The organism is Acidobacteriota bacterium (assembly GCA_009838525.1).
Classification (GTDB): domain Bacteria; phylum Acidobacteriota; class Vicinamibacteria; order Vicinamibacterales; family UBA8438; genus VXRJ01.
In genome coordinates this window covers 1-44,983 of sequence record VXRJ01000005.1, presented here as the reverse complement: position 1 = coordinate 44,983, position 44,983 = coordinate 1, and the positions used below count along the sequence as shown (strand labels likewise).

Annotated in this window: 46 protein-coding genes, 1 tRNA gene and 2 rRNA genes; 40 read left to right on the top strand and 9 right to left on the bottom strand. The window is 68.5% G+C overall.

What is annotated here, in order from left to right; translation table 11 throughout:
* The 8 genes from F4Y45_01430 to F4Y45_01395 all read left to right on the top strand — a co-directional run.
* Positions 1-384, top strand: a 23S ribosomal RNA gene (locus F4Y45_01430); the annotation flags it as partial.
* A gap of 103 nt (positions 385-487) precedes the next feature.
* Positions 488-604, top strand: a 5S ribosomal RNA gene (gene rrf / locus F4Y45_01425).
* A 53-nt stretch (positions 605-657) separates the two neighbouring features.
* Complete coding sequence (locus F4Y45_01420; GenBank protein MXY23166.1) at positions 658-1,410, top strand: hypothetical protein; 753 nt, start codon at positions 658-660, stop codon at positions 1,408-1,410.
* Between the two features lie 9 nt (positions 1,411-1,419).
* Positions 1,420-2,901 (top strand): peptidase M64, encoded by a 1,482-nt coding sequence (locus tag F4Y45_01415; protein MXY23165.1) that lies wholly within the window; start codon positions 1,420-1,422, stop codon positions 2,899-2,901.
* Between the two features lie 27 nt (positions 2,902-2,928).
* Positions 2,929-3,381: a (2Fe-2S)-binding protein gene (locus F4Y45_01410; GenBank protein MXY23164.1), complete on the top strand. Its 453-nt coding sequence runs from the start codon at positions 2,929-2,931 to the stop codon at positions 3,379-3,381.
* A gap of 13 nt (positions 3,382-3,394) precedes the next feature.
* Positions 3,395-5,557 (top strand): xanthine dehydrogenase family protein molybdopterin-binding subunit, encoded by a 2,163-nt coding sequence (locus tag F4Y45_01405; protein ID MXY23163.1) that lies wholly within the window; start codon positions 3,395-3,397, stop codon positions 5,555-5,557.
* A 30-nt stretch (positions 5,558-5,587) separates the two neighbouring features.
* Entirely contained in the window at positions 5,588-7,036 is a 1,449-nt protein-coding gene (locus F4Y45_01400) for an FAD-binding protein (GenBank protein ID MXY23162.1), read from the top strand.
* Positions 7,036-8,271, top strand: a complete 1,236-nt coding sequence (locus F4Y45_01395) for an FAD-binding oxidoreductase (protein MXY23161.1) — start codon at positions 7,036-7,038, stop codon at positions 8,269-8,271. Before F4Y45_01400 ends, F4Y45_01395 begins: the two co-directional genes overlap by 1 nt.
* On the opposite strand, the gene F4Y45_01390 is transcribed toward F4Y45_01395, so the two are convergent.
* Positions 8,268-9,677 (bottom strand): 4Fe-4S dicluster domain-containing protein, encoded by a 1,410-nt coding sequence (locus F4Y45_01390; protein ID MXY23160.1) that lies wholly within the window; start codon positions 9,675-9,677, stop codon positions 8,268-8,270. The two genes, F4Y45_01395 and F4Y45_01390, sit on opposite strands and share 4 nt — an antisense overlap.
* A 164-nt stretch (positions 9,678-9,841) precedes the next feature.
* Between F4Y45_01390 and F4Y45_01385 the strand changes: the two genes are divergently transcribed.
* From F4Y45_01385 to F4Y45_01350, 8 genes are all read left to right on the top strand, one after another.
* On the top strand, positions 9,842-10,822 hold the full coding sequence (locus F4Y45_01385; GenBank protein MXY23159.1) for a quinone oxidoreductase: 981 nt from the start codon (positions 9,842-9,844) through the stop codon (positions 10,820-10,822).
* 36 nt (positions 10,823-10,858) lie between these two features.
* The gene (locus tag F4Y45_01380; protein MXY23158.1) at positions 10,859-11,332 is read left to right on the top strand and encodes a RidA family protein; all 474 of its coding nucleotides are present in this window, start codon (positions 10,859-10,861) and stop codon (positions 11,330-11,332) included.
* Positions 11,329-12,132 carry a formylglycine-generating enzyme family protein gene (locus F4Y45_01375; protein MXY23157.1) on the top strand — a complete coding sequence of 268 codons (804 nt, stop codon included), beginning with the start codon at positions 11,329-11,331 and terminating at the stop codon, positions 12,130-12,132. Before F4Y45_01380 ends, F4Y45_01375 begins: the two co-directional genes overlap by 4 nt.
* A gap of 100 nt (positions 12,133-12,232) precedes the next feature.
* Positions 12,233-14,182 (top strand): thiamine pyrophosphate-binding protein, encoded by a 1,950-nt coding sequence (locus tag F4Y45_01370; GenBank protein MXY23156.1) that lies wholly within the window; start codon positions 12,233-12,235, stop codon positions 14,180-14,182.
* Positions 14,183-14,194: 12 nt separating this feature from the next.
* Positions 14,195-14,731, top strand: a complete 537-nt coding sequence (locus F4Y45_01365) for a hypothetical protein (GenBank protein MXY23155.1) — start codon at positions 14,195-14,197, stop codon at positions 14,729-14,731.
* Positions 14,715-15,137: a c-type cytochrome gene (locus tag F4Y45_01360; GenBank protein MXY23154.1), complete on the top strand. Its 423-nt coding sequence runs from the start codon at positions 14,715-14,717 to the stop codon at positions 15,135-15,137. Before F4Y45_01365 ends, F4Y45_01360 begins: the two co-directional genes overlap by 17 nt.
* Positions 15,134-15,610 (top strand): GNAT family N-acetyltransferase, encoded by a 477-nt coding sequence (locus F4Y45_01355; protein ID MXY23153.1) that lies wholly within the window; start codon positions 15,134-15,136, stop codon positions 15,608-15,610. Before F4Y45_01360 ends, F4Y45_01355 begins: the two co-directional genes overlap by 4 nt.
* 4 nt (positions 15,611-15,614) lie before the next feature.
* Positions 15,615-16,790, top strand: coding sequence for a DegT/DnrJ/EryC1/StrS family aminotransferase (locus F4Y45_01350; protein MXY23152.1), 1,176 nt, complete (start codon positions 15,615-15,617; stop codon positions 16,788-16,790).
* On the opposite strand, the gene F4Y45_01345 is transcribed toward F4Y45_01350, so the two are convergent.
* The gene (locus F4Y45_01345) at positions 16,772-18,907 is read right to left on the bottom strand and encodes a pyrroloquinoline quinone-dependent dehydrogenase (GenBank protein MXY23151.1); all 2,136 of its coding nucleotides are present in this window, start codon (positions 18,905-18,907) and stop codon (positions 16,772-16,774) included. The genes F4Y45_01350 and F4Y45_01345 overlap by 19 nt on opposite strands.
* Before the next feature lie 98 nt (positions 18,908-19,005).
* On the opposite strand from F4Y45_01345, the gene F4Y45_01340 reads away from it, so the two are divergent.
* From F4Y45_01340 to queC, 24 genes are all read left to right on the top strand, one after another.
* Positions 19,006-19,809, top strand: a complete 804-nt coding sequence (locus tag F4Y45_01340) for a class I SAM-dependent methyltransferase (protein ID MXY23150.1) — start codon at positions 19,006-19,008, stop codon at positions 19,807-19,809.
* 89 nt (positions 19,810-19,898) lie between these two features.
* On the top strand, positions 19,899-20,648 hold the full coding sequence (locus tag F4Y45_01335; GenBank protein ID MXY23149.1) for a YebC/PmpR family DNA-binding transcriptional regulator: 750 nt from the start codon (positions 19,899-19,901) through the stop codon (positions 20,646-20,648).
* On the top strand, positions 20,636-21,118 hold the full coding sequence (ruvC, locus tag F4Y45_01330) for a crossover junction endodeoxyribonuclease RuvC (protein ID MXY23148.1): 483 nt from the start codon (positions 20,636-20,638) through the stop codon (positions 21,116-21,118). Before F4Y45_01335 ends, ruvC begins: the two co-directional genes overlap by 13 nt.
* Positions 21,115-21,711: a Holliday junction branch migration protein RuvA gene (gene ruvA / locus F4Y45_01325; protein ID MXY23147.1), complete on the top strand. Its 597-nt coding sequence runs from the start codon at positions 21,115-21,117 to the stop codon at positions 21,709-21,711. The genes ruvC and ruvA overlap by 4 nt, the downstream gene beginning before the upstream one ends.
* Before the next feature lie 78 nt (positions 21,712-21,789).
* The gene (gene ruvB / locus F4Y45_01320) at positions 21,790-22,821 is read left to right on the top strand and encodes a Holliday junction branch migration DNA helicase RuvB (protein ID MXY23146.1); all 1,032 of its coding nucleotides are present in this window, start codon (positions 21,790-21,792) and stop codon (positions 22,819-22,821) included.
* A gap of 64 nt (positions 22,822-22,885) precedes the next feature.
* A complete protein-coding gene (locus F4Y45_01315) occupies positions 22,886-23,878 on the top strand; it encodes a ketoacyl-ACP synthase III (GenBank protein ID MXY23145.1) in 993 nt (330 codons plus the stop codon).
* Between the two features lie 59 nt (positions 23,879-23,937).
* Positions 23,938-24,978, top strand: coding sequence for a tRNA preQ1(34) S-adenosylmethionine ribosyltransferase-isomerase QueA (queA, locus tag F4Y45_01310; protein ID MXY23144.1), 1,041 nt, complete (start codon positions 23,938-23,940; stop codon positions 24,976-24,978).
* 40 nt (positions 24,979-25,018) lie between these two features.
* Positions 25,019-25,095, top strand: a tRNA-Met gene (locus F4Y45_01305).
* 89 nt (positions 25,096-25,184) lie between these two features.
* A complete protein-coding gene (gene tilS / locus F4Y45_01300; protein ID MXY23143.1) occupies positions 25,185-26,642 on the top strand; it encodes a tRNA lysidine(34) synthetase TilS in 1,458 nt (485 codons plus the stop codon).
* Positions 26,639-28,555 (top strand): ATP-dependent metallopeptidase FtsH/Yme1/Tma family protein, encoded by a 1,917-nt coding sequence (locus F4Y45_01295; protein ID MXY23142.1) that lies wholly within the window; start codon positions 26,639-26,641, stop codon positions 28,553-28,555. Before tilS ends, F4Y45_01295 begins: the two co-directional genes overlap by 4 nt.
* Positions 28,556-28,626: 71 nt before the next feature.
* A complete protein-coding gene (folP, locus tag F4Y45_01290) occupies positions 28,627-29,412 on the top strand; it encodes a dihydropteroate synthase (protein ID MXY23141.1) in 786 nt (261 codons plus the stop codon).
* A gap of 20 nt (positions 29,413-29,432) precedes the next feature.
* Positions 29,433-30,248 (top strand): TIGR00159 family protein, encoded by an 816-nt coding sequence (locus F4Y45_01285; GenBank protein ID MXY23140.1) that lies wholly within the window; start codon positions 29,433-29,435, stop codon positions 30,246-30,248.
* Positions 30,248-30,616 (top strand): YbbR-like domain-containing protein, encoded by a 369-nt coding sequence (locus F4Y45_01280; protein MXY23139.1) that lies wholly within the window; start codon positions 30,248-30,250, stop codon positions 30,614-30,616. Before F4Y45_01285 ends, F4Y45_01280 begins: the two co-directional genes overlap by 1 nt.
* A 43-nt stretch (positions 30,617-30,659) precedes the next feature.
* Positions 30,660-32,060: a phosphoglucosamine mutase gene (gene glmM / locus F4Y45_01275; GenBank protein MXY23138.1), complete on the top strand. Its 1,401-nt coding sequence runs from the start codon at positions 30,660-30,662 to the stop codon at positions 32,058-32,060.
* A 21-nt stretch (positions 32,061-32,081) separates the two neighbouring features.
* Positions 32,082-32,804 carry a pyridoxine 5'-phosphate synthase gene (locus F4Y45_01270; GenBank protein MXY23137.1) on the top strand — a complete coding sequence of 241 codons (723 nt, stop codon included), beginning with the start codon at positions 32,082-32,084 and terminating at the stop codon, positions 32,802-32,804.
* Between the two features lie 72 nt (positions 32,805-32,876).
* Entirely contained in the window at positions 32,877-33,131 is a 255-nt protein-coding gene (locus F4Y45_01265; GenBank protein ID MXY23136.1) for a YHS domain-containing protein, read from the top strand.
* Complete coding sequence (locus tag F4Y45_01260) at positions 33,034-34,047, top strand: class II aldolase/adducin family protein (GenBank protein ID MXY23135.1); 1,014 nt, start codon at positions 33,034-33,036, stop codon at positions 34,045-34,047. The genes F4Y45_01265 and F4Y45_01260 overlap by 98 nt, the downstream gene beginning before the upstream one ends.
* A gap of 30 nt (positions 34,048-34,077) precedes the next feature.
* Positions 34,078-34,362, top strand: a complete 285-nt coding sequence (gene eutM, locus F4Y45_01255) for an ethanolamine utilization microcompartment protein EutM (GenBank protein ID MXY23134.1) — start codon at positions 34,078-34,080, stop codon at positions 34,360-34,362.
* 14 nt (positions 34,363-34,376) lie between these two features.
* Positions 34,377-34,649, top strand: a complete 273-nt coding sequence (locus F4Y45_01250) for an ethanolamine utilization protein EutN (protein MXY23133.1) — start codon at positions 34,377-34,379, stop codon at positions 34,647-34,649.
* Between the two features lie 30 nt (positions 34,650-34,679).
* The gene (locus tag F4Y45_01245) at positions 34,680-34,964 is read left to right on the top strand and encodes an ethanolamine utilization protein EutN (protein MXY23132.1); all 285 of its coding nucleotides are present in this window, start codon (positions 34,680-34,682) and stop codon (positions 34,962-34,964) included.
* Entirely contained in the window at positions 34,961-35,206 is a 246-nt protein-coding gene (locus tag F4Y45_01240) for a hypothetical protein (GenBank protein MXY23131.1), read from the top strand. The genes F4Y45_01245 and F4Y45_01240 overlap by 4 nt, the downstream gene beginning before the upstream one ends.
* Positions 35,207-35,218: 12 nt before the next feature.
* Positions 35,219-35,902, top strand: a complete 684-nt coding sequence (locus F4Y45_01235) for an endonuclease III (GenBank protein MXY23130.1) — start codon at positions 35,219-35,221, stop codon at positions 35,900-35,902.
* Positions 35,903-35,910: 8 nt separating this feature from the next.
* Positions 35,911-36,552: a radical SAM protein gene (locus tag F4Y45_01230; protein ID MXY23129.1), complete on the top strand. Its 642-nt coding sequence runs from the start codon at positions 35,911-35,913 to the stop codon at positions 36,550-36,552.
* A complete protein-coding gene (gene queC, locus F4Y45_01225) occupies positions 36,542-37,237 on the top strand; it encodes a 7-cyano-7-deazaguanine synthase QueC (GenBank protein MXY23128.1) in 696 nt (231 codons plus the stop codon). The genes F4Y45_01230 and queC overlap by 11 nt, the downstream gene beginning before the upstream one ends.
* Positions 37,238-37,285: 48 nt before the next feature.
* Here queC and dacB read toward each other — a convergent pair whose 3' ends face one another.
* The 7 genes from dacB to F4Y45_01190 form a co-directional block, all read right to left on the bottom strand.
* Complete coding sequence (gene dacB / locus F4Y45_01220; protein MXY23127.1) at positions 37,286-38,896, bottom strand: D-alanyl-D-alanine carboxypeptidase/D-alanyl-D-alanine-endopeptidase; 1,611 nt, start codon at positions 38,894-38,896, stop codon at positions 37,286-37,288.
* 3 nt (positions 38,897-38,899) lie between these two features.
* Positions 38,900-40,318: a DUF4340 domain-containing protein gene (locus tag F4Y45_01215; protein MXY23126.1), complete on the bottom strand. Its 1,419-nt coding sequence runs from the start codon at positions 40,316-40,318 to the stop codon at positions 38,900-38,902.
* Between the two features lie 16 nt (positions 40,319-40,334).
* Positions 40,335-41,972: a hypothetical protein gene (locus F4Y45_01210; protein MXY23125.1), complete on the bottom strand. Its 1,638-nt coding sequence runs from the start codon at positions 41,970-41,972 to the stop codon at positions 40,335-40,337.
* Positions 41,973-41,997: 25 nt separating this feature from the next.
* The gene (locus tag F4Y45_01205) at positions 41,998-42,768 is read right to left on the bottom strand and encodes an ABC transporter permease subunit (GenBank protein ID MXY23124.1); all 771 of its coding nucleotides are present in this window, start codon (positions 42,766-42,768) and stop codon (positions 41,998-42,000) included.
* Positions 42,761-43,801 (bottom strand): ABC transporter ATP-binding protein, encoded by a 1,041-nt coding sequence (locus F4Y45_01200; protein MXY23123.1) that lies wholly within the window; start codon positions 43,799-43,801, stop codon positions 42,761-42,763. The genes F4Y45_01205 and F4Y45_01200 overlap by 8 nt, the downstream gene beginning before the upstream one ends.
* 104 nt (positions 43,802-43,905) lie before the next feature.
* On the bottom strand, positions 43,906-44,643 hold the full coding sequence (locus F4Y45_01195) for a response regulator (protein ID MXY23122.1): 738 nt from the start codon (positions 44,641-44,643) through the stop codon (positions 43,906-43,908).
* Positions 44,644-44,742: 99 nt separating this feature from the next.
* The coding region (locus F4Y45_01190; protein ID MXY23121.1) for a hypothetical protein at positions 44,743-44,983 on the bottom strand (241 nt) is incomplete at its 5' end.

Below are 44,983 nucleotides of genomic sequence, written 5' to 3'. Positions count from 1 at the left end.
CCTGGGGCTGAAGCAGGTCCCAAGGGTTGGGCTGTTCGCCCATTAAAGCGGTACGTGAGCTGGGTTTAGAACGTCGCGAGACAGTTCGGTCCCTATCTACCATGGGCGCAGGAGATTTGAGGGGGGCTGTCCCTAGTACGAGAGGACCGGGATGGACGAACCTCTAGTGTACCAGTTGTCGCGCCAGCGGCAGTGCTGGGTAGCTACGTTCGGATGGGAGAAACGCTGAAAGCATCTAAGCGTGAAACCCTCCCCAAGATGAGATCTCCCTGGATCTTCGGATCCCTGAAGGCTCCTGGAAGACTACCAGGTATATAGGCCAGATGTGTAAGGCTTGCGAGAGCTTGAGCTTACTGGTACTAATCAGCCGTGAGGCTTGACCTTTTTTTCTTTCACATTGCGTGGTTGGAACGCTGCCGTTTGCAGAGTATTCCGTTGTCGGCTCTTTGACATGAACGGTCGCACCGTAGGGGCCGTTCCAGATTTTCCCGGTGGTCATAGGAGAGGGGAAACACCCGTTCCCATGCCGAACACGGCAGTTAAGCCCTCTACCGCCGATGGTACTGCGGGGGCGACTCCGTGGGAGAGTAGGTCGCTGCCGGGAGTCTTCTTGACGCCCGGACTCGAACGCCGAGTCCGGGCGTTTTCTTCGTGATGATGACGGCGCTGCAGACGGGGGAGGTCGCTGGCGGCACGGACGATCGAGGGATCCCGGTCGAGTTCGCGGGCGATCGGCGGATCCGCGCGCGGAACAAGGTGTACTACCGGGTGGTGCACTGGCCGATCTGGATATGGGTCTTCTTCATCCTGCCGGGGCCACTGACGTTTGATCTCTTCGAGTCGGGGTTCGACGGGCGGATGGCGGCCTGGCTGGGCGTCGTGTTGCTGGGCACCGGGATCGCGGGTTTGCGGGGTCGGTTGCCGGGGGTGGAGGCGCGGCCGTACATCATCCGCTTTACGGAGGACCGACCGAACCCGCTGTACCGGCGCGTCTGCTACACGTTCGCCTGGAGTGCGGTGGTGACGTTCGCCGTGCTGCACATCGCGGGGCTGGCGTGGGCGATCGCCACCGGCGATTGGCTGATGCGGCAGATTTATGAGGCGGGCTATTTTCCCATCGCGGCGACGATCTGGATCCTGGGGGCGATGGGACGTCTACCGCGGGTCAAGGCGTCGACGAAGGGAGAAGGCCACGAGCGGCGGTTCTTCTATGGGTCGCTCTGGGCAGTGTGCCTGGCGCAGCCGACACTCTGGCTGTTGTGGGCGGTTCTGCCGCCGGGCCGGCCGGGCGACATCGTCAAGCTGGCCGTCTTCATGGCGCTGCTGGCCTTTGTCGGCTATCTGTCGTACCGCGGGCGGCTGCCGCGGACGCGGCCGATCGTGCCGGGGGAACTGGCGATAAGCGACTAGAATACGGGCATGCAGGCCGTTCGCCAGCGCCTCGTCGGCCTGACCGGACTGGTCATTCTGGTGACCTGCGCCGTTCTGGCGCGCACCGGGCCGGGCCCGGTCGGGTTGCAGGCCCAGGCGTCGGACGACGGCCGCTTCGATGCGTACTTCCTCGACAAGACGATGCGCGTCGACTACTTCCATGCGGGCGGACTGGGGACCGAGATCGTCGCGCTGGATCGGGTGGTCTCCGACGGACCGTGGCCGGGCAGCCGGACCCGCCTGATCGACGACCTCAACCTGGGGAAGTACCTCTTCGAAGTGATCGATCGCCGGACCAACCGGGTCATCTACTCCCGAGGCTTCGCATCCATCTACGGCGAGTGGGAGACGACGCCGGAGTACCGGGAGACACACCGCACGTTCCACGAATCGCTGCGCTTTCCCTGGCCGCGCCAGCCGGTGCAAGTGGTTCTGAAGGCGCGAGACGTCGAGAATGCCTTTCACGAGATCTGGTCGACCGTCATCGATCCGAACTCCCGCTTCGTCAACCCGGCCGATCGGGCGCCGGCCGGAGAAGTCTGGCCGCTCTTCGAGAATGGACCGCCCGCCGAGAAGGTGGACCTGCTGGTGCTCGGAGACGGGTACTCCGCGGACGAACGGGAGAAGTTTCACGCGGATGCGCGCCGTCTCGTCGAGGCGTTGTTCGAGGAGGAGCCGTTCCTGAGCCGGCGCCGCGACTTCAACGTCTGGGGCCTCGACCTGCCGTCGGCCGAGTCGGGCGTGACGCGACCGCGTGCCGGACAGTTCCGGCGGACGCCGCTGTCGGTCGAGTACAACATCTTCGATTCCGAGCGTTACATCCTCACCTACGACAATCGGGCGTTGCGCGACGCGGCGTCCGCCGCGCCGTACGAGTTCATCGAGATTCTGGTGAACGAGGAGCAGTACGGCGGGGGTGGGATCTTCAACTTCCAGGCGACCGCGGCGGCCGACGCCGGGTTTGCCGAATACGTTTTCATCCACGAGTTCGGCCACCATTTCGCAGGGCTGGCCGACGAGTACTACACGTCTGACGTCGCGTACGAGACCGGCGCGTCGTACCACCCGGAGCCTTGGGAACCGAACGTCACCGCGCTCCACGACCCGGCGAACGTCAAGTGGGGCGACCTGATCGAGGCGGACACGCCGCTACCCACGCCCTGGGACAAGGCGGCCTTCGAGTCGGGTAGCATCGAGGCGCAGCGGGAGCGGCGCGAGCTCCGGACGGCGGGAGCGGCGGAGACGGACGTGGATGCGCTCTTCACCGCACAGATGGAGCGCGAGACCGGACTCCTTGGCGGGATGCCGTATGCAGGGAAGGTGGGGGCGTTCGAGGGAGCGTCGTACGAACCGACCGGCCTCTACCGGTCCGAGATTGACTGCATCATGTTCACGCGGAACCCGGTCGGGTTCTGTCGCGTCTGCCAGCGCGCCATCTCCCGAGTGATCGATCAGTATTCGAGGCCGTAAGATTCCGGCAGACGAGGAGGCGCGAGGATGGCAACAACCTTGACCGTGAACGGGCAGACCCGTTCCGTCGATGTAGAGCCCGACACGCCGTTGCTGTGGGTGCTGCGCGATACGCTCGGGTTGACCGGCACGCGCTTCGGGTGCGGCGTTGCCGCCTGTGGCGCCTGCACCGTCCACCTGAACGGTCGGGCCGTGCGCACCTGCACCCTGCCGGTCTCGGCCGCCGAGGGGGCGGATATCACGACGATTGAGGGACTCGCCAGCGGTGGCACGCTCCACCCGGTTCAGCGGGCCTGGATCGATCATCAGGTCCCCCAGTGCGGGTACTGCCAGTCGGGAATGATCATGGCGGTTTCGGCCCTGCTCGATCAGCGGCCCAATCCGACCGACGAACAGATTGACGCCACGATCACGAACATCTGTCGCTGCGGCACGTTCGCGCGCGTGCGTCGCGCCATTCACAGCCTCGCGGGGGGCTAGCCGGGAGAGCGCCATGGGCAAGTGGACTCGACGCGCCTTCATCGGAGCCGGCACGCTGGTCGGGGGAGGTTTCGTTCTGGGCGTGGCCGGGGTGGCCTTTGCGCCGGGGCGCCACACCATCGTGTCGGACGACGCGGAAGAGAAAGGTGAACTGACCACCTGGATCACGGTCACCCCCGACAACCTGACGACGATCCTCATTCCGCACTGCGAAATGGGGCAGGGTTCGCAGACCGCACTCGCCATGATGGCGGCCGAGGAGATGGAGGCGAACTGGGATCTCGTCCGGATCCAGGAAGCTCCCGCCCTCGACGCCTACGCCAACGCCTACCTGCTGCGAGCCTTCACCGGCGACTCTCTGCCGGCGCCCCTCGGCCGCGCGATCGACTACGGGGCGTATCGGCTGGCCCGTTGGTTCGGCACGCAGGTGACCGGCGGCTCGACCGCGATCCGCGGCACCGGCTACGGCATGACGGTGGCGGGAGCGGCAGCGAAGGAGATGCTGATTGCCGCCGCGGCGGAACGATTCGGAGTTCCCGCTGCCGAATGCACGGCCACCCGGTCGCGGGTGACGAACGCCACGTCCGGGCAGGCAGCCAGCTTCGGCGAGCTGGCCCGCGCCGCGGCGGCGATTCCGGTGCCGACTTACCCGGCGCTGAAGGATCCCGACACCTACACACTGCGGCGCACGGCCGTTTCACGCTTCGACATCCCCCCGAAGGTCGACGGGAGCGCGCGTTACGGCATCGACGTGACGCTGCCCGGCATGCTGTACGCCGCGGTCGACATCGCGCCGGTCCAGGGTGGCAGGCTGGTTTCGGTGGACGAGAATCCCGCCCTGGCGATGCCGGGTGTCGAACGCGTCGTCCAACTCGATGAGGCGGTGGCCGTCGTCGCGGACAGCTACTGGCGGGCTCGCCAGGCGCTGGCGGCGCTCGAGCCGGTGTTCGACGATGCCGGCCACGGCGACGTGTCGAGCGATTCGATCTTCGCAGCCTTCGACGAGTCGCTCGGTACGGCGCCGGCGATGCCGGACGGCGCCGCGCAGGTCGTCACGGCCGACTACCGCGTGCCGTTTCTCGCCCACGCCACGATGGAGCCGATGGCGTGCACGGCCCGCGTCGAGGCCGACCGCGCCGAGGTATGGGCGGGCACTCAGGATCCCCTGAACGCCCGCTCGACCGCCGCCTCCGCCCTGGGGTTCGACACGGATCAGGTGCAGCTTACGAATCTGCAGTTGGGCGGTGGTTACGGCCGGCGCCTGCCGTTCACCTTCGACTACGTCGACCTGGGGGTCCGGATCGCGAAGGCGGTTTCCCCCACCCCCGTCAAGATGGTGTGGAGCCGCGAGAACGACATGCAGCACGACTTCTACCGGCCGGCCGCCATGGCGAGGTTTGCCGGCGCCCTGGACGCCACCGGCCGCCCGGTGGCCGTCGCGTCCCACTACGCCGGCGGCGGCGACGGCGAGTCCCTGTTCATGCCGTACGCCATCGACGACATCCGGTTCGAGGACCGGGACGTCCCGCATCCCGTCCGGGTCGGGGAGTGGCGGTCGGTGCACAATTCGCAGCACGGGTTCTTCAAGGAGTCGTTCATCGACGAGTTGGCGCACGCGGCCGGGAAGGACCCGTACCGGTTCCGGCATGAGCTGCTCGGCGAGCAGCCGCGCTTTCGCGCCGTGCTCGAGCGCGTCGCGGCGATGGCCGACTGGGAGCGGCCCCTCCCCGCGGGCGAGGGGCGCGGCATCGCGATCGCCGAGAGCTTCGGTTCGATCGTCGCGCAGGTCGCGCACGTCGCAATCACGCCCGAGGGTCGCCTTCGCGTGCGGAACATGTTCGCCGCCGTCGACTGTGGGGATGTCGTCAACACGGACACGGCGACGGCGCAGGTGGAGGGCGGTGTCATCTTCGGCCTCTCGGCGGCGATGGTTGCCGAAATCACGATCGCGGGCGGCCGCGTGGTCGAGGGCAACTTCCAGGATCACCAGATGATCCGGCTCGCCGACGCCCCCGCCGTCAGCGTCGAGTTCATCCGCTCCGGAGAGCGTCTCGGCGGGTTGGGCGAACCGGGAGTGACACCCGTCGCTCCCGCTCTCACGAACGCGATCTACGCGGCCTCGGGCGTCCGGGTGCGGACGCTTCCGATCAAGAATCAGGAGTTGCGGCGCGCGTAGCCGGCGCAGCACGGTTCCTGGATGAGTGCCATGGACGCGCGGGTGATTGCGGAGCTGGAACGCATCGTTGGCCCGGACGGCCTGGTGCGCGATGACGGAGAACTGTTGACGTACGAGACCGATGGCCTCGTGAAGCTCCGTTCGAAGCCGGGGGCCGCCGTCCTTCCGACCACCACCGAGCAGGTCCAGGGCGTGGTCCGGCTGTGTCACGAGCACGGCGTCCCATTCGTCGCACGGGGGCAGGGGACGGGCCTCTCGGGCGGGGCCATGCCGCACCCGGACGGCGTGCTGATCGTGATGACCCGCATGAACCGCATCCTGGACATCGATATCCCGAACCGGCGCATCACGGTCGAGCCGGGGGTGATGAACCTCGACGTAAGCAAGGCGGTGGCCGCCGACGGCTACTATTACGCTCCGGATCCGTCGAGCCAGGTGATCTGTTCGATCGGCGGCAACCTGGCGGAGAACTCAGGCGGCGCCCACTGCCTGAAGTACGGGTTCACCGTCCACCACGTCCTCGGGGTGGAGGCGGTTCTGCCGAACGGCGACCTGGTTCATGTCGGCGGCCCCGCCCTCGATGCGCCGGGACTCGACCTGCTCGGGGTCCTCGTGGGATCCGAGGGGACACTGGCTGTCGTGACGAAAGTGACCCTCAACCTGCTCCGGAAGCCGGCCGCGGTCGAGACGCTGCTGGCGGCGTTCGATTCGACGGAGGCGGCCGGGAACGCGGTGTCGGGGATCATCGGCGCCGGGATCATTCCGGCTGCCGTCGAGATGATGGACCGCGTCACCATCGAGGCGGCGGAGGCGGCGGTTCACCCGAACTTTCCGCAGACGGAGGCGATTCTGATCGTGGAGCTCGACGGTGCGGAAGCGGATGTCCGCGCCCTCTTCAGCCGCGTCCAGGAGGTCTGCACCGAAGCTGGCGCGAGCGAGATCCAGGTGGCGCGGACCGGCGATCAGCGCGCCCGTTTCTGGCAGGGACGGAAGGCGGCGTTTGCCGCGATGGGTCGGGTCTCGCCCAGCTACTACGTGCAGGACGGCGTCATTCCGCGAACCCGCCTCCCGGAGGTGCTCAACCGGATCCGCGATTTGTCGGAGCGCTCCGGACTCAAGATCGGCAACGTGTTCCACGCCGGCGACGGCAACCTCCACCCCCTCGTCTGCTACGACGAGCGGATCCCGGGACAGGCCGACCTGGCGCAGGAGGTGGCGTCCGAGATACTCACCTACTGCCTGGACGTCGGCGGATCGATCACGGGGGAGCATGGCGTCGGAGCCGACAAGGCGGTGCACCTGCCGAAGATGTTCAGCGAGAACGATCTCGACACGATGCAACTGGTCCGCTGCGCCTTCGATCCGAGCCGGGTCTGCAATCCGGACAAGGTCTTTCCGACCCCGAGGCTCTGCGGCGAGGTGCCGGGGCCGTACCGCCGGCACCCGGCGGAGGCGGCAGGTCTCGCGGATCGCCTCTGATGCCGCTGTCGGCAGCCCTTGAAGTGCGGGCCGGAAGCGACGGCGACCTGATTGACGGGGTCCGTCCTCGCCTGGTGGCGGCCCCGGAGACCACGGAGGCGCTTGCCGAGACGCTCGCCGGGGCGTCCGGGGAGGAGTTGGGGGTGGTCGTGACCGGGGGCGGCACCAAGCTCGCCTGGGGCGCACCGCCGGGCACGATCGACCTGCAGCTTTCGACGGCGCGGCTCGGAGCCGTGCTCGAGCACCGGCATGGTGACCTGACCGCGACAATTCAGGCGGGCACGACGCTCGCATCGGCCAACATGGAACTGGCGGGACACGGCCAGCGTCTGCCGTGGGATCCGCCCTGGCCCGACCGCGCGACCATTGGAGGCATCGTTGCGACAAACGACAGCGGTCCCCGCCGGCATGGGTACGGTTCGCCGCGCGACGCGATCATCGGCGTCAGCCTTGCGCGCGTCGACGGGCAGGTGGCGAAGGCGGGTGGCATTGTCGTCAAGAACGTCGCCGGCTACGACCTGTCGCGGCTGCTGACCGGGTCCTTCGGGTGCCTCGGCGTCATCCTGACCGCGACTTTCAAGCTGGCGCCCATTCCCGCGGCGTCGCGCACGGTAGAGGTGACGGCCGGCACGCTCGAGGCGGCCGCGAAGGCTGCGGTCGCGCTGACGGGATCCCGGCTCACGCCGACGGCAATCGAGCTGACCGGAGCGCCGCCGCGGCTGCTCGTTCGCTTCGAGTCGGTCGAGGCGTCGGTCGCGCAGCAGGCGGACGAGGCAGTCGGGATAGCCGGCGCCGAGGGCGCCGCGGCGTCCGTGCTGGACGGCGCGGCGGAGGACGCTGTCTGGCAGCGGCATGCGGCGCATTGGGACGGCGACGGCACTCTGGTCAAGCTGAGCACGGTGCCGGCGGAGCTCTTCCCGACCCTCGTTCAGTTGCGCGACCGCGCCGCCGAGGCCGGAGTCGGACTGGTTGCCTCGGGGCGAGCCGGCCTGGGGGTGGTCGATCTCCGCCTGGACGGTCCGGCCGAGGCAGAGGCGCAGCTGATCCGCGAATTGCGTGATCAGTTGCCGGTTGGCCGCGGGTCCGCCGTTATCCGACGCGGAAGCGCGGAACTCCGGAGCCGGATCGATCCGTGGGGGCCAATCGGTGACGCCCTCCCCCTGATGCGCGCGGTCAAGCGCCAGTTCGATCCGGACGGCCGCCTCAACTCCGGCCGGGGCCCCGGCGGCTGCTAGCGCGCCCCTGCGGGCGCACGGGCGCCAAGCTCCTGACCCGCCCCGGCTGGTGAGGTGTCGCCAGTTCCAGGTTGCCCTGTGCAGGCGCCGCCGCCGCGGATTGACGCATCCACCAGTTCGACCAGGTGCATCGTTCGGAGGCGACGGCCCTCGCGTTCCAGCGTACTCTGCAACTGCAGCAGGCAGCCCGGGTTGGACGAGACTACCGCGTCGGCGCCGGTGGCGAGCACGTTGCGCGCCTTTCGCCGTCCCAGGTCGCCCGCCGCTTCCGGCTCCACCAGGTTGTAGATGCCCGCCGATCCACAGCAGAGGCCCCCTTCCGGCACGTCGTGCACTTCCAGCTCGGGGATCGTCGACAGTACGCGCCGCGGCTCGGCGCTGACCCCCTGGGCATGTTGCAGGTGACACGCGTCGTGATAGGCGACGCGTAGGGCGATCGGGTGGCGTTGAGCGCGCGGCTCGAGGTCGGCCAACACCTCCGAGACGTCCCGGCACTTGCCGGCCAGGGCCGCGGCGCGTTCGGCGTAGGCGGGATCGTCGCGCAGCAGGTGGCCGTAGCCCTTCAGCGTCGACCCGCACCCGGCCGCGTTGATCACGATCGCGTCGACGTCGGCCAGCGCCGGCTCGAACGCGTCGATGAACCGCCGGGCCAGGGTTGCCGCGTCCGCTTCCAGTCCCGCGTGCAGCATCAGCGCCCCGCAGCAGCCCTGCGCCTGGGGGATCACGACATCGCATCCCTCGGCCGCCAGCACGCGCGCGGTCGCCCGGTTGACGTCGCTGAAGAAGACCCGCTGCACGCAGCCGAGCAGCAACGCGACCCGGCGGCGGGGCTCTCCCTCGGCCGGCACGTGCGCCGGCATTGACGACCAGGCGCCGCCGAGCGAGAAGCGCGGCGCCACCGCCTCCATCGCGCGGACCTGCGGCGGGAGGAGGTCGAGGAGGCCGGTCTTGCGAACGAGCCACTGCAGCCCGGACCGCTGGTAGAACCAGAGCTTGAGCGCCACCAACCGGAGCCGCGCGGGGTACGGAAAGAGGGCGAAGATCAGCCGGCGGAACAGGCGGTCGGCGAGCGGACGCGGTACGTGTCGTTCGATCTGCGCCCGTGTCGCCTCGATCAGCTTGTCGTACTGCACCCCGGAGGGGCAGGCGGTGACACACGCCATGCAGCCCAGGCAGGTGTCGAAGTGCCGGGCGAACGCCGGCGTGATCTCGGCCTTTCCCTCCGTCGCCACCTTCATCAGGTGGATCCGGCCGCGGGGCGAGTCGGTCTCGCGGTTCCAGAGCGCGTAGGTCGGGCAGGGCGGAAGGCAAAAGCCGCAATGAACGCAGTCGGCGAGCAGATCGGGCGACGGCGGGTGTTCCGCGTCGAAATAGCCGGTCGCTTGGGTGGGGGCGCCGCCGCTCATGTCCACGCCTATCCTAGCGTGCCCGCGCGCCCCGGTGGGCGCCTCGCCGCTCTCGGTGCTACGCGGGGTTCGCCACGGGCTGCCGGCAGTGGCGGAACCCCCGGCTGCTAAGATCAGGACCTTCCGACGGGCGGCGGCACACGTTGAGGAATGGAGTAGTCAGGATGGCGCACGCGATTCGGATCCATGAGAACGGGGGCCCGGAGGTGCTCCGGTGGGAAGCGGTCGATGTCCCCGATCCGGGACCGGGCGAGGCGGTGGTTCGCCAGACGGCGTCGGGGCTCAACTTCATCGACGTCTACTTTCGAACCGGCCTGTACCCGGCGCCGCAAATGCCGTTGACGATCGGCAACGAAGGTTCCGGTGTGGTCGAAGCGGTGGGCGACGGGGTCACCGAGGTGGCGGTGGGCGATCGCGTCGCGTATTGCATGAGCCTGGGCAGCTACGCCGAGCGCCGCGTTATCGCCGCGCGGCTGCTCGTGAGGGTGCCTGACGCGATCTCGAACGAGGCAGCCGCGGCGGCCATGCTGAAGGGCTGCACCGTGCAGTACCTGATCCGTCGGACCCACGCGGTGCAGGCGGGCGAGGCGGTGCTGTTCCACGCCGCGGCGGGGGGCGTCGGACTGATCGCCTGCCAGTGGCTGAAGCACCTCGGCGCCACGGTCATCGGCACAGTCGGCACCCGCGAGAAGGCGGAGCTGGCCCGCGCCCATGGCTGCGACCATCCGGTTGTCTACACGGAAGAAGATGTCGTTGAACGGGTGAAGGACATCACCGGCGGCAAGGGCGTGCCGGTCGTGTACGACTCGGTCGGGAAGGACACCTTCAGGGCATCGATCGACTGCCTGCAGCCGCGTGGCCTGATGGTCAGTTTCGGCAACGCGTCGGGCGCCGTGGAGGCATTCGCGCCGGCTGTCCTGGCGGCGAAGGGATCGCTCTTTCTGACGCGGCCGACGCTGGCGAGCTACACGGCGACCCGGGCCGAGCTGGAGGAGACGACGGCGGAGCTGTTCGACGTGATCGGCCGCGGCATCGTGAAGATCGAAGTGCACCAGACCTACCCGCTCGAGCGGGCGGCCGACGCGCATCGCGACCTCGAGGCACGCCGGACGACCGGATCAAGCGTACTGCTGACCGGCGTCTGAGACGGCGGCGACGGCTTTCGGAGGAGGATTGACACCATGCGGATACATCGGATCGCACTTGTTTTCGTCACCGGGATTGTCGTCGGCGCCCTCTTGGCGAGCGCCGCCATCACCCTCACTGCCACGCAGGACTCGTCGCCGCGCGCGATCAACCTGCCGGGGCGCACCACGACCGCTCCCTTCAGCGATGCCGTCCTCGTCGGCAACACGCTCTACGTGGCCGGCCGGCTGGGGATGGATCCCGACACCGGCCGTCCGCCCGCGTCGCCGGCGCAGGAGGCGCGGAATATCCTCGACGGCATCCAGGCGGTGCTGGCCGAAGCGGACATGACGATGGACGACCTCGTGAACGTGCAGGTCTTCTGTTCCGACGTCTCGCTCTACGGCGAGTTCAATCAGGTCTACACGGAGTACTTCAACGACGATCCACCGGCGCGCGCGTTTCTCGGTTCCGGACCGCTGTTGTTCGGTGCGCGCTTCGAGGTGAACGGGATCGCCGTAAAGGGATGACGCACATTCGTGCGGCGGCCGTCGCCGTCTGGTTCGCCGCCGTAGCGGCCGGGCCGTCCGGCGCCGGCGCGCAGCCGATCGAGCTCCCCTGGTTGACGGTTCCGGCCGGGACGTTCCAGATGGGTTGCGTGCCGGGCGATACGCTCTGCCTCCAGAGCGAGCATCCACGCCACGCGGTGACCCTGTCGCAGTTCGACCTGATGGCGACGGAGGTGACGGTCGCGCAGTACGCTCAGTTCGCCGAAGCGACGGGCCGCGGGCTTCCCGTCCAGCCGGACTTCCCGCAGGCGGACGACCACCCCGCCGTCCACCTCTCGTGGGACGACGCGGCGGACTTCTGCGCCTGGTCCGGAGGGCGCCTGCCGACCGAGGCGGAATGGGAGTACGCCGCGCGCGCCGGGCATGACGGCCGGCTCTACTGGTGGGGCGACGAGGTCACGCGCGACTACGCGAACTTCGGCGACCTGACCTGCTGCGGTGGCGCTACCGGCGGTCCCGACATCTGGGTCAATACGGCGCCGGTCGGATCGCTCCCGCCGAACGACTTCGGCCTGCATGACATGGTCGGCAACGTCTGGGAGTGGGTCGACGGCTGGATAGACGACTTCTATCCGGACGGCCCGGTGACCGATCCGCAACCGCCCGCCGCCGGTTATCTCCGCATCATGCGCGGCGCCTCGTGGCTCAACTACCCGGAAGTGCTCCGCCTCTCGGTTCGTCTTCCGTTCTCCGCCGAGAGCCACACGAGCAATGTGGGGGCCCGCTGCGCCCGGGACCCGCGGTCCGTCGCCATCGAATAGCAACGGAAGCGGCTTGCCGGCAGCCCCGGCCATCGGTCGCGCCGGAGGTTTTTTTGACACGTGCGGGCGGCGCGATTAGCATCCGCCGATGGAGGGTTCCATGAAGACCAGCAGGCGGCAGAAGCGGACCGGGCAACCGGCGGCGGAATCACGGCGTGCGTTCATGCGGCAGGCGGCGCTCGGCGGGGCGGGTGCGGCGGCGGCGTTGGGCGCGGGGCGGACGGCGTTCGCGGCCGAGGAGGACATCAAGCCGATCACCATCCCGGCGGAGTTCGAGGCGGCGAAGGGCGCGACGCTTCCCGCCGTGGACTTCCCGATGTCTGGCGCGCAGGTGTTCGCCCGCGCCTGCAAGGAGGAGGGCGTCAAGGCGCTTTTCACCTGCCCGGGAAACTACGACGTGGTGCACGCTATCGCCGACACCGGTATCCCGACCTACTCGGGCCGGCACGAGGGGTCGCTGTGCCATGCGGCTGACGCCTTCTGCCGCGCGACCGGCGAGGTGGCCGCCGCGTCGGGGACCGAGGGTCCCGGCTTCACCGACATGATCTGCGCCATTTCCTGCGCAAACTCGGCCCGCTCCCCGGTGCTCGTGCTCGCGAGCAACAAGACGATCTTCGCCGAGGACACCGAGCAGGGGATTCAGGATCAGTACCAGCAGCCGCTGACCGAGGGGATCAGGAAGTACGGCAAGCGGCTCATCACCCCGGCGCGCACCTGGGAGTACGCGGGCTATGCGTTCCGCCAGCTCAAGAGCGGCGTGCCGAAGCCCGTGCATATCGACTTCCCGGCCGAGATTTCCCGCGCGCGTTTCAACGACGCCACGGAGGTGGAGTACTTCTTCGACAAGACGAAGTACCGGACCGAGACGAAGCCGCATCCCGACCCGCGAGCGATAGATCGCGCGGTGGAGTTGCTGCGCAACGCCGAGCGGCCGATCATCGTGTCGAGCAACGGCGTCCTCTACAGCCGCGCCTGGGAGGCGCTTCGCGCGCTGGCCGAACGGGCGCAGATTCCGGTGGTCGAATCGGGTGCCATGAAGGGGCAGTTCCCCGCCGACCACGAACTGTCGGCCGACGCGGCGCCGCAGGCGCTGTTGAGCGCGGACGTCGTCCTCCTGGCCGGGCAGTACTGCATGCCGACGCAGGGCGAGTTCGCCTTCGGTCCCGACGCCCGCTACATCCGGATCGATCCGGATGCGGAGGACATTGGCCGCAACCTGCCGATTGAGCTCGGCATCGTAAGCGACGAACGCGCCGCGCTAGAGGCGCTCGCCGCCGAGATGCCGCGCCAGCGGCACGAAGCGTGGGTCGCCGAGGTGGCCGCCGCGCGGGCCGCGTTCGAGGCGGAGAACGAGGAGTACTACCAGACCGGCCTGGGCTACACCGACGCGGTGCATCCGGCGGTGATCGCCCGCGAGCTGGCGCAGTTCATCCACCACGGCAACCTGCCGGCCGACCGCACCACCATCCTGCAGGGGGGCTACGGCATCGCCCGCTACACGCGGCGGTATCTCCGCGCGCACCGGCCGGCGCAGATTGTCAACGGCGCCTACCAGTACGGCGCGATCGGCCCCGACGTGGGCTACACCATCGGCGTGTCCGCGGCGGTCCGCCACGGCATCGGAGCCCAGGCGGACTACGAGGGCCATCCGGTGATCGCCATAACCGGCGACGCCGGCTTCGGTTACACGGCGATGGAGGTGGAGACGCTGTCGAAGTACCGGTTCCCCGCCGTGATCGTCGTCTACAACAACAACGCGTGGGGTACCTGGTCGGGCCAGCGGGACAACACGATCGGCCTGCCGGTGCACCTGTTCCAGGAGAACCTGCGCTACGACAAGCTGGGCGAGGCCCTGGGGGCGCACGGCGAGTACGTCACCCGCGCCGACGAGATGCGTCCGGCCCTGGAGCGTGCGTACCAGGTGGCCCTCGACGAGAGCCGGCCAAGTGTCATCAACGTGCAGGCCAAGAAGGAGTTCTGGCTGCGCGATCAGTACGCGCCCGGTTTCCTCGGCAAGGTGGAACCCGGGGTGATGTCGTACTACCACTAGGCGTAGGCGCGCGTGGGCGGGAGCCGGGCGTCCGGGGCCACACCGCCGGAGCGGGTGACGGCGCGCGGAAACGCGGAGGCGAGGGCCGGCCTCGCGGAAGTACGGGCCGGCCTGCAAGGCTACGCCGATCGCGGCGTCTTCCGTGGTCTGGCCGAGCGGCCGGCCCGTGGCGGCCGGCTCCAGTTCAGCTTCGGGTGGCTGGCCCCGGATCCGTTCACGCTTCTCTACGATCCGGCGGCCGGCACGCTCACCTTCCGCGACCTGCTGCCGAACGTCGGGTCGCGCACGCCGCTCGCCGCCGCGCTCCGCAAGTTCATCCAGGGCCGCACGTCCCCGGCGTTGCCGCCGCATCGGCGCATTGATCCGCGCCGCGCCGGCGTGCGATGCTCGATCCGGCGAGGCGCGCTGACCGTCGAGGTGTTGGCGAAACCGTCCCAGCATGGCTACGGGGTCAACCGGGCCGTGAACCTGGTGAACGAGCTGTTCGTCCATTTGCAGACATATCATCCGGAATACATGTGGGAGAACTTCGATGCGCCGCAGGAATGACCCGATAGCCCAGACGTTCGTTTTCACCGCCGTTCTGGCCACCGCGGCCGGCATGACGCTGGCCGCCCATAACCTGCCCGCCGAGCCGCAGGAATCATCGGAGGCGCAGGCGCTGGTCAACCCGATCGAAGCGACACAGGAGTCGCGCGCGGCGGGGCGGCAGCTCTACGTGTTCATGTGCCGCGAGTGCCACGGCAACAGCGGGCGGGGTGACGGCGACATGTCCCATGCGGGCGGCGTGCCGTCGGATTTCACCGACGACGTCTGGAAGCATGGCGAGACCGACGGCGAGATCTTCACCGTGATCAAGGAGGGGGTCACGGCCGACATGCAGGGCTACGCCAACCGCATGAACGACGAGCAAATCTGGCATGTCGTGAACTACCTCCGGAGTCTTGGTCCGTGAGTTCCGCGATCGATTACCGCCCGATGCGGCCGGACGAGGCGCCGGCCGTCTCGGCGATGATCGTCGCGGCTTTCGACGAGTTCATCGCACCCGACTACGGGCGGGAGGGGATTGCCGAGTTCCACCGGTTTGCGGCGTCCGACGCCCTCGTGGCGCGGATGACGAAGAACCACTTCGTTCGCGTCGCGGTAGCCGGGGGCTCACCGGTCGGCATGATAGAAATCCGGGACAACAACCACGTTGCCCTGCTCTTCGTGGACAAGGCGTACCAGCACCATGGCGTCGCCACCAGCCTGCTGGACATGGCCCTGGCCGACGCGCGTGACGCGAAGCCCGATCTGGCCCGGGTGACGGTCAACTCCTCCCGGTTCGGCGTGCGGGCCTACGAGAAGCTGGGCTTCCGCCAGACGGGTGCGGAGCGGACGGTCAACGGGATCGTCTTCATCCCGATGGCGAAACAGTTGAACGGCTGACGTCATGCGCGTCCCGTTTCTCGATCTGGCCGCGCAGCTCGAGACGACGCGGCCTCGGGTCGAACGCGCGATCCGTGACGTCGTCCATTCCGGTCATTACATCGGCGGCCCGGCGGTAGAAGGCTTCGAGCACGCCATGGCCGAGCGTCTCGGCGTCGGGCACGCGGTCGGCGTGTCGTCCGGCACCGATGCGCTGCTGGTCACGCTGATGGCGCTTGGCGTCGGGCCGGGCGACGTGGTGCTGACCACGCCCTACTCGTTCTTTGCGACCGTCGGCGCCATCCTGCGGGTCGGGGCGCGGCCCGCCTTCGTCGACATCGATCCGAGGACGTACACCCTCGATCCGCTGGAGCTGGACGCGTGGTTTGAGCGCGAGGCCGAACGGCGCGAACAGGTGCGGGTGATTCTGCCGGTTCACCTGTTCGGCCAGTGCGCCGACATGACGCCTGTCCTGCGCACCGCCGAGGCGCACGACGCGAGGGTCGTGGAGGATGCCGCGCAGGCGCTGGGCGCACGGTATCCATGGGGGGCGGACGGCCGAACGCCGGCGGACGCGGACACGGCCGGCGACTCGGCCACCGCCGCCGCCGCGAGCTGCTATTCGTTCTATCCCACGAAGAACCTGGGCGCCATGGGGGACGCCGGTCTCGTCGCGACCGACAGCCCGACGCTGGCGGCGGCGCTACGCCGCCTTCGCAATCATGGCGCGGACGCCGGCTACCGGCATCTGACGGTGGGAGGGAACTTCCGTCTCGACGCACTGCAGGCGGCAATCCTCTCGGCCAAGCTCCCGTATCTCGACGCCTGGCTCGAACAGCGTCGCGCCCGCGCCGCGTACTACGACGAACATCTGTCGGCGGTGGAGGGCGTCGACCTCCCGGCGGCGGTGTGGGGACGAGACCACCATGCGTACCACCAGTACGTGGTTCGGGTGCCGGCGCGGCGCGACGAGCTCCGCGCGTACCTGGCCGATCAGCAGATTGAGACGATGGTCTACTACCCGGTTCCGCTTCACCTCCAGCCCTGCATGGCGGCTCTGGGCCATGGGGAGGGCGACTTCCCGGTGAGCGAGGCTGCGGCTGCGCGGACGCTCGCGCTGCCGATCTATCCGGAGCTGACGGTCGCGATGCAGGATCGCGTCGTCGAGGCGATCGCGGCGTTCTATTCCGGCAGGGCGTAGGCGACGATGCGCGGCCCGCCGCCGATGGCGACGGCGATGTACTGGCGGCCATCCAGCAGGTAGGTCATCGGCGTGCCGACCGGACCCGCCGGCAGGTCTACCGCGCCCCGGATCTCGCCCGTCTGCTTGTCCCAGGCGACGAGCGCCGGTCCGCCCTGGCTCCCCGCGGTAGGCACCGAGCTGATGAGCAGCGTCTTCGTCAGCACCGGCCCCGCGATCGTGCCGTCCCCGAGGGGCGGCAGGTTGAGGTGGCGCAGCCGCGGATGGTTCCGGATCCGATCGCCGTTGCCGAGCGGCACCATCCAGACGTGCTCGCCGGTGTTCATGTCGATTGCCGTAATGCGCGAGTAGGGCGGCTTCAGGAGCGGCAGCCCCTGGGGCATCCGCGCCTCGTAGTTCTGGCCCTGCCGGATCTGCGCCAGACGCTGCTGCTCCGGCGCGCCATGCGTGTAGCGCATGGTTGCGCCGAGCGCGGGATCGGGTGTGTAGAGCGGTATGGCGACCGCGATGTTCCGCGACGGGACGTAGAGCCATCCGGTCTCCGGATCGACCGCCGCCCCGGCCCAACCGGCCGCGCCGAAGTCGGGCGGGCGCATCAGGGTTCCCTGCGTGCCTCCCTCGATGGGACGGCTTGGCGGCGTGAAGAGGGGGCCGATGATGAAGTTGCTCACGACTTCTTCCGCTATCGCGCGGATCTCGGGGGTGAAATCGACCAGGTCGTCGATCGTTACTCCCTGATAGTCGAACGGCGCCGGCTTCGTCGGGAACGGCTGCGTCGGCGCGGGGACCTCGCCGGGCATGTTCGTCTCCTGAGGCACCGGGCGTTCCTCGATCGGCCAGATTGGGTCGCCCGTCTCCCGATCGAACGCGTAGACGAACGCCTGTTTGCTCACCTGCACGAGCGCCTTGATCGGCCGGCCGTCGACGACGACGTCCACGAGGTTCGGGTGCGTCGGGAAGTCGTAGTCCCACAGCCCGTGATGGACCGCCTGGAAGTGCCAGACCCGCTGGCCCGTCTCGACGTCGACCGCGATGATCGACTCCGAGAAGAGGTTGTCGCCCGGCCGGTCGGCGCCGTAGTAGTCGTTCGTCGTCGTTCCGGTCGGGAGATAGACGTGGCCGAGTTCGTTGTCGCCGGCCAGCATCGACCAGACGTTGGCGTTACCGGAGTAGCGCCACGACTCGTTCAGCCAGGTGTCGACGCCGTACTCGTCGGCGCTGTTGGGGACGGTGTGGAAGTCCCAGGCGTGCTCGCCGGTCCGGACGTCCCAGGCGCGCACCCACCCGGGTGGCGCCTCCTTCGTGATGCGCCGGTCGGCGATCTGGGAGCCATGGATCACCTTGTCGCGCACGACGATCGGCGGCGAGTTAATCGAGTAGAGGAGCGCGTTCAGGTAGTCGCGCGCTTCGCGGTCGACCCGCGGGATGCCGACCATGGCGTCGACCATGCCGCTGCCGTTCGGTCCGAAATCGGCGCACGGCCGGCCGATCCTTGCTTCGACGCAGACGACGTAGCCATTGCCAGTGCCCCAGAAGATGCGCTCGTCACCCTCGCCGTCGGTCCAGTAGGCGACGCCGCGCTGCGTCCAGGGACCGCTCATCGACGGCGTCCCCTCCTCGTAGCCCTTCGGATTGAAGACCCAGAGCGTCTCTCCCTTCGACGCGTCGACGGCGACGCCCTGCGAGAGCGGGGTATTGAAATAGAGCACGCCGTCCACCATCAGCGGAGTCACCTGCAGCCGCGACGGGTTGGGCGGCTGGCTGGTCCGGTAGAGGTTCGGCGTTTCTTCGACCAGCGCCTCCACGATGGTGTCCAGCGGCGCCCACCACTCGCCGCCGTTGGGCGTCGTCCGGCTGACGAAATTGTCGACCGACGTCCACTCCCAGACGATCTCGAGGTCACTGAAGTTGCTCGCGTCGATCTGGTCGAGCGGCGAGTACTTCGTCCCCTTGACGTCTCCGGCGTAGCTCATCCACTCGCCGTTCGAGGTGTCGTAGGTCTGCCACGGACCGCCGGCGCTTCCCGCGGTCGTCTGCGCCTGCGCGCCGGTCGCCCCGGCAGTGGCGATGATGGCTATGGCGAGGATGGCGGTCGAGCGGATGGCCAGCGTCTTCATTGCTTGTCTGCTCCCTGGCGCCGGGCAGCCCGGACGCCCGTCCCGGCCGCGCGGTCCGGGTTCCCTGCGTTCGGGGATCCTATACTGCCGGCGCACCGATGGAACGATGCGCCACCCCGAGTGAAGGCTGGCACGGCTGGGATGCCTACGCCCCTTTCTACGACTGGGAGAATCGCCGGACGCAGGGGCGGCGCGACGTCCGGTTCTGGGTGGACCTCGCGCGCCGCGCGGATGGCCCGGTGCTGGAACTGGGTTGTGGAACCGGGCGACTGTCGCTGCCCGTGGCGCGCGCCGCGGCCGGTTTCGTCGGCGTCGACCGGTCGATGCCGATGTTGCGCGAGCTCCGGGCCAAGCTCCACCGCGCCCGCCTGAGCGGCCGGGCGTCGATCGTGCGGGGAGACATTCGGACCCTCCCGTTCCGGCGCCCCTGGCGTTGCGCGCTGGTGATGGCCCCCTACGGCATGTTGCAGTCGTTGTTGACCGATGACGACCTCGACGCGGCACTCGCCGCCGCGGCGCGGGTTCTGCCGCCGGGCGGCGCGCTGGGGATCGACCTGGCGGCAGGTCTGGCGCGCTGGCGGGAGTACGAAAAGGAAACCGTCCTGCAAGGTTGGATGGCGGGCGGGCGCCGCGTGACGCTGATCGAATCGGTCCGCCAGGTGCGTAGCGACGGTCTCACCGTCTTCGACCAGGAATTCGTCGAGTCGCTCGCCACCCGCCGGCAGGTCCACCGCTTCTCTATCGCGTTCCGGACGGTGACCGTGCCACAGATGGCGGATCATCTCGAACGCGCGGGCTTCACGGTCGACGCCGTGCTCGGCGATTACCAGGGCGCGGAGTGGTCGCCCGATGCCGCCGTTTGGGTGATCATCGCGCGGCGGCGCCGGCCCGTCCGGGGCTGAGCGGCGCCAGCGTCTCGCGTCCGGGGCGTGCGATAATGAGCCCTGCGGCGGACGTGCCGCGCGGCCAGTCAGCAGCGGAGCAGAGCCTCATGTCAGGGCATTCCAAGTGGGCGTCGATCAAGCACAAGAAGGGTGTCGCGGACGCGCGCCGCGGCAAGCTGTTCACCCGCATCATCAAGGAGCTGACGGTTGCCGCGCGCGACGGCGGCGGCGACCCCGCGTCCAACCCCCGCCTCCGCACCGTGATTCAGGAAGCGAAGGCGGCGAACATGCCGCAGGACAACATCAAGCGCGCAATCCGTCGCGGCACCGGCGAGGAACCGGGCGTGTCGTACGAGGAAGTGACGTACGAGGCGTACGGTCCGGGCGGGGCGGCGCTGCTTATTGTCTGCCTCACGGACAACACCAATCGGGCGGTTGGCGAAGTTCGTCACGTGTTGTCGAAGCACAACGGCAATCTCGGCACCACCAACTCCGTCGCCTGGATGTTTGAGAAGCAGGGACACATCGTCGTGGAGCGGGAGGGCGCGGACGAGGAGGCCCTGATGACGGCGGCTATCGACGCCGGCGCCGACGACTTCCGCGAGGATGGCGCCAACTGGGAGATCGTCAGCAGCCCGGAGGCGTTCGAGACCGTCCGCACCGCGGTCGATGCGGCGGGCGGTTCGCCCGTTTCGGCGCAGGTCGCCATGCTGCCGCAGAACTTCGTCAAGCTGGAAGGGAAGACCGCCCAGCAGATGCTCAAGCTGATGGACGCACTGGAGGAACTGGACGACGTGCAGCACGTCTGGTCTAACTTCGACATCGAGGAAAAGGAAATCGAGGCATCGCTGGCGTGAGGATCTTCGGGGTCGATCCCGGCTCCGCGCACACCGGCTATGGCTGCATAGAGACCGACGCCAGCCGCCACCGGATCGTCACCTGCGGCGCCCTCAGCCCCCCGGCAAAGGCCTCGTTTCCCGAGAAGCTCCAGTCCATCCACGACGAACTGGCGAAAGTGCTGCGCGAGTGCGAGCCCGACGCCGTCGCGATAGAGGACTTGTTCTACTCCCGCAACGTCCGCAGCGCGCTGAAGCTGGGCCATGTCCGGGGTGTCGTCATGCTGGCCGCGGCCGAGGCGGGCTTGCCGGTGACCGAGTACGCGCCGGCGGCGGTGAAGCGGGCGGTGGTGGGGTACGGCGGCGCCGAGAAGCAGCAGGTGCAGCAGATGGTGGCGTTGCTGCTCGGGTTGACCGAGCCGCCGGACACATTCGACGCGGCGGATGCGCTCGGCGTCGCGATCTGCCACGCTCACACGATCCGTCCATGATCGCGGCACTCCGAGGCACGCTCGCGGAGAAGGCGCCGAACCGGCTAGTGGTCGACGTGGGGGGCGTCGGCTACGACGTTCAGATCCCGTTGTCCACCTTCTACGCGGTGGGCGACAAGGGCGCCGACGTCGATCTCCGCATCCATACCCACGTCCGCGAGGAAGCGCTCTCGCTCTTCGGCTTCGCTACGCGCCTGGAACAGGAGCTGTTCGAACGGTTGATCGCGGTGAACGGCGTCGGTCCGCGCCTTGCGCTGGCAGTGCTCTCCGGGATCGAGCCGTCCGAACTGGTCCGGGCGATCCGCACCGCCGATGTGGCCCGCCTGGTCAGCATCCCAGGTATTGGTCGGAAGACTGCGGAGCGGATCGGTCTGGAACTGAAGGACAAGCTGCCCGCCGCGGTGATGCCGGCCGTCGAAGAGTCGGAAGGCGCGACGGACGAAGAGGATCTGCAGAGTGACGTCATTTCGGCGCTTCTGAACCTGGGCTATCCGCGCGGCCACGCCGAGCGCGCCGTCGCTGCCGCCCTGAGGGCGGGGCGGGGAGACTTCGAGGGAACGCTGCGGCGGGCGCTCCGGGATCTCACCCGGTGATGGCCAGCAAGGTTTGCGACGCAGGAGTTCCGCGCCAGCGGAACTTCGAACCCGCCCACCAGGGCGCGCGCGCTTAGAATGGCAGCCGTGGAAACGACCGAACGTGTCCTGAGCACGGTCCGGACCGACGAGGAGGCCCAGTACGAAGCCGGCCTCCGTCCCCGCGCCCTGGACGACTACATCGGGCAGGACCGGGTCCGCGAGAATCTGACGGTTTCCATCACGGCGACTCGCAACCGGAACGAGGCGCTCGACCATGTGCTTCTGTACGGGCCGCCCGGACTCGGCAAGACGACGCTCGCCTATGTGATCGGTCACGAACTGGGGGTTGCCGTCCGCGGGACGGCCGGACCCGTGCTGGAGCGCCCGGGGGACCTCGCCGCCATCCTGACGAACCTGAAGGCGCGCGAAGTGCTCTTCATCGACGAGATCCACCGGATGAGTCCCGCCATCGAGGAGATCCTCTACCCGGCGATGGAGGACTACGAGCTGGACATCGTGATCGGGCAGGGACCCGGAGCGCGGTCAGTGAAGGTTCCGCTGCAGCGCTTCACGCTGATCGGCGCCACCACGCGGGCCGGATTGATCACGTCGCCGCTGCGGGCGCGGTTCGGTATCGTGCACCGGCTCCACTTCTATACCGAGCGGGACCTGTTCGAGATTGTCGCCCGCTCGGCGAGGATTCTCGGTGTGCCGATCGACACCGACGCCACGAGTGAGATTGCGCGCCGCTCGCGTGGGACGCCGCGCGTCGCCAACCGCCTGCTGCGCCGCGTTCGCGATTACGCGGAGGTGCGGGCGGACGGCGCGATCACGCTGGCCGTGGCGCGCGACGCCCTGACGCTGCTCGAAGTGGACGATCAGGGATTCGATGAGGCGGACCGGCGCCTGCTGCACGCGATCATCGACAAGTTCGGCGGCGGCCCGGTCGGACTGAACAGTCTGGCCGCCGCCATCAGCGAAGAGAAGGACGCAATCGAGGACATCTACGAGCCCTATCTGATTCAGGCGGGATTCCTCGACCGGACGCCGCGCGGCCGAATGGCTACGGCGCGGGCCTATGACTACTTCGGGATCGATAGCCCGAAGCGGCACCCGCGCCTGTTGTAGCGCGGCGAGCGGAGGAACTGAGCGAGTGGCGAACGATGCGACAGGACAGTTTGCGCGCGGCGGCATGCTGCGGCGGGTCAAGGTGGCCGCGCTCGGCACGTACGTGCCGCCACGCGTCCTTACCAATGCCGACCTGGAGCGGATGATCGACACCTCGAACGAGTGGATTCTGAAGCGGACCGGCATCCGTGAACGCCACATCGTGGACGAGGGAGTGGCGTCTTCCGACCTGGGAAGGGAGGCAGCGCTTGCCGCGCTTTCAGAGGCCGGCGTCGCACCGGAACAGGTCGGCTTCATCGTCGTCGCCACCACCACTCCCGACATGTTCTTTCCCAGCACCGCCTGTCTCGTGCAGCACAAGATCGGCGCAACGAATGCCTGGGGATTCGATCTCGGCGCGGCGTGTTCCGGGTTCACCTTCGCGTTGACGACCGGCGCCCAGATGGTGGCGACCGGCGCTCATGACCATGCGCTGGTGATTGGGGCCGACGTGATGTCGTCGATCATCGACTTCAAGGACCGCGCCACCTGCGTCCTGTTCGGGGACGGCGCGGGCGCGGTGGTGGTGTCGCCGGCGGACGATGACGGCCTGGAGATCATCGACTTCGCACACGAGATCGACGGGAGTGGCGGGCCCGCGCTCCGGATGCCGGCGGGAGGCAGCCTCCGGCCCGCGACGCACGAGACGGTTGATCAGCGCCTGCACTATGTCCATCAGGACGGCCCCGCCGTCTTCAAGTTCGCAGTGCGCAAGATGGCCGAGATTTGCCAGCGCGTGCTCGACGCCAACCACCTCACGTCGGATGACATCGACCTCTTCGTGTCGCATCAGGCCAACCGGCGGATCATCATGAGCGCATCGGATCATCTCGGCGTCGACCCCAAGAAGGTGGTGATCAACATCGAACGCTACGGCAACACCACCGCCGCGACGATACCGCTGGCGCTGGCCGACGCTCGTCGCGATGGACGCCTCAGGAAGGGGGCGCGCGTGCTGCTGGTGTCGGTGGGCGCCGGCTTCACCGTCGGCGCGGTTCTCCTGCGCTGGGCATACTGACTGGGCCACGGCGGCACGGCCTCACGGCTTCGCCCGCGAGCCGGCAGGGAGAGAGAGCCATGCGCCTCTCGGAGTTCGACTATCAGCTTCCCGATGCGTTGATCGCACAGGAGGCGGCCCCGGAGCGGGACGCGTCGCGTCTGCTGAGGGTCGACCAGAGCACCGGCGCCCGATCGCATCACACGGTCACGGAGCTGCCGGAGCTGCTTGCGCCGGGCGACCTGCTGGTGGTCAACGACACGCGCGTCGTCCCGGCGCGGCTGCTCGGCCGGCGCCATCCGAGCGGCGGCGCCGTCGAGTGCCTCCTGCTCGGCCGGATTCACGACGACCGGTGGGACGCGCTGGTCCATCCGGGACAGAAGCTGCGCGCCGGCGCGCGCGCCCGTTTCGAGGGTGACGGCCATCTTCTGGAGATGGAGGTGCTCGAACGGCACTTCCATGGCCGGCGAACGATCCGCCTGGCCTCGGCGGCCGGCTCCGTGGACGCGGCAATCGACGCGCTCGGGCACGTCCCGCTGCCGCCCTACATCAAGCGGCCGGATCGCACGGCGGACCGGGAGCGCTACCAGACGGTGTACGCCGTCGCGCGCGGATCGGTGGCGGCGCCGACCGCCGGCCTCCACTTCACGCCGTCGCTCCTCGACCGGCTCGCCGACCGCGGCGTCGAGCGGCGCAGCGTCACCCTCCATGTCGGCTACGGCACTTTCGAACCGGTGCGCACGGAAGTCGTGGCGGACCACCGCGTCGCTGCGGAGCGGTACTGCGTGCCGGCCGCCACCGCCGAGGCGATCAACCGGGCCCGCCGCGACGGCCGCCGCGTGATCGCGGTCGGGACCACCACGACGCGGACCCTCGAGGCGGCCGTGCGCCGTGACGACCCGTTGCGGCCGACCGAGGGCGAAACCAACCTGACGATTGCCGGCGACTTCGACTTCCGCGTGGTGAACGGCCTGCTTACCAACTTTCACCTTCCCCGGTCGTCGCTCCTGCTGCTGGTCGCGGCCTTCGCCGGTCGCGAGCGCATCCTCGCCGCCTATCGCGAGGCGGTTGAACGGCGTTACCGTTTCTACAGCTACGGCGACGCCATGCTGATCCTGTGAGGGCTGCCAGCCAGGGCGTCGCGTATAATTCAGGGTTTCTGCCGGTGTAGCTCAGCTGGTTAGAGCAAGCGGCTCATATCCGCTAGGTCCGGGGTTCAAGTCCCTGCACCGGCACCATCCCCCTGTCTGGCGGTTCGGACGGCGGAATTGGCAGTCATGTCGCGTGCGCCGCCGTACGCGACCTCCGCATCGTAGAATCAGGCATTGTGTCGCGCTCCTGCCTGACGCCCCTGCATCGGCGCGTCCTGCGGGCGATTGACCAGGACCAGCTCATTCCCTCCGGCGGACGGGTCGCGGTGGCGCTGTCGGGCGGCGGCGACTCGGTCGCCCTGGCGGCGATCCTGGCGGATCTGGCGGTCGAGGCCGACTGGTCGGTCGCCTGCCTCTTCCATGTGAACCACCAGTTGCGGGGCGCCGCTTCGGACGCGGACGAGGGGTTCTGCGGGGTCGTCGCGCGAGACCTGGAAGTTCCGATCCAGGTTGCCCGGATCGATGTAGGCGCGCGGGCGCAGGCCGACCGCACGTCGATCGAATCAGCCGGTCATCGGGTCCGCTACGAGCAGTTCGTCCGACTTGTTGCCGAGGGGAAGACCGATCGGGTGGCCACGGCACACACCATGGACGACCTTGCGGAAACCGTTCTGCTCCGCCTGGTGCGCGGTGCGGGCCCTTCCGGCCTCGCCGGGATCCGCCGCCGGGCGGGAGATGTGATCCGTCCCCTGCTGGACGTGCGCCGCGACGAGCTGCGGGGGTTTCTGCGCGAGCGGGGCCTGCAGTACCGCGACGATCCGAGCAATCAGGACATGACGGTCCTTCGCAACCGGGTCCGGCATCGGGTGCTGCCGGTCCTCGAGCGGGAATGCTCGCCGGCCGTGGCGGAAGCGCTCGCCCGCGCCGCCGCTATCGCCGGGGCCGACGCCGACTGGATCGGCAAGGCCGTGAAAGAGGCGGAACCCGGTGTCATCCAGGTTGCAGGTGAGGAACTGGCGATCGATGTCTCGCGCCTCATGGCGGCGCCCCCGGCGCTGGCGCAGCGCCTCGTCCGCCTGGCGCTGCAGCGGGTGGGCGGGCGCCGGGTCGGATTCCATCATGTCGCGCAGGTGCTGCAAATGGCGCGGGCGGCCGGGAGCGGATCGCCGCGCGTCGACCTGCCGGGCGTTCAGGTGGAATGGCGCGACGGTCGGCTGCATTGTGCGCCGCCATCCGTGCGTCGCAGAAGAGGCCGACCGGGGCAGGAGGTCTGCCCTGACGGTGAGTCGAACGGTTTCGAGTACCCACTGCTGGTCCCCGGCGAGGCGGCGATCCCCGAGCTGGGCCTTCGCGTTTCGGCCGCGCCGGCCGCCGCGTCCAGCCTTCGCGACCCCCGGGGCACCACGGTCGCCATGCGGGCATCGGACCTGACTCCCCCGTTGCTGGTTCGCAACTGGCGTCCGGGCGACTCCTTCCGGCCCCTCGGTCTGGGAGGCCGGGCCAAGAAACTGCAGGACTTCTTCGTGGATCGGAAGATCCGCCGCGCCGACCGGCATTCCATTCCGCTGGTGATCGACCCTCGGCTGGGCGTGGTCTGGGTGGCCGGGCACGGTCTGGCCGAGGATGTCCGGATTAACGCCCCGGACGAAGGCGTGTTAGTCTTGAAAGTAAGAAAACTGGGGGGAATGGGGTGAATCCGTCTGTCCGGAGCTTCGCCTTCTGGGCGCTGGTCATCGTCGTTGTCGCACTGATCTGGAACTTCTCGACGACCTACCAGGCGGGCGACGACGCTATCTCGTTCAGCGAGTTCATGCGCCAGGTCGAGACCGGCCAGGTGGAGAACGTCACGCTGACGGGTAACGAGGTGACGGGCGCCACGACCTCCGGAGAGTCCTTCCGCACCTTCGCGCCGCCCCAGTTCGAGGGGCTGGTCAACCGCCTGATCGAGCGCGATGTCCAGGTCAACGCCGAGGAGGCGACGGGCAGCCCCTGGACGACGCTGCTGTACTCCTGGGCGCCGATCCTGCTGATCGTCGGTTTCTGGATCTTCTTCATGCGCCAGGTGCAGTCGGGCGGCAACAAGGCGCTGTCGTTCGGCAAGAGCCGCGCCAAGCTGTCGTCAAGCGCGCAGAAGAAGGTCACTTTCAAGGACGTCGCCGGCGTCGAGGAACCGAAGGAAGAACTGCAGGAGATCATCGAGTTTCTCAAGGAGCCGCAGAAGTTCCAGAAGCTGGGCGGGCGGATTCCGAAGGGCGTGCTGCTGATGGGCCCGCCCGGAACCGGCAAGACGCTGCTCGCGCGAGCCGTCGCCGGCGAGGCGAACGTGCCGTTCTTCTCGATCAGCGGCTCCGACTTCGTCGAGATGTTCGTCGGTGTCGGCGCCTCGCGCGTCCGCGATCTGTTCGAGCAGGGGAAGAAGAACGCTCCCTGCATCATCTTCATCGACGAGATCGACGCGGTGGGCCGTCACCGGGGCGCCGGCCTGGGTGGTGGACACGACGAACGGGAGCAGACGCTAAATCAGTTGCTGGTCGAGATGGACGGCTTCGAGTCGAACGAGGGCGTAATCCTCGTGGCGGCAACCAACCGGCCCGACGTCCTCGATCCGGCGCTGCTTCGTCCCGGACGTTTCGATCGGCGCATCGTCGTCAACCGGCCCGACGTAAAGGGGCGCGAGGGGATCCTCGGCGTCCACACGCGCAAGATTCCGCTGTCGGACGATGTTGACGTGCACGTCGTAGCTCGCGGCACGTCCGGCTTCTCCGGCGCGGACCTGGCCAACCTGGTCAACGAGGCGGCCCTCAACGCGGCGCGCTTCAGCCAGAAGGTGGTCCAGATGCAGGACTTCGAGTTCGCGAAGGACAAGGTCCTGATGGGCTCGGAGCGCCGCTCGATGATCATCAGCGATGACGAGAAGCGGGTGACCGCCGTTCACGAGGCGGGGCATGCCCTGCTGACGGTCCTGTTGCCGCACGCCGATCCGATCCACAAGGTGACGATCATCCCGCGCGGGATGGCGCTCGGCGTGACGCAGCAACTGCCGGTCGACGACAAGCACAACTACTCGCGCGACTACCTGAACGATCAGATCGCCATTCTTCTGGGGGGCCGCATCGCCGAAGAGCTGACGAACGGGAATGTCACGACCGGCGCGGGAAACGACCTCGATCGCGCCACCGACATGGCGCGCCGGATGGTCTGCGAGTGGGGGATGAGCGACGAGATCGGACCTCTGACCTACGGCAAGAAGGAAGAGCAGGTCTTCCTCGGGCGCGACTTCGCGCAGTCGCAGGACTACAGCGAGGGAACCGCGGGCCGGATCGACGATGAAATCAAGCGCATCGTCACCGAGAACTACGACCGCGCGAAGCAGCAACTCGATACCCACAAGGACGAACTGGTCCGGATCGCCGAGGAGTTGCTGATCCGGGAAGTGCTCGACGGCGAACAGGTCAAGCGGATCGCCAAGGGGTTGCCCATCGACGATCCTGTGACCGAGCCGCCCCGGCCTACTACTACCGGCCCTGTTGCCACGGATGACGAAGAGCAGGCCAAGCCGGTTGTCCCCCCAGTTCCCTCGCTCGACAAGGCCGTCCCGCAGGAGTGACGCCCCGCACGCGGTACACGCTCGCGTTGCCTGATGGGCGTACGCTGGCGCTCGGCGCCCGCACGCTCGTCATGGGGATCGTCAATGTCACCCCGGACTCGTTTGCCGATGGCGGTGCGTGCCTCGATCCCGATCGGGCGGCGGATCACGCCCTTGCCCTCGAAGCGGCGGGCGCCGACCTGATCGACATCGGCGCGGAGTCTACGCGGCCGGGCGCCGACCCGATCCCGCCGGACGAGGAACGCCGGCGCCTGATGCCGGTGCTCGACCGGCTGGCCGGCCGCCTCGGCGCACCGATCTCGGTGGACACGCGGAAGCCGGTGGTGGCCCGGGCGGCGCTCGCGGCGGGAGCGGCCATCATCAACGACGTCTCGGCTCTCGCCGACGGCGCCGGGCTGGCGGCGGCCGCCGCGGCAGCGGGCGCGCCACTCATCCTGATGCACAACCGGGGGGAATCGCGCGACATGTACGCGGGCGCGAGCTACCACGACGTCGCGGCGGAAGTGGCAACGGAACTGCGGGGCGCGATCCGCCGCGCGCTGGCGGCCGGTCTGCCGCGGGAGCAGATCATCATCGATCCCGGACTCGGCTTCGCGAAGCGGGCCGAGCAGACCGCTGCCGCGCTCGCCGCGCTGCCGGCGCTCCGGGCGCTCGATCAGCCTGTCCTGGTCGGTCCGTCGCGCAAGTCGTTCCTCGCGGCCGCGCTCGGCGAGCGGACACCCGCCGACCGCGAATGGGGCACGGCCGGCGCGGTTGCCGCGGCCGTCTGCCTCGGCGCCCACATCGTCCGGGTCCACCATGTCGATGCGCAGCGGGACGTGGCGCGGGTTGTCGACCTGATCCGCGCCGCCGCATAGGGTTCGCCAGAGGCCAGCAGATGGCGTTCGAGGGAATCGGGGGGTTGCTCGGAGGCGTCGATATCGGCTGGCGCGACCTGCTGGACATCGCCGTTGTCACTTTCATCATTTATGAGTTTCTCAAGCTGATTCGCCGCACGCAGGCGATCCAGGTCGTGTTCGGCGGCGCGCTGGTGGTTGGCCTCTACTACGTCTCGGAGATCGCGTCGCTCCGGACCGTCAACTGGATCATCGGCGACATGTTCGGTTACGTCGTCATCGCCGCCATCGTGCTCTTCCAGGCCGACATTCGCCGAGGTCTGGCGCGCCTGGGTCAGGCGCCGTTCGTGCGATACCTGTCCCGCCGTGACACGACCGGAGAGACGCTCGCGGAGGTTGCGATGGCGGCAGGGCTGCTGGCAAGCCGTCAGGTGGGCGCGATTATCGCCATCGAACGCGACATCGGCTTGCGCAACTACGTCGAGAGCGGCATTCCTCTTGATTCACGCGTCACCTACGACCTGCTGGTCAGCATCTTCCTGACCGATTCACCGCTGCACGACGGGGCGGTGATTATTCAGGAAGATCGGATCGCCGCCGCTTCGTGCTTTCTGCCGTTGACGGTTCAGCCGCAGCGCACCGGACTTGGCACCCGCCACCGCGCGGCGATTGGGTTGACGGAAGAATCGGATGCCGTGGCGGTAGTCGTTTCCGAGGAGAGCGGCGCGGTCTCGCTGGCGGTCGACGGGGTGCTCGAACGGGACGTCGATCCAGGGCAACTGGCCGCGCGGCTCGAGCGTCTCGTGCAACCCGCGCGGCGAGCGCGCCCCGTCTCGACGGCGGACGAGGTGGCTTGATGCGCCGATTGCGCGATTTTCTTCTCGGCGACCTGAGCCTGAAGCTGCTGGCCCTCGTTCTGGGCTTTGCCTTCTGGTTCAGTGTGGCGCGCGAGCCCGTTATCGAACGCCGGATGGTGGCGCCGCTGGGCCTCGAGAATGTGCCGGAGGCGTATGACGTGGCCGGCGACGTGCCGGAGAATGTCGAGGTGCGGGTGCGGGGCGCGGCAAGCATCGTCCATGGCCTTGTGCCGGGCGCCGTGGTGGCGTCGGTCGACCTCGCGGATCTTGGGCCGGGCCGCTTTACCTTGCCGGTGACGGTCACCTCCGCTCCGGATGTAGGCGTGACGGGTGTCGAGCCCCCGAGCATCCGCGTGACGCTCCGCTAGGAAGTGCCGCCGCGACCGCGCCACGGGCCGTGACGAACCCTCCATGAGCACCCGGATGTTCGGTACTGACGGGGTGCGCGGCGTCCCGGGCACTCCGCCGCTCGACGCAGACACCATCGTGCGGCTCGGCGCGGCGATTGCCGCGGAGCTGCGCGCGGCGCCGGACGGACCGTTAACCCCCCGCATCGTTTGCGGTCGCGATACGCGAGACTCGGGCGCCTGGATCCAACGGCAGCTTGCCGTGGGCGTTCAGGAGGGAGGCGCTGAGTTCCTCAGCGTGGGTGTGGCGCCGACGCCCGGTGTCGCGATGCTCACGGCGCGCGGGGGCTTTGACGCCGGCCTCGCGGTTTCCGCGTCCCACAACCCCTACCCGGACAACGGGATCAAGTTGATCACGGCCACGGGCGCCAAGGCGACTCGCGACGTCGAGCAACGGATCGAAGCTCGCCTTGGGCGGGACGGCACGCCGCCTGGGATCGGGAGTGCTCCCGGGGCGGTGACGGAAGCGGCGCACCTCGTGGCGGCCTATGTGGACCATCTTGCCGACATTGCGGGCGCGGCGCCGCTGAACGGCATGCGGGTCGCGATCGATTGCGCGCACGGCGCCACCAGTCGCCTCGCGCCCGAGGTGTTGGGACGCCTGGGCGCCGACGTCGTCACGCTCCACGCGGCGCCCGACGGACGGAACATCAACCAGGCGAGCGGATCGACCCACCCCGAGGCGCTGCAGGCGGAGGTCGTGCGCCAGGCATGCGCGGTCGGCTTTGCCTTCGACGGCGACGGGGACCGCGTGATTGCGGTCGATGCCGCCGGCCGCCTCGTCGACGGCGACGGCATCCTGTATCTCGTGGCGTGCGCCCTGCGCGACGCGGGCCGCCTGCCGCACGACGGCATCGTCGCCACCGTCATGAGCAACTACGGTCTGGAAAGCGCCCTCCGGGATGCAGGCATCACTCTTCATCGATGCGGCGTCGGCGATTCGACGGTGTTTGCGGAGATGCAGCGGCGGAGTCTGTCCCTCGGAGGCGAGCAGTCGGGCCATGTCATCTTCTCCGACCTCCTGCCGACCGGCGACGGGATCGCCACGGCGATCAGGGTGCTTCGAATCCTGGCCGAGCAGGAGGTGGGTCTGGCGGAGCTGGTGGACGGCCTGACGATTCTGCCGCAGGTTCTTGTGAATGTTCCGGTGACGCGCATGCCGCCGATCGCGGCGGTGCCGGAACTGAATGCGGCGGTCGGCCGGGCCGAAGCCCAGCTCGCGGGCTCTGGACGCGTGCTCGTCCGCTACTCCGGCACCGAATCGCTTCTCCGTGTCATGATCGAGGGGCGCGACCGGGAGGCGGTGCGGGCGCTGGCGTCGGGGATAGCCCAGCAGGCGCGCGAGTCGCTAGCAGCCGGTGGTGAAATCCCGCGTCACACCGAGAGCGGCGAGACGCCCGGCTGACAAGGCGCGACGAGGACAGGCATCATGCGTCTCGGCGTAAACATCGATCACGTCGCCACCGTTCGACAGGCCCGCCAGGCGCGCGAGCCGGAACCGATCGCCGCCGCGCTGCTCGCCGAACTGGCCGGCGCGGAAGGGATCACGGTTCACCTGCGGGGAGACCGCCGCCACATTCAGGAACGGGACATCGAGTTGCTCCGCGAGGTCATCACCACCAAGCTGAACGTGGAGATGGCGGCGACGGCAGAGATGGTGGACATCGCCTCGCGCGTCAGGCCGGATCAGGTAACGCTGGTCCCGGAGCGTCCCGATGAGCTGACGACGACCGGTGGCCTCGATGTCGCTGGCGGCGCGCGCGCGCCGGCGACGCATGCGGCAGAGAGCCTGACGGGCGCGGGCATCGCGGTCAGCCTCTTCATCGATCCCGATCCGGCGCAGGTCCGTGCCGCCCGCGCCGCTGGCGCCGGCGCGATCGAGATCAACACCGGTCCGTACGCCGACTCACGCTCGGCCGGAGCCCGCGGGATGGAACTGACGCGGGTGGCGGAGGTGGCGCGCCTCGCGCAGGACGAAGGACTCGAGGTGCTGGCCGGTCACGGTCTCACCTACGTCAACGTCCACCCCATCGCCGCGATCTCGGAGATCGTCGAGGTCAACATCGGCCACAGCGTGATCGCCCGCGCCGTCCTGGTCGGCCTGGAGCGGGCCGTCCGCGAGATGATCGCTCTGTTGAATCCCCGCTAGCGGAACTTCCAACGCGCCGGGCGGGGCGCGCGCACAGGCTTCCGCCGTGGACTGGTAGTATCGGGCTAGCCGATGTTGGGATGGCTGCTGCGCGGCGTTTTTCTCGTGCTCATCCTCCGCATCGTCTGGAAGTTCATCTCCGGACTGATCGAGGGCGTGCGCGGTCCGCAGTCGGGGCGGCGGACGGTGCGGGGCGGATCGCTCGAGCGCGATCCGGTCTGCGGGACCTATGTCGAACCGACACGAGCGCTCACGGCGCAGGTGTCGGGCAAGACATACTACTTCTGCTCGGAGCAGTGTCTCCGAGCGTTCCGGAAGACGGCCTGACGGGACGCGGCTGGCAATCACGATGAGGGAGAACGAATCGCTCCGCGCGGACATCGTCGAAGTGGGGCGGCGCCTGCACGAGCGGGCCTACGTCGCTTCCAACGACGGCAACATCAGCGTTCGCCTCGACGACGATCGGGTCCTGACGACTCCGAAGGGCGTCTCGAAGGGATTCATGACGCCCGACATGATGGTCGTGACGGACCTCGACGGAAAGAAGCTGACCGGAGAGCGCGACCCGTCGTCGGAGTTGCTGATGCATCTTGCCGTCTACCGCCGGCGAAGCGAAATCGGAGCCGTGGTCCACGCGCATCCGCCAGTGGCGACCGGTTTCGCGGTCGCCGGCATCCCGCTCGACCGCGCCGTCCTCGCGGAGGTGGTCACTACGCTCGGCAGCATCCCGATCGCCGACTACGGGACGCCGTCGACGCAGGAGCTGGCGGACGCGGTCGACCGCCACATCGCGGTGCATGACGGCCTGTTGCTCGCGAACCACGGCGCCATCACGGTCGCCGATCGGTTGATGCCCGCTTACTACAAGATGGAGACCATCGAGCATTTCGCCCGGATCAGCGTGGTGGCGCGCCTGCTCGGCCGCGAACGTCTGTTGTCGCGCGAGGAAGTGAACCGCCTGCAGGAGTTGCGCGGCACCTACGGCATCGCGGCGCCGGCGCCCATTTGCCCGGACGGCACGGACGGCATCGTTGCCGGTGAAGACGCCGCGTGCCAGACGCTGGAGGCGCCGTCCTCGCCGGGCCGGCGTCTGGTCGACGATACGCCGGCTTCGCCGGGCAGTGGGGATCCCGTCGCGGTCGGCGCGGGCGACGGCCGGTCGGGCGGCGACGCGGAAATTCGGCTAACATACCGCGAACTTGCGTCCCTCATCGAGGATGCTATCTCCCGTTTGCGGAAGTAAGCGACATCGCGCGGGCGTGCGGAGGATTACATGGGCGAAGCGTTGGGCATGGTCGAGACGAAAGGGCTCGTCGCGATGATCGAGGCGGCTGACGCGATGGTCAAGGCGGCGAAAGTGACCCTCGTCGGCTGGGAGAAGATTGGCGCCGGTTACGTTACCGCCATCGTGCGGGGCGACGTGGCGGCGGTGAAGGCGGCGACCGACGCCGGCGCCGCCGCCGCACGGCGGGTAGGCGAGCTGGTGTCGGTCCACGTCATCCCGCGGCCGCATGAGCACCTCGAGGGTACGCTCCCGATCGGCAAGGCGGGCAAGTAGGTAGACGGTAAGTTGTGATCCTCGCCAAGGTGGTCGGCACCGTCGTGGCGACGCGCAAGGACGAGCGCCTCGTCAGCAGCAAATTGCTGGTCGCGCAGCCGATCGATCCCGACGGCGCGCCGCGCGGACATCATCTGGTGGCGATCGATACGGTGGACGCGGGTGCGGGCGAGACCGTGCTCATCATTACCGGCAGCTCGGCGCGCATGGCGCGGGGATTGCGCGATGCGCCGGTGGACGCCGCGATCGTCGGGATCGTCGATTCCGTCGAGCTGACGTCTGGCTGACTAGCTCAGGGGGCCTGGGGAGCCCGGACCATGCACCTGGCGCGCGTCATTGGTGACGTAGTTTCCACCCTGAAGGACGCCAGCCTCGAAGGGCAGAAGCTGCTGCTGGTGCAGCCGGTGGCCCCGTCCGACGAACCTGTCGGCGCGCCGATGGTGGCGATAGACGCGGCGCAGGCAGGTGTCGGCGAGCTCGTGCTCGTCGTTCGCGAAGGCCGCGCCGCCGTCGCCGCCGTCCGCCGCTCGGCCGCCCCGGTCGAAGTCGCGATCGTCGGCGTGGTCGATTCCGTGCACATGGCGCCGGGGTCCGATCGATGACCGATTCTGCCGTCCAGGCTGCCATCGACGCGGCGATCCGCGCTCACCTGGAGCGCCGGGGGAACGCGCCGCCGGTCGCGGGCGGGCCTGCCGGACCGCGGTCATCTCACCCCGGTGAGGACGCGAGCCACGCGCGGTTCGGCGGCAGTCGTCTCGCGGGCGACCCGCCGTCCGGTCAGTGCGTCATCGAGCCGTCGGTCGAGTGCGTTCACTGCGACTACTGCCGGTCGCAGGGCTACTGATCGCCTGCCTCGATGCCGTCCCGGTTCACTTCTCCCCGCGGCATCGGCGTAACGATGCGCCGGATCGGCCGCGCGATCGAGCAAATGGACCTTCCCGCGATCGAGAAGGTAGCCGAGGAGCAGCAGGGCGATCCGTTCCAGGTGCTGATCGCCACGTTGCTGTCGGCGCAGACGAAGGACCCGGTGACGCACGAGGCGTCGAACCGCCTGTTCAGGAAGGCATCGACGCCACGATCGATGGCCCGGCTCGATACGGCGACCATCGAGCGGCTGATCTACCCGGTCAGCTTCTATCGAAACAAGGCGCGCCACGTAAAGCAGGCGTGCGAGCAGCTCGTCCGCGAGTTCGAAGGCCGCGTGCCGACCACCATGCGGGAACTGCTCACGCTGCCCGGCGTCGGCCGGAAGACCGCCAACCTGACGTTGATCGTGGCGCACCGGAGCGCCCGGAATATCTGCGTCGACACGCACGTTCACCGGATTGCCAATCGCCTCGGCTGGGTTACGACCCGCACGCCCGAGAAGACGGAGCTGGCCCTCTACGACGCCGCGCCCCGCCGCTGGTGGGCTGCGATCAACCTTTATCTCGTCACCTGGGGTCAGAATGTCTGCCGGCCGGTCTATCCCCTGTGCAACGGCTGCGCGGTTTCGGATCGATGCCCCCGGATCGGCGTCGCCCGCGTCGGCCGGTCCTGAGATGAGCGATGCTGACGGTCAACGAGATCTTCTATTCGATTCAGGGTGAGTCGAGCTTCAGCGGGAGGCCGTGCGTCTTTGTTCGCCTGACCGCTTGCGACCTGCGCTGCCGATGGTGCGACACGGCGTACGCCTTCGCCGAGGGGGAACCGGCGTCCGTGGACGATGTCCTGGAACGCATCGGCGCGTACGATTGTCCGCTGGTCGAGATCACCGGCGGCGAGCCGCTGCTCCAGTCGGAGGTGTATCCCTTGATGCGGCGGCTGCTGGACCGCGGCAAGACGGTTCTGCTGGAGACGGGCGGCCACATCGACATCTCGGCGGTGCCGCGCGAGGTCGTCAAGGTGGTCGACGTCAAGTGTCCGGGCAGCGGAGAGTCGGAACGGAACGACTGGGGCAACCTGGAGCGGCTTGCAACGCACGACGAAGTGAAGTTCGTCATCGCCGACCGGGCGGACTACGAGTTCGCGCGCGACGTCGTCCGGGAGCATGGGCTCGACCGGCGTTGCCGCGCCGTGCTCTTGTCACCCGTCCACGGCGAACTCGATCCCTCGGTGCTTTCCGCCTGGGTGTTGGAAGATCGCGTGCCGGGGCGCGTGCAGGTCCAGTTGCACAAGTACCTTTGGGGCGCGGAAACCCGTGGCGTCTGACCTCGCCGCCCGTCACGCGGTACTGCTGCTGAGCGGCGGCCTCGATTCGTACACCGCCGGCGCAATCGCCAGGACGGACGGCCTGGCCCTGCATGCCCTCACGGTCCGTTACGGCCAGGTGCATGCGCAGGAGATTGAGGCGGCACGGCGCGTCGCCGCGGCGCTCGGCGTCGATGCACACCTGGAACTGCCGGTCGATCTTTCCGCGATGGGGGGATCGGCGCTCACCGGCACGGGAGAGGTGCCGAAGGACCGGCCGCTGGACGACGGCGCGATCCCGCCGACCTACGTCCCGGCGCGCAACACGGTACTGCTGTCTCTCGCGCTCGCCTGGGCGGAGGCGCTCGGCGCGACCGACCTCGTGATTGGCGTCAACGCGCTCGACTATTCCGGCTATCCCGACTGCCGTCCGGAGTACATCCGGGAGTTCGAACGGCTTGCGGCGCTGGCGACGAGAGCAGGGGTCCAAGGGGCGCGTTTTCGTGTCCACACGCCACTGATCGCGATGACGAAGGCGGACATCATCCGTCGTGGCATGGCGCTGGGCCTCGACTACGGGCTGACGCACAGTTGCTACGACCCGGTGGCCGACGGGCGGCCGTGCGGGCGGTGTGACAGTTGCCGCCTTCGCGCGCGGGGATTCACCGAAGCCGGTGTGCCCGATCCGGTCGTTGCGCGAACCTGATCGAATCCCCGGCGCCTCCTGCCGCCGCCACCGCCGGGTCTGCTCCGTTCACGGCTGGGCGTGGGCCGCGATCGCGACGACCGCGGCGTCGATGGCCCGTGTTATCTCCGCGGACGGTACGGTGTAGTTGTTCGCCAGAATCGCGAACGCAATGGGCTCGCGGCCCTGCGCTACGACGTAGCCGGCCAGCGCGCGGACGCGTGTCATCGAGCCGGTCTTCGCCCGCACCGCGCCATCGGCGGCGCTGCCGACCATCCGGCTGCGCAGCGTCCCGTCGCGGCCTGCCACCGGGAGGGTGTCGACAAACGGTTCGCGGTGACGGGGATCGCGCCACAGCCGCGCGAGCACGTCGAGCAGCCCGGCGGAACTCAGCGCGTTGTAGCGGGAGAGCCCTGAACCGTCCGCGACGATCGCCCGGGATCCTCCGATGCCCCACTCCTCCAGAACGGCTTCCGCGGCGGCCGGCCCCGCCTCGCCGGTCCCTCCCGTGACGACACCCAGATGCTGCAGCAGCGATTCCGCGTACAGGTTCTGACTCCGCTTCATCAGTTGAACCGCAATCGTCGACAGCGGTTCCGATTCATGCCGGATGAGCGGCCGCAGTCGCTGGCGCAGGGTCTGCTTCACCGCCGGGTCGAACTGATCGATGTCGATAGCTTCCCCTTCCACGTCGACGCCCGCCCGCTGCAGCGCGGTCCGCAGGCCCTGCACGAAGAAGAGGGTGGGATCGGAAACCGCGCCGGTCCGGACGGCGGCCGGTGCGCCGAGCGGGATCTCCCCGGTGACCAACAGCGCCCCGCCATCCGGCCGCCGGCTCAGCCGGATGTTCGTGTTGCCTCCCTCCGGGCGCGTCACCGTCTGGTTGATCAGCGTGACTCCACTGGCAGAGCCTGGTGTCACGCGCGGCGCGCGAATCTCGATCCGGGCCGGACTGCCGGGGGAATCGGCCGGCGACACGGCAAGCTCCACGACGTTCTCGTGCTGCTGCAACGCGCCGGCCGGCGCCGAGAACGCAAGAGCGAGGTCGTCCCACGCCCAGCCTGCGCCCAGGCCCGCCGTCTCCTCGCCGCGCCTGCCGCCATCGAACGCATCGTCGTCGCCGATGATGCGTCCGGCGATCCGCACGATTCCGCGTGCGCGCAGCTCGCCGGCCCAGCGAGCGAACAGATCCTCCGTTCCGGGCGCGTTGATCGTCGGATCGCCCGTGCCCCTGACCACGAGATCGCCCTCCAACGTGCCCTCGCGGATCTCACCTGTCGCCGCCAGCGTAGTTTCGAAGCGGTGATTCCAGCCAAGCCGCTCGGCGGCGGCGGCAACCGTCACCACCTTCATGGTCGAGGCGGGCGTCAGCAGCAGATGCTGATTGCGGGCATAGAGCGTCTCGTCGGGCAACCGGAGCACCTGGCCCCGAAGCACGCGCATCTCCGCGCTCCAGACCACGGGGCCGAGGTCGGGGTCGTTGAAGATCGCATCGAGGGTCGAACCGAGCGGCGTGTCGGCGCCGACGTCGGCGGCGCTCTCGGGCACGGCGCCGGCCGGGAGATTGGAAACGCCGGGAAGGGCGACGGTCGCCGGTGGCCGCCGGACAACGCAACCCGTCAGCAGCAGCGCGATTGCCGCCACGGAACCGGCGAGCCGGAGCCGAGTGACCGCAGGCACGGCTCACTCCGACGGGACGTTCGGATCGAGCGCGTCTAGCGCTTCCAGGGCGGTGTCCACTGCCGCGACGTCCAGGATCGCGGCTCCCGGTTCGTCGCCGTGCGCTCCGTGCGCCGCATCATCGGCCCGGTTGATGAGCGCGGTTTCCGTCACGCCGTCGCCGAACGTGGCGGTGACCCGCAACGTGGGGTCGTCGAGGCCGATGCCGTCGCGGCTCGCGGCAAATCCATCCGCCGACAGGTTCGAGAGCCCTCGAAGCAGTGCGTCGATCCGGGACCGTTCGATCTCCTCGGGGGACGGTTCGACGCGGCGCCAGACGTCGTCGGCGGTCGACACCAGCGGCGCGTCCGCATCGTCGTCGCCGTCCGGCGGAACTTCCTTCTCGAATCGAATGGTCCGGCCCTCCCGCTCGATGACCAGCTCGGTCACGTTGAACGGCCGAAAGTCGAACAGATCCGCCTGCCGGTAGGTCTCGCTGCCCCGCAGCAGCTCGTCCACCATCGCGGCGTCGACCGTGAAGACCAGGGGGCGGGATGCGTCCCGGGCCCAGACCGTCGTTTCCGGGGTCTCCTCGCCGATCAGCAGGGTGTGCGTCTCGCCCGCCACCGCAATCGCGGCGGTGGCGCGTGGCGTCTCCAGGCCGTACTGCGCGAGCGCTTCGCCCTCCGCCGCTTCCTCGACGATAGTCAGCATCTCGGCCGATCCGACACGTCCGACGAGCGCTTCGACCAGACCGAAATCGGCACGGACATCAAGCGGCTCCACGATCCGCCAGTCTCCCTCCGCCTTCGCGAAGCGAAGCCTCCCTTCGAACTGACCGTCGGCCGGGACGCCGGCATGGTCGATGGTGAGCGAGGTGGTGTCCGGACCGGTGAACTCGAGAACCGACCGGTCCCGGAGGTCGAACGTGTTGCGGTTGAGGGTCGTATCCAGGAAGCCGGGAATCAGCAGCAGGCGGCCGTCACCGATCGTGGCGTAGCGTTCGCCGCCGGTAGGGGTCTCGTCGCCTACCGCGACCGTGAGCGGCTCTCCGTCCGCGGCGGCGAAAGTCACAGCGAACCCCGGGGGCGCCAGGCCGAAGGGGGAGAGGTCCGTGACGGTCTCCTGGACGACACGCCGGATCTCCAGGCTGGCCACGCTGCTGGCGATCGCCGACGCCGCGTTGCCGTCGGCCGGCGCATCGACCGGCGACGTCACGGTCCAGTCGTTCGCTCCCTCGCTGGCGCGCGATAGCTCGGTCACGTCGCCGTTGTCGGCGGTGACGGTGAGTGCGGTTATGGTGTCGGCCTCGAGATCACCGAACGCCTGTTCGGGCGTGTCCGCTTCGGACGCGGGGGGCCGTTCCCGCTCGACGAACCAGGCGTAGCCGCCAATGACGAGGAACGCCACCAGCAGCACCAACGTGGACCGGAGGCTTCGCATGGCTGAGTCGTACCCGTTATCCGCGACGGTTCCACCACGTCACGAAGCCGAGGGCCAGGATGCCCCCGGGAACGATGGCGAGGGAAAGCCAGTAGATGCGGGTCTGCTGGTCGGCGGTCAACGTGATCCGCCGATCCTCGGGCTCGCGCGGCCGGATCGCGATCAGGTTCTCCTGTTGCGCGAGCCAGTTGACGGCGTTGAGCAGGAGATCGCGGTTTCCCTGAATGCCGACGGCGGCATTCGACGCGAAGTCGGAGTCACCGAAGACGGCAAGGCGGGCCTGCAGTGGCGCGTCGTCCTCGGCGTCTTCGCCGCCGTCACCGCCTTCGCCGGGGTCCGCCGCGGCATCATCTGCCGAAGCGTCCGTTTCCGCGCCGTCCGGCCGGTCCACGGTCTGGGACACGACGGCTGCGATGATCACGGGCCCAGGCCGGTCGCCCGCCGGTTCGTCCAGCGTCACTTCGCCCGTCTGGAGCTGCGCCAGGTCCGCTTCCGCCCAGCTCCGTTCGCTCGTCTGCACGATCGCCTCGGCGGTCCGCCCGTTGGCGCCTCCGGCCACCGGCTGCACGGAGCGGGCAAGTGGAAAGGCGGTCAGCAGGGCGAAGTTCTCCGTAATCGCGTGCGGCGGATAGGTGGCGGCGACAGGCACCGAGGCGTCGGTTCCGAGGAGCTGGCCGACGCCGCTCGCATCGACGACCACATCGTTACCCAACTCGATGCCCCATTCGGCGGTGAGCGCCTCCAGGTTCGGCGCCGGCGGATCGTCATTCGTCTCGGGCGGATCGAGCAGGAGCAGCAGCTTGCCGCCGCCTTCCAGATAGTCGCGCAACAGGTCCGTCTCGCCCGGCAGCAAGTCGGTGTCGGGCCCAGCGACCACGATCACCGTGGCATCGGCGGGCACTTCGGCAGCCTGGGCCAGCACGATGGTCTCGATGCGGAAGTTGTCCCGTTGCAGCGCGCCGGTAACCGCGCGATAGCCATCGCGCCCATCGCCTTCGGGGTCCGCCTCGCCATGTCCCTGGACGAAGTAGACGGTCCGTTCCTCTCCTTCCACCACCTTGATGAGCGCGTTGGTCAGTTCCTGCTCGGTGCTGGCGGTGGTTCGTTCGGTCCGCCCTTCGAATTCAAAGACGATCGTTCCGTAGACGTCGATCTCGTACTGTCGCGCCCGGACGGGATTCTGGTCGACATCGATGTACTCCACCTCCACCTGTGACGAGAGGTACTCGTACTCGTCGAACCGGTCGCGGAAGCGCGGGAACTCCGCCTCGCGGGCGAAAACAAGGACGTTGACGGGCGACTCGAGCGATTCCACCACGCGGCGCGTCTGATCCGACAACGAGTACTGCTGCGCGGCCGTCAGATCCCAGCGCCGGTTCTGCCGCGACAGGATGAAATTGGCCGCGACCACGATGCCGAGCGCCAGCACGATGCCGGTGGTCGCGAGTGCGCCGGCGCGCGTCTGCCGCTGCCCGGCAAGCGCCAGAATCTCGCGCCACTGCGTTGCCGTGTGGATCACTACCAGCGCAAGGCCCGCAACGGCCAGCCAGTACCAGAGTTCCTGCTGCTCGGGGAGGAGGAACCGGACCGCGACGCCAACGAACACCAGGGCGACACCCACCCAGCCGAGCGCTGCCAGAATCCTGTTCACCATCTTTCTTGTCTACCTCGGTTCGTGCCTACGCGCGCCATCGTTCACTGTCGACCGACTTCGCCGTCAGGAAGAGGCCAAACACGATGAAGCTGAGGTAATAGGCGAGATGCGCCGTGTCGATCACGCCCTGCGCAAAGTCGTCGAACGGCGCCCGGATCGCGAGCGCTCGCATGATGGCGCCGGCCACCGGGCCCGCCGAATCCGCCATCCAGTCCATTACGAAGAAGAGAAGCACGAGAGAGTAGGTCACCACTCCCGCCACGACCTGGTTCCGCGTCGTGCTCGACACCAGCAGGCCGAGCGAAACGAACGACGCGCCCATCAGCAGGAGGCCGAGATAGCCGCTCAGGATCGGCCCGAGTTCCGGCTCGCCGTAGATGAACAGGATGACGATGTGAACGCCGGTCACCGCAAGCATCAGCGTGAAGAGCGCCATCGCGCCGAGGAACTTCCCGAGGATAATCTGCAGGTCGGTCAGCGGCGAGGTGAGCAGCAGCTCGATCGTGCCGGAACGCTTCTCTTCCGCGTAGGCGCGCGCGGTCAGGAACGGAAGCGTGAACATCATGACGATCGACGTGTTCGCAAGGAGCGGCCGTACCATGAACTCGTTGATGTTGATGGTCTGCGGCCCACCGCCGAACATGCCCGCCTGAGCGCTGAACTGCACCATGAAACTGAGGCTGGCGACATAGAAGTAGCCGTACAGCAGGGCGAAGAAGCCAACCACGACATAGGCAATCGGCGAGACGAAGTAGGCCCGAAACTCCTTTTGCGCGATCGCGAGGATGTTAGCCATTGTCCTGTCTCCCCGCCCCGCCGGGGGCTGACGGTTCCTCCGGGGCCTCCTGTTCCAGAGCGCCGTCGTCCTGCGCAGCCTCCCCCGCAACCGGCTCGTCGGCCTCCTCGGTCGTCAGCTCCAGAAAGATCTCTTCCAGGCTCAGGCGTGCCCGTGTCATTTCCAGCAGGCCCCAGCCGCGGGTCACGACCGCGTTGGCGAGCCCGCGCCGGATGTCGGCGCCCGACTCCGCCTGCACGTCGACCAGCACGCCGTCGCCGTCCGCGACGCCGACGGTTATTGACGCCACGCCCGGTGTCTCGCGCAGCGGCGCTTCCAGGTCCGCGCCCCCGGCATCGATCCGCAGCCGGACCGTCTCGGACCCCTGCAGGCGTCCGGTCAGGTTCTCGGGCGTGTCTTCCGCCACCACCTTGCCACGGTTGATGATCACCACGCGCTCGCATGTCTGCGACACCTCGGGAAGAATGTGGGTGCTCAGGATGATCGTGTGGTCGCCGGCGAGCGCCTTGATCAACTCGCGCGTCTCGATAATCTGCTTCGGATCCAGTCCGGCGGTCGGTTCGTCGAGCACGAGGACGTCAGGGTTGTGGAGAATGGCCTGGGCCAGGCCCACCCGCTGCCGGTAACCCTTCGAGAGCTTGCCGCAGTGGCGATCCGCCATATCGCCCACGCTTGTCCGCGCCATCGCCTCGTCGATCCGCCGCTTCCGTTCCGATGACGACAGACCGTTTATGCGCGCGCAGAAGGTGAGGTACTCCCGCACCGTCATGTCGGGGTAGAGGGGAGGCGTCTCGGGCAGGTAGCCGGTCCGTCGCTTGGCCTCGATCGGTTGATCGATAACGTCGAAGCCGGCGATCTTCGCGGTTCCGCCGGTGGGCGGCACGCAGCCGGTCAGCACGCGCATGGTGGTGGTCTTCCCGGCCCCGTTGGGGCCCAGGAATCCGAGGATCTGGCCCTTTTCGACGCGGAAGCTGACGTCGCTGACCGCGGCGACCGGGCCGTAGTGTTTCGTGACGTTCTGGACTTCAATCACGGCGTCGCACCTCAGTCACCAACACCGGTTCGGATTCGTCGAGAGGGACCGCAACCTGACGGCGCCGCGTGTCGCGTGCAGCGCCCAGGCACAAAAAATCGTAGTCAGAAGTCCAGCGGAGTGTCAACGGCCGCGCCGCCCGCGCCGTGACGATCGACGAACTGATCGATGGCGGCCTGATCCGAGGCCGCCACGCGCTCGAACTGCAGTCCCATGCCGAGCCGTTGGTCGCTCCAGGCGACGCGTGCGTCCAGCTCCAGATCCTGTTCCGCCCCTGGCAGGCGAAACCGGACGGAGACGGCGGTGCCGGTTTCAGGCGGCATCATTGTCCGGACCCCGATTCCCCCCTTGCCGAGATTCAGAAGAAACGCGGCGGTGATGGTGCCGCCGACCCGGCAGGTGACCGGTATGCCGAGCCGGACTCGAGGACTGACCCGGCGGTTGAAACTGTCGGGGAAGAGGTGCGGCGCGAGTGAAGGCACGATCCGTTCCGCGCCGCTGTGCTCGTTGACGTAACCGTGAACGCCCAGTGCGGCAAGGTCCCGCACTTCGCCTGCCGTGGTAATCGATCCGCTGAAGACGAGAATCGGCCAGTGGCCCTTCTCGAGCGAACGGATCGAGCGTACGAGATTGACACCGCCGGGGCAGCCTAGTCGGAGGTCGACTACCAGCAGGTCGATCGGATCGCTCCGGTTGCGCAGGCAGGACAGCAGCTCGGGTTCGCTGCCGATGCCGATGGTGGTGTGACCCGCCCCCTGCAGGGCTGCCGAGAAGCGATCGCGGACGGCATTCGTCGGGTTGGCCACCAGGACGGTCTTGGGTGCCGTTGCGGAGGGCGCCATCCATCGTTTTATCGGTTGCTCGGGCCTCCAGGATCACTCCGACACGTGTCTTCGGATGGCGATTGACATGCTTTGGTCAAAATCAGTAACCTTTCGCCCTTAATGGTGGTGTCTTCCCAGGCGCCGCCGGCTGCCCGGCCCACGTGACCGGGGTGGGAGACGAGGGACGCTGAACGCTGGAGATCGAACCATGAAAGCAGCCTGGCGATACCTGATGGCAGTTGGTCTAAGTGCAGTGCTGGTGCTTGGCGCCGTGGCGTGTGGCGGCAATCCGCCGCCGGAACCGCCGCCGCCGCCACCTCCGCCGGCGCCGGAACCGCCGCCGCCGCCTCCGCCCCCT

What these genes read in the sequence shown, in the direction of transcription:
- F4Y45_01385 (MXY23159.1), top strand. Translation starts at nt 9,842, where the DNA reads ATGGCGCACGCGATTCGGATCCATGAGAACGGGGGCCCGGAGGTGCTC.
- F4Y45_01400 (MXY23162.1), top strand. Translation starts at nt 5,588, where the DNA reads ATGGACGCGCGGGTGATTGCGGAGCTGGAACGCATCGTTGGCCCGGAC.
- F4Y45_01280 (MXY23139.1), top strand. Translation starts at nt 30,248, where the DNA reads ATGCGCCGATTGCGCGATTTTCTTCTCGGCGACCTGAGCCTGAAGCTG.
- F4Y45_01195 (MXY23122.1), bottom strand. Translation starts at nt 44,643, where the DNA reads ATGGCGCCCTCCGCAACGGCACCCAAGACCGTCCTGGTGGCCAACCCG.
- F4Y45_01390 (MXY23160.1), bottom strand. Translation starts at nt 9,677, where the DNA reads ATGAGCGGCGGCGCCCCCACCCAAGCGACCGGCTATTTCGACGCGGAA.
- F4Y45_01410 (MXY23164.1), top strand. Translation starts at nt 2,929, where the DNA reads ATGGCAACAACCTTGACCGTGAACGGGCAGACCCGTTCCGTCGATGTA.
- F4Y45_01405 (MXY23163.1), top strand. Translation starts at nt 3,395, where the DNA reads ATGGGCAAGTGGACTCGACGCGCCTTCATCGGAGCCGGCACGCTGGTC.
- F4Y45_01235 (MXY23130.1), top strand. Translation starts at nt 35,219, where the DNA reads ATGCCGTCCCGGTTCACTTCTCCCCGCGGCATCGGCGTAACGATGCGC.
- F4Y45_01375 (MXY23157.1), top strand. Translation starts at nt 11,329, where the DNA reads ATGACGCACATTCGTGCGGCGGCCGTCGCCGTCTGGTTCGCCGCCGTA.
- ruvB (MXY23146.1), top strand. Translation starts at nt 21,790, where the DNA reads ATGGCAGCCGTGGAAACGACCGAACGTGTCCTGAGCACGGTCCGGACC.
- F4Y45_01240 (MXY23131.1), top strand. Translation starts at nt 34,961, where the DNA reads ATGACCGATTCTGCCGTCCAGGCTGCCATCGACGCGGCGATCCGCGCT.
- F4Y45_01315 (MXY23145.1), top strand. Translation starts at nt 22,886, where the DNA reads ATGCTGCGGCGGGTCAAGGTGGCCGCGCTCGGCACGTACGTGCCGCCA.
- folP (MXY23141.1), top strand. Translation starts at nt 28,627, where the DNA reads ATGGGGATCGTCAATGTCACCCCGGACTCGTTTGCCGATGGCGGTGCG.
- F4Y45_01345 (MXY23151.1), bottom strand. Translation starts at nt 18,907, where the DNA reads ATGAAGACGCTGGCCATCCGCTCGACCGCCATCCTCGCCATAGCCATC.
- F4Y45_01350 (MXY23152.1), top strand. Translation starts at nt 15,615, where the DNA reads ATGCGCGTCCCGTTTCTCGATCTGGCCGCGCAGCTCGAGACGACGCGG.
- F4Y45_01420 (MXY23166.1), top strand. Translation starts at nt 658, where the DNA reads ATGACGGCGCTGCAGACGGGGGAGGTCGCTGGCGGCACGGACGATCGA.
- F4Y45_01260 (MXY23135.1), top strand. Translation starts at nt 33,034, where the DNA reads ATGTCGAACCGACACGAGCGCTCACGGCGCAGGTGTCGGGCAAGACAT.
- F4Y45_01395 (MXY23161.1), top strand. Translation starts at nt 7,036, where the DNA reads ATGCCGCTGTCGGCAGCCCTTGAAGTGCGGGCCGGAAGCGACGGCGAC.
- queA (MXY23144.1), top strand. Translation starts at nt 23,938, where the DNA reads ATGCGCCTCTCGGAGTTCGACTATCAGCTTCCCGATGCGTTGATCGCA.
- F4Y45_01230 (MXY23129.1), top strand. Translation starts at nt 35,911, where the DNA reads ATGCTGACGGTCAACGAGATCTTCTATTCGATTCAGGGTGAGTCGAGC.
- F4Y45_01380 (MXY23158.1), top strand. Translation starts at nt 10,859, where the DNA reads ATGCGGATACATCGGATCGCACTTGTTTTCGTCACCGGGATTGTCGTC.
- F4Y45_01205 (MXY23124.1), bottom strand. Translation starts at nt 42,768, where the DNA reads ATGGCTAACATCCTCGCGATCGCGCAAAAGGAGTTTCGGGCCTACTTC.
- F4Y45_01340 (MXY23150.1), top strand. Translation starts at nt 19,006, where the DNA reads ATGGAACGATGCGCCACCCCGAGTGAAGGCTGGCACGGCTGGGATGCC.
- F4Y45_01265 (MXY23136.1), top strand. Translation starts at nt 32,877, where the DNA reads ATGTTGGGATGGCTGCTGCGCGGCGTTTTTCTCGTGCTCATCCTCCGC.
- F4Y45_01215 (MXY23126.1), bottom strand. Translation starts at nt 40,318, where the DNA reads ATGCGAAGCCTCCGGTCCACGTTGGTGCTGCTGGTGGCGTTCCTCGTC.
- ruvA (MXY23147.1), top strand. Translation starts at nt 21,115, where the DNA reads ATGATCGCGGCACTCCGAGGCACGCTCGCGGAGAAGGCGCCGAACCGG.
- glmM (MXY23138.1), top strand. Translation starts at nt 30,660, where the DNA reads ATGAGCACCCGGATGTTCGGTACTGACGGGGTGCGCGGCGTCCCGGGC.
- F4Y45_01370 (MXY23156.1), top strand. Translation starts at nt 12,233, where the DNA reads ATGAAGACCAGCAGGCGGCAGAAGCGGACCGGGCAACCGGCGGCGGAA.
- F4Y45_01285 (MXY23140.1), top strand. Translation starts at nt 29,433, where the DNA reads ATGGCGTTCGAGGGAATCGGGGGGTTGCTCGGAGGCGTCGATATCGGC.
- F4Y45_01360 (MXY23154.1), top strand. Translation starts at nt 14,715, where the DNA reads ATGCGCCGCAGGAATGACCCGATAGCCCAGACGTTCGTTTTCACCGCC.
- F4Y45_01335 (MXY23149.1), top strand. Translation starts at nt 19,899, where the DNA reads ATGTCAGGGCATTCCAAGTGGGCGTCGATCAAGCACAAGAAGGGTGTC.
- eutM (MXY23134.1), top strand. Translation starts at nt 34,078, where the DNA reads ATGGGCGAAGCGTTGGGCATGGTCGAGACGAAAGGGCTCGTCGCGATG.
- F4Y45_01210 (MXY23125.1), bottom strand. Translation starts at nt 41,972, where the DNA reads ATGGTGAACAGGATTCTGGCAGCGCTCGGCTGGGTGGGTGTCGCCCTG.
- F4Y45_01245 (MXY23132.1), top strand. Translation starts at nt 34,680, where the DNA reads ATGCACCTGGCGCGCGTCATTGGTGACGTAGTTTCCACCCTGAAGGAC.
- F4Y45_01415 (MXY23165.1), top strand. Translation starts at nt 1,420, where the DNA reads ATGCAGGCCGTTCGCCAGCGCCTCGTCGGCCTGACCGGACTGGTCATT.